Annotated in this window: 37 protein-coding genes; 20 read left to right on the forward strand and 17 right to left on the reverse strand. The window is 67.3% G+C overall.

The window, feature by feature from the left end; all coding sequences use genetic code 11:
- The first annotated feature begins 72 nt into the window (after positions 1–72).
- The 5 genes from KF791_18530 (at position 73) to ccsA (ending at position 5,448) form a co-directional block, all read left to right on the forward strand.
- Entirely contained in the window at positions 73–309 is a 237-nt protein-coding gene (locus tag KF791_18530; protein ID MBX3734577.1) for a DUF433 domain-containing protein, read from the forward strand.
- Positions 306–515 carry a hypothetical protein gene (locus tag KF791_18535; GenBank protein ID MBX3734578.1) on the forward strand — a complete coding sequence of 70 codons (210 nt, stop codon included), beginning with the start codon at positions 306–308 and terminating at the stop codon, positions 513–515. Before KF791_18530 ends, KF791_18535 begins: the two co-directional genes overlap by 4 nt.
- 561 nt (positions 516–1,076) lie before the next feature.
- Complete coding sequence (locus KF791_18540; protein ID MBX3734579.1) at positions 1,077–2,162, forward strand: hypothetical protein; 1,086 nt, start codon at positions 1,077–1,079, stop codon at positions 2,160–2,162.
- A gap of 40 nt (positions 2,163–2,202) precedes the next feature.
- The gene (locus tag KF791_18545; protein MBX3734580.1) at positions 2,203–3,492 is read left to right on the forward strand and encodes a cytochrome c biogenesis protein ResB; all 1,290 of its coding nucleotides are present in this window, start codon (positions 2,203–2,205) and stop codon (positions 3,490–3,492) included.
- 786 nt (positions 3,493–4,278) lie between these two features.
- Positions 4,279–5,448 (forward strand): cytochrome c biogenesis protein CcsA, encoded by a 1,170-nt coding sequence (gene ccsA / locus KF791_18550; protein ID MBX3734581.1) that lies wholly within the window; start codon positions 4,279–4,281, stop codon positions 5,446–5,448.
- A gap of 23 nt (positions 5,449–5,471) precedes the next feature.
- Here the strand turns inward: ccsA and aroB are convergent, their stop codons facing one another.
- From aroB to KF791_18570, 4 genes are read right to left on the reverse strand one after another with little or no spacing between them, the layout of a single operon-like run.
- On the reverse strand, positions 5,472–6,581 hold the full coding sequence (aroB, locus tag KF791_18555) for a 3-dehydroquinate synthase (protein ID MBX3734582.1): 1,110 nt from the start codon (positions 6,579–6,581) through the stop codon (positions 5,472–5,474).
- 49 nt (positions 6,582–6,630) lie between these two features.
- The gene (locus KF791_18560; protein ID MBX3734583.1) at positions 6,631–7,803 is read right to left on the reverse strand and encodes an MFS transporter; all 1,173 of its coding nucleotides are present in this window, start codon (positions 7,801–7,803) and stop codon (positions 6,631–6,633) included.
- 55 nt (positions 7,804–7,858) lie between these two features.
- A complete protein-coding gene (lpdA, locus tag KF791_18565) occupies positions 7,859–9,280 on the reverse strand; it encodes a dihydrolipoyl dehydrogenase (protein MBX3734584.1) in 1,422 nt (473 codons plus the stop codon).
- A gap of 49 nt (positions 9,281–9,329) precedes the next feature.
- The gene (locus KF791_18570; protein ID MBX3734585.1) at positions 9,330–10,625 is read right to left on the reverse strand and encodes a 2-oxo acid dehydrogenase subunit E2; all 1,296 of its coding nucleotides are present in this window, start codon (positions 10,623–10,625) and stop codon (positions 9,330–9,332) included.
- Between the two features lie 265 nt (positions 10,626–10,890).
- On the opposite strand from KF791_18570, the gene KF791_18575 reads away from it, so the two are divergent.
- The 4 genes from KF791_18575 (at position 10,891) to KF791_18590 (ending at position 14,561) form a co-directional block, all read left to right on the forward strand.
- Positions 10,891–11,805 carry a sugar phosphate isomerase/epimerase gene (locus tag KF791_18575; GenBank protein MBX3734586.1) on the forward strand — a complete coding sequence of 305 codons (915 nt, stop codon included), beginning with the start codon at positions 10,891–10,893 and terminating at the stop codon, positions 11,803–11,805.
- Between the two features lie 500 nt (positions 11,806–12,305).
- Complete coding sequence (locus KF791_18580; protein MBX3734587.1) at positions 12,306–13,490, forward strand: hypothetical protein; 1,185 nt, start codon at positions 12,306–12,308, stop codon at positions 13,488–13,490.
- A 1-nt stretch (position 13,491) separates the two neighbouring features.
- Positions 13,492–14,136 (forward strand): MotA/TolQ/ExbB proton channel family protein, encoded by a 645-nt coding sequence (locus KF791_18585; GenBank protein ID MBX3734588.1) that lies wholly within the window; start codon positions 13,492–13,494, stop codon positions 14,134–14,136.
- On the forward strand, positions 14,133–14,561 hold the full coding sequence (locus tag KF791_18590; GenBank protein MBX3734589.1) for a biopolymer transporter ExbD: 429 nt from the start codon (positions 14,133–14,135) through the stop codon (positions 14,559–14,561). The genes KF791_18585 and KF791_18590 overlap by 4 nt, the downstream gene beginning before the upstream one ends.
- A gap of 47 nt (positions 14,562–14,608) precedes the next feature.
- Here the strand turns inward: KF791_18590 and KF791_18595 are convergent, their stop codons facing one another.
- The 3 genes from KF791_18595 to KF791_18605 form a co-directional block, all read right to left on the reverse strand.
- The gene (locus KF791_18595) at positions 14,609–15,454 is read right to left on the reverse strand and encodes an SDR family NAD(P)-dependent oxidoreductase (GenBank protein ID MBX3734590.1); all 846 of its coding nucleotides are present in this window, start codon (positions 15,452–15,454) and stop codon (positions 14,609–14,611) included.
- Between the two features lie 94 nt (positions 15,455–15,548).
- Entirely contained in the window at positions 15,549–16,898 is a 1,350-nt protein-coding gene (locus KF791_18600) for a right-handed parallel beta-helix repeat-containing protein (protein MBX3734591.1), read from the reverse strand.
- A 29-nt stretch (positions 16,899–16,927) separates the two neighbouring features.
- Positions 16,928–17,497, reverse strand: coding sequence for an SIS domain-containing protein (locus KF791_18605; GenBank protein MBX3734592.1), 570 nt, complete (start codon positions 17,495–17,497; stop codon positions 16,928–16,930).
- 123 nt (positions 17,498–17,620) lie between these two features.
- On the opposite strand from KF791_18605, the gene KF791_18610 reads away from it, so the two are divergent.
- From KF791_18610 to KF791_18650, 9 genes are all read left to right on the forward strand, one after another.
- A complete protein-coding gene (locus tag KF791_18610) occupies positions 17,621–18,016 on the forward strand; it encodes a hypothetical protein (protein ID MBX3734593.1) in 396 nt (131 codons plus the stop codon).
- 82 nt (positions 18,017–18,098) lie between these two features.
- Positions 18,099–19,628: a hypothetical protein gene (locus tag KF791_18615; protein MBX3734594.1), complete on the forward strand. Its 1,530-nt coding sequence runs from the start codon at positions 18,099–18,101 to the stop codon at positions 19,626–19,628.
- A gap of 10 nt (positions 19,629–19,638) precedes the next feature.
- Positions 19,639–20,247: a pyridoxamine 5'-phosphate oxidase family protein gene (locus tag KF791_18620; protein MBX3734595.1), complete on the forward strand. Its 609-nt coding sequence runs from the start codon at positions 19,639–19,641 to the stop codon at positions 20,245–20,247.
- A 34-nt stretch (positions 20,248–20,281) separates the two neighbouring features.
- The gene (locus tag KF791_18625) at positions 20,282–21,040 is read left to right on the forward strand and encodes an ABC transporter permease (GenBank protein ID MBX3734596.1); all 759 of its coding nucleotides are present in this window, start codon (positions 20,282–20,284) and stop codon (positions 21,038–21,040) included.
- Entirely contained in the window at positions 21,037–21,795 is a 759-nt protein-coding gene (locus tag KF791_18630) for an ATP-binding cassette domain-containing protein (protein MBX3734597.1), read from the forward strand. Before KF791_18625 ends, KF791_18630 begins: the two co-directional genes overlap by 4 nt.
- A gap of 66 nt (positions 21,796–21,861) precedes the next feature.
- Positions 21,862–22,854: an MCE family protein gene (locus tag KF791_18635; GenBank protein ID MBX3734598.1), complete on the forward strand. Its 993-nt coding sequence runs from the start codon at positions 21,862–21,864 to the stop codon at positions 22,852–22,854.
- Between the two features lie 165 nt (positions 22,855–23,019).
- Positions 23,020–23,658, forward strand: coding sequence for an FHA domain-containing protein (locus tag KF791_18640; protein MBX3734599.1), 639 nt, complete (start codon positions 23,020–23,022; stop codon positions 23,656–23,658).
- 63 nt (positions 23,659–23,721) lie between these two features.
- Complete coding sequence (locus tag KF791_18645; protein MBX3734600.1) at positions 23,722–24,492, forward strand: enoyl-ACP reductase; 771 nt, start codon at positions 23,722–23,724, stop codon at positions 24,490–24,492.
- A 47-nt stretch (positions 24,493–24,539) separates the two neighbouring features.
- Positions 24,540–25,418: a radical SAM protein gene (locus tag KF791_18650; protein MBX3734601.1), complete on the forward strand. Its 879-nt coding sequence runs from the start codon at positions 24,540–24,542 to the stop codon at positions 25,416–25,418.
- Positions 25,419–25,488: 70 nt separating this feature from the next.
- Here the strand turns inward: KF791_18650 and KF791_18655 are convergent, their stop codons facing one another.
- From KF791_18655 to KF791_18690, 8 genes are all read right to left on the reverse strand, one after another.
- On the reverse strand, positions 25,489–29,916 hold the full coding sequence (locus KF791_18655) for a hypothetical protein (GenBank protein MBX3734602.1): 4,428 nt from the start codon (positions 29,914–29,916) through the stop codon (positions 25,489–25,491).
- Positions 29,913–31,001, reverse strand: a complete 1,089-nt coding sequence (locus tag KF791_18660; GenBank protein MBX3734603.1) for an ADP-heptose--LPS heptosyltransferase — start codon at positions 30,999–31,001, stop codon at positions 29,913–29,915. The genes KF791_18655 and KF791_18660 overlap by 4 nt, the downstream gene beginning before the upstream one ends.
- A 392-nt stretch (positions 31,002–31,393) precedes the next feature.
- Positions 31,394–31,930: a hypothetical protein gene (locus KF791_18665; protein ID MBX3734604.1), complete on the reverse strand. Its 537-nt coding sequence runs from the start codon at positions 31,928–31,930 to the stop codon at positions 31,394–31,396.
- Positions 31,927–33,009 carry a phosphotriesterase gene (locus tag KF791_18670; protein MBX3734605.1) on the reverse strand — a complete coding sequence of 361 codons (1,083 nt, stop codon included), beginning with the start codon at positions 33,007–33,009 and terminating at the stop codon, positions 31,927–31,929. The genes KF791_18665 and KF791_18670 overlap by 4 nt, the downstream gene beginning before the upstream one ends.
- The gene (locus KF791_18675) at positions 33,002–34,354 is read right to left on the reverse strand and encodes a coproporphyrinogen III oxidase family protein (GenBank protein ID MBX3734606.1); all 1,353 of its coding nucleotides are present in this window, start codon (positions 34,352–34,354) and stop codon (positions 33,002–33,004) included. Before KF791_18675 ends, KF791_18670 begins: the two co-directional genes overlap by 8 nt.
- A gap of 47 nt (positions 34,355–34,401) precedes the next feature.
- A complete protein-coding gene (locus tag KF791_18680; GenBank protein MBX3734607.1) occupies positions 34,402–35,487 on the reverse strand; it encodes a PQQ-binding-like beta-propeller repeat protein in 1,086 nt (361 codons plus the stop codon).
- Between the two features lie 105 nt (positions 35,488–35,592).
- Positions 35,593–36,297 (reverse strand): orotidine-5'-phosphate decarboxylase, encoded by a 705-nt coding sequence (pyrF, locus tag KF791_18685; protein MBX3734608.1) that lies wholly within the window; start codon positions 36,295–36,297, stop codon positions 35,593–35,595.
- Between the two features lie 55 nt (positions 36,298–36,352).
- Positions 36,353–37,360, reverse strand: coding sequence for a serine/threonine protein kinase (locus KF791_18690; GenBank protein MBX3734609.1), 1,008 nt, complete (start codon positions 37,358–37,360; stop codon positions 36,353–36,355).
- A 92-nt stretch (positions 37,361–37,452) separates the two neighbouring features.
- Between KF791_18690 and KF791_18695 the strand changes: the two genes are divergently transcribed.
- Together KF791_18695 and KF791_18700 are read left to right on the forward strand one after the other, a co-directional pair.
- Positions 37,453–38,292 carry a DUF3445 domain-containing protein gene (locus KF791_18695; GenBank protein ID MBX3734610.1) on the forward strand — a complete coding sequence of 280 codons (840 nt, stop codon included), beginning with the start codon at positions 37,453–37,455 and terminating at the stop codon, positions 38,290–38,292.
- Between the two features lie 58 nt (positions 38,293–38,350).
- On the forward strand, positions 38,351–38,836 hold the full coding sequence (locus KF791_18700; protein ID MBX3734611.1) for a YajQ family cyclic di-GMP-binding protein: 486 nt from the start codon (positions 38,351–38,353) through the stop codon (positions 38,834–38,836).
- Between the two features lie 184 nt (positions 38,837–39,020).
- Here KF791_18700 and KF791_18705 read toward each other — a convergent pair whose 3' ends face one another.
- Together KF791_18705 and KF791_18710 are read right to left on the reverse strand one after the other, a co-directional pair.
- Positions 39,021–39,887, reverse strand: a complete 867-nt coding sequence (locus KF791_18705) for an alpha/beta hydrolase (protein MBX3734612.1) — start codon at positions 39,885–39,887, stop codon at positions 39,021–39,023.
- A gap of 150 nt (positions 39,888–40,037) precedes the next feature.
- Positions 40,038–41,012: an HNH endonuclease gene (locus KF791_18710; protein MBX3734613.1), complete on the reverse strand. Its 975-nt coding sequence runs from the start codon at positions 41,010–41,012 to the stop codon at positions 40,038–40,040.
- Positions 41,013–41,313: the final 301 nt, after the last annotated feature.

Raw genomic sequence — 41,313 nt, forward strand, 5'->3', positions numbered from 1 at the left:
GCTGAGCTTGAGTCGTTCGGCAGTGGCATCGACGCGCTTGCCCGCATCGTCGATCTTTGACACCTTGATGCGATGAACGAGCGCATTTCGATTCACCCGCGAATCTGCCACGGCCAAGCCTGCATTCGCGGTACGCGCATCCCCGTTCACCAGATCGTCCGGATGTTTGCGCACGGCGACAGCATCGACAGCCTGCTCAGCGCGTATCCGTCAATCACGCGGGAGGACGTTCTCGCCTGCCTCGACTACGCTGCTTCGCTGGCCGAGGACCAAGTGAGCCCACTGGATGACGTCGTGCTCACCTCATGAGCATTCTGGTGGACGAGAACATCCCGAACCTCACCGTCCGCGAACTCCGGACGATGGCACACGACGTTCTCGATATCCGGGGCACCGAGCGACAGGAGGCTTACCAGGTTTATAGGCCAGACAATCTGATTATGGTTGGTCGAGGTGGATGCGAAGAAATCAGCGAAACAGACGCTTCAGGCAACAGCCGCCACGCCTCGCAGTAGAGACTTTATGAGAAACTCGAACGTCATTATTGCAGCCCGCGCCCGCTTCCGGGGGCTGTGCCTGAGCTGATCGTTCGCCGCACTCGCACGTTTTGATTTCTGCAGCCCTTCCGAGACTTCAAGCACGGACACACAGAGGCACTTGACAAGATGGAGAGAGAGTTCTTTGGGTTCATCGGAGTTCAGGGACATGACAGATCGGCCTGACATGCGTCGCCACCCAAGATGCCACGCCCCCAGGGGGGCCCCGGCAATGGGGCGGGTCTTCACGACAGCGCTTTCCTCGGCGCTCAGCGGCTGTGCCGGATGTGCCGGGGCCTCGACCCGGGGGTGGAAATGGTTGGGGAGGATGCAGAGGGTGAGCCCGCTCCGTGGGACCGAAGACGAAGTCGCGGTTCAACGCCCGCGATATGCAGTGGTCGTGGGCGACGGGAAACGAGGCGGGAGCGTTCGAACTTTCTATTCTCGGATCCCAAATCCGATGCATCAGCCCCGCCTGCGTTGCCCGGGATTCCGGAAGGTCTGCTTGCCGCTGAGGGCCGCAGTGGCTACTTACCCCTGATGCAAAGTTGCCGTTTTCCACCGGTATTTCTGGGACTGCTGGTCCTGGGTGCCGGTTGCGGGCCCCGGGAGGAAGTCCGGGTGTACGAGGCGCCGCGGGATGTTGCGGCGCCTCCCACCACATCGGACTCCGGCGCCCCTGCAGCCGCCAAGACCGCGTCGAATGTGCCGTGGACGGTCCCGGAGGGCTGGGACGAGAAACCGTCCTCCCCGGGCGGCATGCGGATCGCCTCCTACGGCGTGACCACGGGCGACGGACGTTCCATGGACGTGTCGGTGATCCCCCTCCCGGGAGGCTCCGGATCGGTTCTTGAAAACGTGAACCGGTGGCGTGACCAGGTCGGCCTGGGGCCGCTCACCGAGGACCAGTTGGACTCCGAACGCCAGACGGTCACCATCGGCACGATGGCCGGAGAGCTTTTCGAAATGGTCGGCGATCGCCCGGTCCTCGACGGCGGCCACCGCGCCCGGACACTCGCCGCCATGATGCGGGTCGGGGAAACCACGGTGTTCTTCAAGGCCACCGGCGAGGAGGCGCTCGTCGCGGCCAACCGCCCGAAATTTCTGGCCTGGCTGCAGTCGGTTCAGACCGGCCCCGCGCCGGCCACGGCATCCACGGCTCCCGGCAGCATGGCAGGCCCGGTGGCGCCGCCGCCGGTGACGGGTCTCCCCCAGTGGGAAGTCCCCTCCACGTGGAAGCCCGTGCCCGCATCCACCATGCGACTGGCGAGCTTCGCCATTGAAGGTTCCGGAGGGCCGCCCGGCGACCTGTCGGTGGTGGCCCTCGGCCCCGGGGCCGGCGGCGTGCTGGCCAACGTCAACCGGTGGCGGGGCCAGCTCCAGTTGGACTCCGTGGACGAGGCCGCACTGGCCCGGGACGCGGTGGCGTTCACCACGCAGGCGGGCGACGAGGCGGTGGTGGTGGACCTGGCGGGCCGGGGCGACATGGATGGCACACGGGTGCTCGCGGCCATCGTGCCGCGCTCGGACCGCACCTGGTTTTACAAGCTGACGGGCGACACGGCGCTGGTCGCCTCCCAGAAGGACGCCTTCCTGGGGTTCATCCGCTCGGTGAAATACCCGTGAAGTCCGCGATGAAGCCGACGTCCGACCCACCGATTGACTCATGAGTGCCCCGGCTGCAACCCCTGCTCCGACCCGGCCCAAGGCAGCGCGTCCGGCGCCTGAGGCCCCCTCCCAGCCCCCGCCGGCCTGGCGGCGCTGGCTCGCGCCGCTGAGCTCCCTCCGGCTCACCGTGTGGCTGCTGGCGCTCTCCATTGTCGTCACCTTCTTCGGAACCCTGGCGCAGACGGAGGATGGATTGTACCTGGCGCAGCATCGGTACTTCCGCTCGTGGTTTTCGGTGTGGTCCCCGCACGATCCGGGGTGGAAGTGGCTCAAGATCCCACTGCCCGGAGGCTACCTGCTCGGCGTGCTGCTCCTGGCGAACCTGGTGGTGGCCCACGCCCTGCGGTTCAAGCCCACCTGGCGCAAGTCGGGGATCTTCCTCACCCACCTCGGTGTGGTACTCCTGCTGCTCGGGCAGCTGGCCACCGACATGCTCTCCCGAGAGAGCCGGATGAGTTTCGCCGAGGGTGAAGCCCGCAGTTACTCGGAGGATTTCCAGAAGACCGAACTCGTCTTCCTCGCGCCCGGGAAGGATGCCTCACTGGACCGGGTCGTGGTCCTTCCAGATTCGATGCTGGAGCGCGGCCGCGAGATCCGGCATCCCGAACTGCCCTTCGTCGTCCGGGTGCGCGACTACTCGGAAAATGCCCGGGTGCGAAATCGGGCGCCGATGGTGGACACCAATCTCCCGCCCGCCGCCACTCGAGGCGTGGGTGCACGGGCGGTGTTCCAGCCGCTTCCGCCCACGCGCGCGATGAACGAGCGGAATCTGCCGGCGGCTGTGGTGGAGTTGACCGGCACCAACGGGACCCCGATGGGCTCGTGGCTGCTGGGCATTGTTCTCGACGAACAGACGGTCGAAGGAACCGGTGGCTGGCGGGCGGCGCTTCGGCCGACCCGCTACTATCAGCCGTTCTCCGTGAAGCTGCTGAAGACGACCCATGAGGTGTACCCCGGAACCCGCACGGCAACCGACCCCCGGGGTATTCCAAGAAACTTCGCGAGCCGTGTGGAACTGAACCGCCCGGCCACAGGCGAGCGCCGGGAGGTCGAGATCTCCATGAACGAGCCGCTGCGCTACGCCGGACTGACCTTCTACCAGCACCAGATGGACCGCGAAGAGCTCGACCGGGGCGGCCGCGGCATCAGCGTGCTGCAGGTGGTCCGGAACCCCTCGTGGCTCGCGCCATATTTCGGGACGGTCTTTGTGCTCCTTGGGCTGACGGTCCAGTTTGGCATTCATCTGGTGGAGTTCCTGCGCCGTCCCCGCACCCCGCGCACCGCCTGAGCCCCCTCCCCCTGCCCGCCACGCCACGCCATGAAACGCCGCCTGCCCTGGATCCTCACCGGCATCTTCGCCCTGTGGTTTGTCTCGACGATGCGGACGCCAGCCACCGGTGACTTCCGGCTGGATGAGTTTGGACGCCTGCCCGTGGTGTTCAGCGGACGCCACCAGCCGGTGGACTCCCTTGCGCGGAACTCCCTGGTGCAGATCCGCGACCGCTACACGCTCCGCGATGCGGCCGAACGCCGCACCCTGGGGGCCACTGAGTGGCTGGCCGAGGTCAGCCTCAAACCGCAGGCCGCCGACGATCGCAAGGCCTTTCGCATTGATCATCCGAATTTGATTTCGATGCTGAACCTCCCCGGCAAGAGCGCGGACGGGCGGGAGGACGGGAAGCACTACTCCTGGAACCAGATTGCGCCGGGCTTCAAGGAGATCGAGGACCAGGCGCGACGCATCCGGGAGACCAAGCCCGATGAGTCCCAGCGCGATGCCTTCGACCGCGGCGTGCTCAAGCTGCGCAACGCCCTCACTCTTTACCTGAGGCTGAAGAACATGGTGCATCCGCAGGACACCACCGACTTCGCAGGCGAGCTGGCCACCTTCAAGGCTGGAATCCCTGCCGGGGTGGCGGCGGTTCGGAACCAGCAGAACGGGCAGCCCTATGACACCAACGCCTTCAACAGCCTGCTCGGACTGGTGAGCCGGTACAATGCCACCGTCGAACTGGAACCACCGCTCATCCTGCCGCCGCATCCGCCGGAGCGCGGACGTGACGGCTGGACCCGGATGGGTGAATCCCTGATGGCCCACGTGCGCGGCGAACCACTGCCGCCGGCGGTGGATCACTGGGCGCGGATCAGCGACACCTTCCGCGCCGGCGACGCCGCCGGGTTCAACACCGCCGTCGAGGGCTATAACCGTTCCATGGGTCCGGACCTCGCCGCGGACGTGCGCAAGGGACGACAGGAATTTTTCTTCAACCAGATGGCCCCGTTCTACGACGCGATGGTCATCTATGTGGCGGCCTTCCTGTTTGCGCTCTTCTACTGGTTCCAGTTCGCCGAGTGGTCCCGGCGCACGGCCTTTGCGCTGGTCGGGCTGGCGTTCGCCATCCACACGGTCGGCCTGATCTACCGCATGGTCCTTGAGGGGCGTCCTCCGGTGACCAACCTCTATTCGTCAGCCATTTTCATCGGCTGGGGCTCCGTGCTGCTCGGGATGGTCCTGGAGCGATTCTGGCGGAATGCGATCGGGCTGGTGGTCGGATCGGTGCTGGGCTTCGTGACGCTGATCATTGCGCACAACCTGGCGCTGGGCGGGGACACGATGGTGATGCTGCAGGCCGTGCTGGACACCAATTTCTGGCTCGCGACCCACGTGGTCATCGTGACCCTCGGCTACGCGAGCACCTACGTCGCCGGGTTCCTGGCCATCGTGTACATCCTTCGCGGCGTGTTCACGCGCGGTCTGGACGCGGCCACCGGGCGGGCCCTGTCGCGCATGGTTTACGGCATCATCTGCTTCGCCACGCTGTTCAGTTTCATCGGGACCATTCTGGGTGGCATCTGGGCCGACCAGAGCTGGGGACGCTTCTGGGGCTGGGACCCGAAGGAAAACGGCGCACTGATCATCGTCCTGTGGAATGCCCTGCTCCTGCATGCGCGCTGGGGGGGGCTGGTCCGCGACCGCGGACTGATGACCCTGACCGTCGGCGGCAACATCGTCACCAGCTGGTCGTGGTTTGGGACGAACATGCTGGGCATCGGGCTGCACGCCTATGGCTTCATGAGCGGGGCCTTCCTGTGGCTGGGCGCCTTCGTGCTGAGCCAGCTGGCGATCATCGGGCTGGGCATGCTCCCGCTCGACTACTGGCGCAGCGGGCGAGCCCTGCGGGGTGGCGGTCCGACCGACCTGCCGGCGCCCCGACCTGCCGGCGCTCCGGCGCTGGCGCGCTGACCCCGCCCCCCGGGGCCCGGCCGTCACGCCGCCGTGGCGTCGCCCATCATCTGCTGCAACAACTGCTGAATCTCGGCCTCCGGCACCCGCTGCCCTGCCACCACGTCCCCCAAGGCCCGTGCCAGGACGAACTTCAATTCGCCGCCGGTGTTCTTCTTGTCGAGACGCATGGCATCCAGCAGCTGGTCGCGCTTGCGAGGCGTCAGCTTGACCGTCACCGGCAGACCGATCCGCGTGAGGAGGGCCTGGAGCCGGTGGACATCCTTTTCCGGGAAGCTCGTGAGCCGTGACGACAACCTGGCGGCGGCGACCATGCCGATGCTGACCGCCTCGCCATGCAGGAAGTCGCGATACCCGGAAATCGCCTCCAGGCCGTGGCCCAGGGTGTGGCCGAAATTCAGGATGGCCCGGAGTCCGGAGGTTTCGAATTCGTCCTTCGTCACGACCGACGCCTTGAGGGTGCAGCAGCGGGCGATGATGGCCGCGAGCGTCGCGGGATCCCGCTGGAGCACCCGGTCCATCTCGCGCTCCAGCCGGCGGAACAGCTCGGGGTCCTGGATCACGCCGTATTTCACCACCTCGGCCAGACCCGCCTTGAGTTCGCGATCCGGAAGCGTCGCGAGGGTGTCGAGGTCGCAGAAGACCGCGCGGGGTTGGTGAAAGGCGCCGACGAGGTTCTTTCCCGACCGGAGGTTGATGCCCACCTTGCCGCCCACCGAGGAGTCCACCTGGGCCAGCAGCGTGGTGGCGACCTGGATCCACGGAACGCCCCGGAGATAGGATGCCGCCGCAAACCCGGCGAGATCCCCCACGCAGCCGCCGCCGAGGGCCACCACAAACGAGCGGCGCTCCAGTCGGCGCATGGCGAACTGGTCGTAGCATTCGCCCAGGATCTTCAGGGACTTGGCGCTCTCGCCGGCGGGCACGGTGACGACGTTGGGCACAAACCCGGACATCTTCAGGGCGCGCATGACCGCATCGGCATAGCGGGGACCGACCTGCTCATCGGTCACAATGGTGCAGCGCTCTCCCAGCTTGAGTCGTCGGCACGGTTCCCCCAGGCGGGACAACAAGCCATTGCCGATATGGATCGTGTACGCACGCGCCCCAAGGGGCACTGACACCGTACGCATGGGCGCCATGGTATTCGCCTCTGCGGCGCCCGGGAAGGAGGAAGCCGGTTTAACCGCTTCGGACCGCATCGCGCCGGATCCGCCACACCCATCCCATGGCCGCCGCAAGCCCGGTGGCCACGATCCATGCGGGCGCCGTCGCCTGACCCGTAAGCCAGATCGCCCCTGCGCTCACCGCGGGACCCCCGCACAACCCGATCCCAATCAACGCCTCGTGAACACCACCGTGCTCACCATGGGCGTCCGAACCATCCATCGCGTAGTACAACGAGGAATAGTACAGGACGGCCGAGGCCCATCCGAAACCGACCTGGGCCAGCAGCAGCCCGAAGACGGTTGGCGACAGCATGATGGCAACGAAACTCACCAGCAGCAGCGCGAAGGCTCCGAAGAACCAGTCGAAGCGATAGTGCCACCGGGTCCACCACCACAGCTTCAGAAACGCCAGCGCGCGGGTGTAAAACCAGGCGGAGAGCACCAATCCGGCCTGCGCCACGCTGAGCCCGAGGTGGGCTGCGATTCCGGGAGCCACCACCATGATGGTGTTGATGGCCATGTAGTTGAAGGGATTCGCCACCCAGGCGAGGCGCCGGAAGTAGGCGGGGCGGACGGCGGTGTCGTGTGGGATGGGTCCCGACGCCGCGGCCGGGGGGATCCGGAACCAGCGATCGTGACGGCGCTGCAGCGATCCGATGGCCAGCCACTGGCAGGCGTGGATGGTCAACGGCAGCCAGTACAGGCTCGCGTGCCCGAGGTGTTCGAAGATCAGGCCTCCGACCGAGAATCCGAGCGCTGCGGTTCCCGCCCAGATCACATTGTAGAGTCCCACGCGGTCGGGAAGCCGGTCCGGCGGCTCATGCTCGCTCACGAGGGCCTCCAGCATGGGCCAGGTGAAGCAGATGGCGACGGTCCATCCTCCCAGCGCCAGCAGCTGTCCCCAGAGCGCAGGAACCGCAAGGCCCAGGGCCAGAGACAGCGCCATGCCTCCGAAGCCAATCCGGAGGGAACGGAAATATCCAAACCGCTGCCCGAACCGGCCTCCGTACCAGGATGCCCCCACGTAGATCAGCCCGTGGAGCGCACCGATCGACAGGTTGTTGAGATTCGTGAACCCGTGCGCATCGCGCAGCAGGAACATCAGGTAATTGAAGTAATACGCGGTGGCGAAGGAGTTCGTGCCTTCCAGCACGAAATAACCGGCCTTTGGAGGCGGCGGGCGCATGACCACGCGGATGGGGCTCGACAGGCCCGGGGGGCCGGGGTTCGCCGAGGCAGCTTCAGGACGCCTTCTTCCTCGCAAACACGTGGGTGGCGTGCCCCAAAAAGGCCTCAGCGGATTCCATCAGCGTCTCCGAGAGGGTCGGATGCGGGTGCACGATGGCGGCGAGGTCCTCGGCCGTTGCGCCCATCTCCACCGCGACGGCGCCCTCGCCGATCAACTCCCCGGCACCATGCCCGACAAGACCCACGCCCAGGACGCGATGGGTCCCGGGTTCCAGAACGAGCTTGGTGAGGCCGTCCACGCGGTCGTACGTCAGGGCCCGTCCGCTGGCGCCCCATGGGAACTTGCCGATCTCGATCGCGATGCCCTTCTGCCGCGCCTCCTGCTCGGTCAGGCCGACCCACGCCACCTCGGGGTCGGTGAACACCACCGCAGGGACCACGTAATCGCGGTTCACTGCGCTCCCTTCGCCCGCCAGGTTCTCCACGGCGATGCGCGCCTCCTTCGAGGCCTTGTGCGCGAGCAGCACCCCGCCGGCGATGTCGCCAATCGCCAGGATGTTGGGGTCCTGGGTGACCATTCGCTCGTCCACCTGGATGAAGCCCTTGTCGTCCCGGGTGACCCTGGTGTTTTCCAGGCCGAGGTCTTCGCCGTTGGGCACGCGTCCGACGCTCACCAGCACCCGGTCGTAGAGCTCCTCCACCGTCTTGCCCTCGAACTCACTGACCACCCGGATTTGCTTTCCCGAGGTGGACATCTTCAAGACACGCGCCTTCAAGCGGACCTCGTGAAACGCCTTCCGGGCGTACTGGGCCACCGGACGCACCAGATCGGGGTCGGCACCCGCAAGAATGCTCTCCAGCGCCTCGATGACCGTCACCTTGGAGCCCAGCGATGCGTACACCGTTCCCAACTCCATCCCGATATAGCCGCCGCCGATCACCAGGAGGTTCTCCGGGATGTCGGGGACCTCCAGCGCCTCGGTGGAAGTCATGATTCGCGGATTGCCGAGGTCGAAGGCCTTGGGCAGGGCCGGACGGGACCCCACGGCGATGATGGCCTTCTGGAATCGAAGGAACTGCTGCCCCTGGGGGCTTTCCACGCGCAGGGTCTGGGAATCCTCGAAGTGGCCGCGTCCGGTCATGACCGTGACCCCGCGCATTCGGGCCAGACCGGCGATGCCCGCCCCCAGTTTTTCGAGGATGCCGTTCTTCCACGTCCGGAGTTGATCCAGGTGGATCGTGGGAGGGCCGAACACGATGCCTCGATGCGCCGACTCGCGGGCCGCCTGGATGCCGTGGGCTGCGTTGAGCAGGGCTTTGGAGGGGATGCAACCCCGGTTCATGCACACACCGCCGAGCCGGGACTCGCGCTCGATGAGGGTCACCTTCCGCCCGAGATCCGCTGCGTAAAACGCAGCGGCATACCCGCCGGGACCGGCGCCGATGACCACAATGTCCGTTTCGATCGGTTCCATGGAATCAGTTGGGGATCCGTGATGACCAGTGTTTGCGGCGTTTCCCGGATTACAGGCGCACCCAGTCCTCGGGGAACTCCTGAAGGGCCCGGACGAAGTCCACCGTGAACCGTGCGGCGCTGCCACCGTCAATCACCCGATGATCGTAGCTCACCGCCAGCGGCAGAAGCGGGCGGGCCTCAATGGTTCCCCCGGAGGTCACCACCGGGCGCTGCGCCGTCCGGCCAAGGCCCAGAATGGCCACCTCGGGCTTGTTGATGATCGGCGTGAAATGGCCGCCACCGATGGCTCCCTGATTGGAAACGGTGAAGGTGCCGCCCTTCATGTCGTCGGGCCCCAGTTTCCGGTCGCGCGCCCGCGCAGCGATGGAGGCCAGTTCCGCCGCCAGCTCCTTCAGGGACTTCCGGTCGGCGTCGCGGATCACCGGCACGAGCAACCCCGCCTCGGTATCCACGGCAATGCCGATGTGATAATGCTGCTTGAGCACCAGCGTGTCCGTGACCTCGTTGAGGCTGGCGTTGAAGATCGGATGCTTTTGCAGCACCGACACCAGAGCCTTGAGGAGAAACGGGGTCGGGGTCAGGCGCACGCCGGCGGCCTCGTAGGCCGGGCGATAACGGGCACGAAGCGCCTCGATGTGCGAGAGGTCGGCGTCGTCGAACTGGGTGACGTGCGGCAGCGACACCGCGTTCTCCACCATGCGCGCCGCGATCACCTTGCGCAGGGCGGACAGCGGCTGGCTGGTCACGGGGCCAAACAGCGAAAAATCCTGGCCAACCGGGGCGAAGACCAGCCCCTTGGGTTCGTCCGCGTGGCGTCCCGCCCGGGCCACGCCGCGCTCGAGACGCGCCACGTACCGGGCCAGGTCGCTGAGCAGCACACGGCCGCCGCTGCCGCTGCCCTGGACGCGGGACAACCGGATTCCGAGCTCGCGGGCCACCTTTCGCACATACGGCGATGCCGCGGGATCCGGGCCCGTGTCCGCGCCATCGTCGGCATCCGGTGGCAGGTCCTCGTCGTCCTCCACCGGCAGCGGCGCGCGCGGGGCGGACGCCTTTGGAGCTGCAGGCTTGGGGGCGGCGGTGGCCGGTGCCTTTGGGGCCTCTGCGGCGGCGTCCCCTCCGACGGTGATCAGCAGCGCCCCGACGGACACCTTGTCGCCCTCCTTCACGTGCACCGCGGAGACCGTGCCGGCGACCGGCGTGCGGATGGGAGCCACCGCCTTCTCCTGCTCCAGTTCGAGGATGGTCTGATCGGCAGTCACCTGGTCCCCGACCTTGACCAGAAGGGTGGCCACCGTGCCCGAATCCCCGGATTCACCAACCTTAGGCAGCTTGACGTCCATAATTTCGAAATTCGAGTCTGTCGAAGGGGCCCGGGCCGGCAAAGCAATTTCAGGGCCCGGCCACGGGATCCCCATCAAAGCCCAGCGAACACCAAAACAGCGGCCCCGCAACCCGGCGTGGCCGGCCTCCCGCGGCGCCGCGGAGATTCATGCGACGCCCACCAGATGTCGAGGCGTCTCCCTGAAAACTCCGGAATCGAGGTCAATCAGCCTGTCAATCGGCCTTCCTCCGACTGCATCGGTTCGCTACCCTTCCAAGCCTGCCATGAGCCCGCATACCTCTCGTCGTCAATTCCTTCGCAGTGCGCTGGCCGTCCCGTTGATGTCGGCCGGGTGCGGATTCGGGATTCGGGCCGCCGAGTCCTTTGAGCGCACCGGGCCTCCCCGCCTGCGCATCGGGCTTGCGGCGTACTCCTTCCGCGATGACTTCAAGGCCGGGCCGGAGGGCGCCCCGGCGCGGATGGACATGTTCCGGTTCCTCGATTACTGCGCGACCCACGACTGCGACGGCGCCGAGTTGACCAGCTATTACTTTCCTGAAGACCTGACGGATGGGTACCTCGCCCGCGTCCGCCGTCATGCGCATTTGTGCGGGGTCACCATCAGTGGCACAGCGGTCGGCAATGACTTCTGCCATCCGCCCGGACCGAAACGAGGCGCCGAGATCGCCGGGGTGAAGCTCTGGATCCAGCGGGCCGCTATCCTGGGCGCCCCGCACATCCGCGTCTTTGCTGGAGGCCCCCACGGCCAGCCCCTGCCGGTGGCCAAACGCCTGTGCATCGAGGCGCTGGAGGAGTGCGGCGACGTCGCGGGCCGCCATGGCATCCTGCTCGGTCTGGAAAACCACGGCGGCATCGTGGCGGAGGCGGACGACCTGGTAGACATCATTCGCAGCGTGAAATCCCCCTGGGTGGGCATCAACCTCGACACCGGCAACTTCCACACGGGCGACCCCTACGCTGACCTTGCGAAGTGCGCACCGTACGCGGTGAACGTGCAATTCAAGGGACTGATGAGCCGTCGCGGCCAGCGGACACCGGAACCCGCCAACTACGGGAGAGTTTTTCAGATCTTCAAGGACGCCCGGTACCAGGGGTGGGTGATCCTTGAGTACGAGATGCCCGAGGATCCGTGGGAACGCGTGCCCGTAATGCTGGCAGCGATGCGGGCGCACTGCTGACGGGTGCCGCCGCGGTCTGCGGTGAGTCTGTCCGCGTCCGCGGTAGGGCGAGCCTCCCGGCGAGCCGTACGGCCGACTGCCAGCCAGGCTTGTGAGGACTCCACAAGTTGGCCCGGTGGAGCCACCATTGACCTGTCCCTCTGTCACCCCATCGCCGCGGCATCCACCCCCACCACCGGTGGGGCGAGAGTCCTCGCGAGCCGTACGCGGGTGGAGTCCCCACAGGCCCGGCATCAAATTGCCCGCATGGCCCGGTGGAGCCCCCATTGACCTGTCCCCCTGTCACCCGTCCCCTTGCCACCCCCCCAGCAGGCCTGGCTTGCAGTTGAACGTACAACTCGGCGGGACTCCCACCGGCAAGGGCGCCGGGCGGAGGGTAAGTCGGGGTTTCGGGCTTCCGAGGGGTGCTTGCCCTGCACCGTTCGCTGCGGCAGGGTGGGCGGCGGTTCATGACGCGGGGGTTTCCCAGTGGATTTGATTGGCGGCGGCTCCGCTCGCCAATGGTGGTCGCGCTGGTGCTCTCAGTGCTCCTGCACCTCTACTCATGGCTGATGGTCCTCCTGTTGCAGGCAGGGCTGCGCGACGGGTGGATTCCGGGCTGGATGCGCCCCGCCGTGGAGCCGGTCGTCGCATGGATCCGACCCCCGGATTCCGGTCAGGCCCAGCCGGCTCCAGATCCGTGGCGGGAAATTCCCCTCCAGTTCGTCGAGGTGGATCCGCTGTTGGTGACCGACGAGGCGCCTCCCGACACGTCGTTTTACTCCACTGCCAACACCCTGGCGGCGAATCCGGATCCCCCCAAAGTGGATCTGGTGGCGCCGAAGGTTGATGGACGCCAGGAGAACTCGCTGAAGACGTTTGACACCACCCAGCCCAGCACCGCTCCGCCTCCACCGGCGGCCCGGGAAGTGGTCCAGGCACCCCCGGTGCCCGAATCGCCACCTCCGCCGACACCCACCCCGACCCCGCGCGAGCTCGAGCCGGCACCGGTGACCGCAACGGCGCCGGAACCTCAGGTCGCCCGGGAGGTGCGCCCGGACCCGGAACTGCCGGTGCCGGAGACCCAACCGAAGCCGGCACCAGAGGCTCCAGTGGCAAAGCAGGCGGTCCAACCCGCCTCTCCGCCTCCGGGTGAGTTGGTGATCGCCAAGGTGGCCCCGGCGCCTGTGGAGATTCCGGTACCGGAGGTTCGCGAGTTTCAGGCGCCCCAGATTGTCCAACCGCCACAATCGGAGCCACCGGCTCCGGAACCGGTGCGACCTCGCCGGATGAAGACGCTGGCCGAGGCGCGCGCCGCCAAGGGGGCCATCGTTGGCGAGCGCATGCAACAGGAGGGGGGCGTTCAGCGCGCCGGCCTGCAGTCATCGCTCAACGTCAAGGCGTCGCCCCTCGGCGATTACAACTACCGGATGGTCCTGGCAGTTCAGGAGCGCTGGTACCGGCTCCTGGAGGAGCGCCGGTTCGCCCTGGAACGTCAGGGGCAGGTGGTCATTACCTTCAATCTGCACGACGACGGCACGATCACCTCGGTCACCACCAAGGACTCGAATGTTGGCGACGTGCTCTCGTTCCTGTGCGAGCTGTCGGTGTTGCAACCGGCGCCGTTCGGACGCTGGCCTCCCGATGTCCGCAGGTTGATCGGCAGCGAGTCCATCCCCGTAACATTTACGTTCAATTACAACTGAAATGTCTTCCTCGCTCGCCGACGGCGGCCCGTACCTCTGGCTGCTGCTCCTGCTGTCCGTCGTGTCCCTCGCCATCGTTCTGGAGCGTGGCTGGCTGCTGCGGCGCTCACGGGTGATGCCGCCCGCCCTGCTGACGGCCCTGGGGGCCGCGGACCCGCAGACGCTCCGCGGCGTCTGCGCGGCGGCGCCGTCCGCCCTGTCGCGACTGGTGGTCTCGGTGCTCGACCACATCCACCTCGACTGGCCGAAGGAGGAAACGGTGGGCGCCCTCCAGGTGCAGGCCCGTCGTGAGGTGACCGTGATGGAGCGGGGGTTGGTGATTCTGGAGGTCATCGTCGGCATCGCACCGCTGATCGGCCTGGTGGGAACGATCAACGGCATCATTCCCCTGTTCGTGGACTTCGGGAAGGCCATCGGCGGCGACTACGCGCTGCTGGCCAAGGGTATCGGTGCGGCCCTCAACAAGACCCTGGTCGGCCTCATGGTGGCGATCCCCACGCTGGTTGCCTGGAGTTATTTCAACAAGAAGGTCGAGGTGCTGGCGGTGGAGTTGGAGGGGCACTGCGACCAGTTGGTCCGCCGCGAATACCTGTCCGGCGGTGTCCCGTCCCGTGAATCGGACCGCACTGCGGTCCTGGCGCCATGAGCTTTTATCCACGCCGCCGGCGCAGCGCCCCGGCCATCATCATCATCTCCCTGATTGACGTGCTGCTGGTGATGCTGGTGTTCCTGCTGTTCACCACCACGCTCCGCAGCACGCCGGCAGTGTCCCTCGAACTTCCCGAAAGCAGCCAGTCGCCCCGCGCCGGCGCCTCCGCGGAGAAGCCGCCGCTGGTCCTCAGCATCCGCCGCGAGGCCCCGCGCTTTTTTCTGGGGGAGCGCACGCTGGAACCCGGCCGCATTCTCGCGGAACTCCAGGCCGCACGTGAGGCGGATCCGGCGGTCCGCCTCGTGCTCAGGGCCGATCGCGAGGCGGAATGGGGGGACGTCGTCCGTGTCCTGGATTTCGCCAAGCAGGCCGCGATCACCAACGTCAAAGCCTTCACCAAGGGCCCGGACGCGAAGCGGTAGGCGATTGCGGACCGACCCGGTGACGGCGGGGCGTTTGCCGGTCGCAATCAGCCGGCGGGAAATTCCGTCTCCAAACCCTCGGGTTCCCACTCGCGCAGCTCCGCCTCGCGGGCCACCAGCATTTTCCGGGTCTTGTCCAACGCGTACTTGCCGAGCACCAGACGCAGGGGCGCACGGCCCTGGCCAACCATCCGCACGATACGGGAGGCGGCTCGGACCGGATCGCCCGGCTGTTTGCCGTCCATACGATCCAGAAACCCGGCGAAGCGTCCGGAACTGGCCTCGTAGCCGGGGATCTGCCGGGTGGCCCGGTCGAGGGAGCGACCGATGAAGTCGGTGCGGAAGGGGCCCGGGACCACCAGCGTCACCTTGACGCCAAAGGGGCCCAGTTCGAGGCGCAGCGACTCGGTGACGGCCTCGAGGGCCGCTTTGGCGCCGCCGTAAACGGAGAACCCGGGATAATTGGCGATCGCCGCCGCAGCGCTGAAATTGATCAGGTGGCCGGATCGCTGGGTCCGGAGCACGGGGAGCGCGGCGCGGATCACGCGCAGGGGGCCAAGGAGGTTCGTGTCCAGATTCCGGGCGATCTGGTCGTCGTCGTACTCCTCCAAGGCGCCCACGAGTCCGTAACCGGCGTTGTTGACGATGACGTCGAGACGGCCCCAACACCGAGCCGCCCCGGCCACTGCCGAGGATACGGACTCCGGCTTCGTGACGTCCAAGGCAGCCGTGCGAACGGAATCCGGTGCACGATTGGTGAGATCTTCCAGGGACTGCGGGTTCCGGGCCGTCGCCACCACGCGGTGTCCGGCCGCAACGGCCTGCTCCACGAGGCAGCGTCCGAACCCGGAAGATGCCCCTGTGACCAGCCAGATGAGCGAGGTGCTTTCCATGTGCACGCCGGCAACGCCAGCATGGATGGGTGGACCGGAAGGCGGAGGTGTCAAGGTGGCCGCAATGTCAGCCGGCGCGCCCCGCCCGCCCCACCTACCGCGCGCTGCGCCGATCCTCAACGGCCGTCTCCGCCTCGATGCGATTCTCCTCGGTCACCACCACGCCGACCTGTTCATCGAGGCGGATGCCGACCCGCTGCCGGCGTTCGGCTTCCGGACGGGTGTCCCGGATGATGTTGCCGCGAAACACCAGGTCGGTGGTCTCGCCCCGGACGCGGATGCCGGCCACGGGTTCGGAGGCTCCGTTGTTCTCGATGAGGTTGTCCTCGATGCGATTCCGGTGGCCCGCCATGCCGGCGGTCTCGTTGCGGAAGAAGATGCCGTCGGCGCCGTTTCCAAGGACCCGGTTGCGGCGCAGCAGGTTGTCGGTGTCCTTGTGCCCGATCGAGATGCCAAACCGGCCGTTGCCGGCGAGCGTGTTGTCCTCGAACACCCCGTGCTTCACCCGCCAGCACAGAAACAGGCCGTCTTCGCCGTTGTTGCGCGCGAGGCACCCGCGCACTTCGGGACGCTGCGAGCCGCTGCCTGGATGGAGCCCGAGGGAGGCATTGCCCTCGCTGACGCACCCGAGGACCCGGACGTCATTGCATTGCTGGAAGCTGATGCCGTCGCCGTTGAAGTTGCGGACCGTGCAGCGCTCCAGCACGGCGCCGGGGCAGCGGTAGAGGAAGATGCCCGCGCCGCGGCATCCGTTGAGGTGGACGTTCTCGTCGCGGCTGCCCTCGATCGTGATGTTCTCAACCCGCACCCCGGCGAGGTGATAGCCGCTGACCACCGGGAAGACCGTGGCGGCCTGCGCGCCCGACTCCACCATGCAGTCGGCGTTCAACGGCAGGCTGATCGCGAAGGTGTTGCCGTTGCGGCCGGTGATGCGGGCCACCGTCGTGTGAAACCCGCCGGCATTGCGGTCCCAGATCGCGACACCGTCCCCGACCTCAAATCCCCCGGGATTCCTCAGCGTGATCTGCTCCTCACCGTAGTCGCCGTCGAGTTCCAGCGCGGAGGCCGCGGAGGGCGCCTTGCGCAGGACGGTCTGCGCCCCGTGCCCGCGAACCGTCACATGGGGCCGCAGATGAAGGGAATCCCGCATCCAATACTCGCCGGGGCCGATCTCCACGAGGCCCCCGCCGAGCGCCGCCACGTAATCCACCGCAGCCTGCAGGACCCGGTGGTCCGTGCCGGTGAGATCCGCATCCCGATGCCCCACCCGGATGGCGGGCCGCCCGGTCATCGTGCCGTGCATGGCGTCCGGCAACTGGCGATGCGCGGAGGGCGGGGCGTCCGGAGGGGTCCCGGCCGGGACGAGGCCGATGCCGGCGAAGAGGAGGGACAGGACGCAGGACATCCGGCGACCGCGGGACGCGAGGGACGGGACGGGGTTCATGGCGACTCTTTCTCGCCGGTCGCCGCCCGTCAGTCCACCCATTCCGGATGCTCCCAGAACGCGTAGCAGACCAAGTGCAGGATGTTCATCTGCACGTCTTCGACCCGGCCGTAGTGGCCGTCGGGGATCACCACGAGCTGATCGGCCAGGTCGGCCATCTTGCCGCGCTTCTGTCCGACCAGCGCGATGGTTTTGACGCCGGTGGCCTTGGCCCAGTCGAAGGCCCGGACCAGGTTGGGGGAATTGCCGCTCACGCTGATGCCGAAGAGCACGTCCCCGGGACGCGCGTAGTTCATCAACTGGCGCACGAAGATGTCTTCATACGTGTAATCGTTCCCGATGGCGGTCAGCCACGCGACATTATCGGTGAGCGAGAGCACGCGGAAACGGCGGGGCAGCACGTCGCTGGCCCCCTTGCCGAGGTCCACGGCGAAGTGACTGGCGTTGGCGGCGCTGCCGCCGTTGCCGATGGCGAACACCTGGGCATCGTTGCGGTGGGCTTCCCGCAGGGTTTCCACAAGCGGGGCCAGCATGTCGGGGGTGACGCCGGCCAGGGCGCGCTGTTGTGCGGTGATGTATGATGCAATCCAATCCTTCATCGGGCGGAAGGATTGGGGCGCCCCGAAGATTCCTCCAGCGGGAAATGCGGACCGGCACGGCGGCGCGCGGGATCGGGCCCGGGGGGCATTGCGCCACCGCCGGATTTGTGCGAACCAACTGACGTGAGCTCGCCGCCCCTGTCGCGTCCCGTGGTGGTGCCCGAGGTGTTGCCCCCGGAGTCGCCGGCACCGCCGCCGCTGACGCCGCCGAATCCCGGGCGTCCGCGGGTCTGGTTTGAGCCACTGTCCGCCCTCGCGTTGTTGCTCGCCGACAACCTGTGGTTGTTCCCCGAATTCCTGGTGGTCAGCTGGGTGGTCACCGTACCGCTCTGCTTTCTCACCGTGCTCGTTTCGGTGTATCTCATCCAGCGACGGCGGGCGGGAGACCGGCGCCGCATCGCCTTCGCCAAGGCGCTGATCCTGGCCATTATCGCAGCCGTTCCCACCTCGGTCACCGGAACGCCGGTGGGCCTGGCCATTCTGGCCTGGGCCGGGATCCGTCACCCCTGGAGGGCCTGAGTAGCCCCAGGGTGGGTCTGATTTCCATGGCGACCCGTGGCTTGCTTCCGGGCGGTGACTTCCCGGAGGCTCGTCCCCCCGGATGGATGGACGACGTATTTGCGGGTGGCTGTCGCTGAGCCTGGTGCTGGCGGCAGCGGGCCCGGCGTGGACGGACGACTGGCTCGACGCCGGCCCGTTCGCCTCGTCGTTTCCCACGTTGTGGGAGTCGGGCTGGCGCCAGGAGGGACTCGGCACCCTCGCCTGGTGGCAGGAAACTCCCGAACGGATCTCCTCGGGGCTGGCTCCCCTCCTATCGTACGAATACTCGCCGGTCCTGGACCGGGAACGGTTTGACCTCCTTTACCCGGCGCTGACGTGGCGGCGCAGCGGCGGCGAGTCGCGATTCCAGCTCGCCCAGGTGATCACCTGGATCCACACCGGGCAGCAGGACGAACAGGACAGCTACATTCACCGGACGGTGTTCCCAATATACTTCGAGCAGCGCTCGGTGAGTGGCACCAACGATTATCTGGCGGTGCTGCCCTTCTACGGCCACCTCCGCAACCGGCTGTTCCGGGACGAAATCGAGTTCATCCTGTTCCCGATCTACTCCAGGACCCGCAAGGGGGCCGTGGTGACCCGGAACTACGTGTACCCCGTGTTTCACCTTCGGGCGGGGCCCGGTCTTGCCGGCTGGCAATTCTGGCCGTTGTATGGGGCGCAGGAAAAGGAAATCACCTGGCAGACGAATCTGTTCGGCGACCGCGTCTTGTCCCCCGGATCCAACGCGCGCTTTGCGGTCTGGCCCCTGTTCAGCCACCAGCGTGCGGGACTCGGCACCACCAACGAGGTGCTTCAGACTCATCTGCTGCCGTTCTACGCCATCGTCCGGTCTCCGGCCCGGGATCAAACCACCGTGATCTGGCCGCTGTTCACGCGCACAGAGGACCGGGTGGCCGGCTATGTGGAATGGGGCGCGCCCTGGCCGGTGATCGGCTGGGCCAACGGCCCGGGGAAGACGGCGCGGCGGGTGTGGCCATTCTACGGCAACATCCAGGCCGGCACCTCGCGTCGGAACTTTCTCCTGTGGCCGGTCTATCTTCACCGCCACATCGAGGACACGGCGTTCGAGCGGGACCGATGGCGCAGCTTCTTCTTCCTGTACGACGACACCCTCCTCCGGAGCCGGGAGACGGGGGAGTACCGGCGGGAGACCGGGGTGTGGCCGTTCTTCAGCTGGCGGCATGATCCGACCGGACGTGAGCAGCTTCGCGTCCCGGCCCTCCTGGAGAATTTCGTACGAAACCGCGAGGCGTTGGATCGCAACTACTCGCCGCTCTGGTCCGTGTACCGGAGCGAGCGCGATCCGGCAAAGGGCGCGGCGAGCCAGTCGGTGCTCTGGAATTTCTTCCGCCGGGACGTGACCGCCAGCGAGGTCCGCACGGCCTGCCTGTTCGGCCTGGTTCAGACCCGAAGGGGTGCCGACGGCGACCGGCATTGGCGGCTGCTGTGGCTGCCGAACCGGCATTTCCAGACGTCCGGGGAGGTTCAGCGGGCCGCGGTCGGGTCCCCCAAAGCCCTGCCGCGCCGCGGAACGGTTGCGGGTCCCGGGAATTCCCGGAATCGTTGATCCCAAGGCCATGGGCGACGTGTTCCAGGAAGTGACCCCGGATCTGCAGGCGTGGATTGCGGGACAACGCTTGTTTTTCGTGGCGACGGCGCCGCTGTCGGGCGACGGACACCTCAACCTGTCGCCGAAGGGCGGGGATGCCTTCCGGGTGCTGGGCCCGCTCGACGTGGCATTCCTCGACGTGACCGGCAGCGGGGCGGAGACCATCGCCCACCTGCGCGAGAACGGCCGGATCGTGATCATGTTTTGCGCCTTTTCCGGCCCGCCGCGGATCGTCCGGCTCCACGGGCGCGGGCGGGTGATCCTGCCGGGGCATGCCGATTCCGGGGCGCTGCTCGCCCTGTTTCCCCCGCACCCGGGCACCCGGTCCGTGATCCGGGTTTCCGTGGATCGCGTGGGCATCTCGTGCGGGTTTGGCGTGCCGGAGTATTCCTTTCAGCAGGATCGGGACCTCCTCGCCTCCTGGGCGACGAAAAAGGGTCCGGCCGGCGTCGCCGAGTATCAGGCCCTGAAAAATGCGCGCAGCCTCGACGGGCTTCCCGCGCTGGATCCGGCACCCCCGGGGGGCGGGGTGGAACGAAACCTGAGCGAAGCATTCGGCACGGACGCCCGTTTGTGATTCTCTCCCCGCGCCCCCGGGGGGGCGACGACCCATGTTTCGAAATATTGGTGAAATGCTCCTGCTGACCGGCGCCGTGGGGCGAGCCCTGCCCCGGGTGTGGCGCGAGCGTCGCAAGGTGTTCGAGCAGTTGTTCGACATCGGCAACGCGAGCCTCTTCATGGCCTGCGTCCTGTCGCTCTTCATCGGCGGCGTCCTGTCGCTGCAAAGCGGCCCGGTGCTGGTGGAGAACGGCATCGGCAGCGCCCTCGGCCAGCTGGTGGCGATCGCCATGTGCAAGGAACTGGCGCCGGTGATGATGTCCATCCTCATCGCCGGGCGGGTGGGCTCCGCGATGACCGCCGAGCTGGGCTCGATGCAGGTGTACCAGGAGATTGACGCGCTGCGCACCCTCGCGGTGAGCCCGGTCCACTACCTGGTGCTGCCCCGCGTGGTCGCCATCAGCATCGCCGTGCCGTGCCTGGTCATCTTCGCCAACCTCGTCGGCTGGCTTGGGGGCGCGATGGTGGCCGCCCACAACGACCGCATCGCCGTTCCCTGGGCCACCTTCTTCGCCAGCCTCCGCGAGGGGGTGGACCTCTCGGATGTCCTCAACGGCCTGATCAAGTGCTTCGCCTTCGCCGTGTGCATCGGGATCATCTGCTGTCATCAGGGCCTGACCACCCGCGGCGGCCCGCGCGGCATCGGCCGCAGCGTGACCAAGGCCGTGGTGAACTCGCTCGTGCTCATCCTGGTGCTCGACTACATGCTCACCCGGCTGCTGCTGCCGTTTGACGCGGCCTTCGGACGATGACCCCGACGCCCCCAGGAGCCCACAAGGGCGGCTTGCCGGTGAGTGTACGCGGACTGCGCAAGGCGTACGACGGCCGCGCGGTGCTGCACGACCTCCACCTCGAGATCAGGGCCGGAGAGATCTTCGTCATCATGGGGCCGAGCGGATCCGGCAAATCGGTCTTCCTGCGCCACCTGATCGGCCTGGAGGACCCCGACGCCGGTGAGATCCTGGTCGCGGGCGAGCGGGCGCTGCCGAACCCGGCCAATCCCAGGCACCGCCTGGCCATGGTCTTCCAGACGGGCGGCCTGCTGAACTCGCTGACCGTGGAGGAGAACGTCGGCCTGTATCTCAGCGAGCACCGGCTGAATTCCCCTGCGGAGATTGCCACCATCGTCGCCGGAAAGCTGGCCCTCGTGCATCTCGGGCCCGGGGACGCCGCCAAGTACCCCTCGGAGCTTTCGGGCGGCATGCGCAAGCGGGTGGCGATTGCCCGGGCCCTGGTCGTGGAGCCACAAATGATCCTCTTCGACGAACCCACCAGCGAGCTCGATCCCCTCGTCGCCCTTACCATCGGCCGCGAGATTGTGAACCTCAACCGGCGCACGGGCGCCACGGTCGTCGTGGTGACCCACGACCGAGACCTGGCCTTCGGCATTGCCGACCGCCTCGCGTTTCTCGCGGAGGGACGGATCCTCGCGATGGGCACCGCGGACGCGCTGCGGGCGAGTCCGGCGCCGCTGCTGCAGGAATTCCTGGCCGCGCATTTCCAATGAACGCTTCCTGGCGGCCTTGCCGTCGCGTCCCTTTGCCGCTTACCTCCACTTCCGGATGTTCCGTCCATGAAAAGCTCCCTTGAAACCCGGCTCGGCGTGTTCTTTGCGCTCGTGGTCCTCGCCGCCTTCATCATCTTTGAACTGCTGGGCGGCGCCTCGTTGTTGCGGCGCGGCACCGAGTACCGTGCGCGGTTCAATACCGTGCGCGATTTGAAGGTCGGGGACCCGGTCCGCCTCGCCGGGGTGCCCGTGGGCCGGGTACGGTCGGTCGGTTTGAGGGAAAACCAGGTGGAAATCACCCTGCAGCTCGACACCGGCGCCCCGGTGCGCACCGACAGCGTGGCCTCCATCCAGTTCACCGGGCTCATGGGACAGAACTTCGTGGCGCTGAGCTTCGGCTCGGAAAATGCGCCGCTGGCCGCATCGGGCGCCCTGCTTGAGACCCGTGAACAGGCGGACCTGGCGGATCTCATGTCCCGGCTCGACAGCGTCGCCGGCGGTGTGGAAAGCCTGACCCGCAGCTTCAGCGGCGAGGAGATCAGCAAGCTGCTCGGCCCGCTCACCGACTTCATCAAGCAGAACCAGTCCAACATCAATTCCACCCTGGACAACCTCGCGGTGATGACCACCGAGATGGCCGGGGGCCGCGGCACCTTCGGCAAGCTGATCATGGACCCGACCCTCTATGAAGGGGCGGTGTCTGCGGTGACCAACATGAGCAGCGCGCTCGCGGACGCCCAGCCGCTGGCGGAGGACGCCCGGGCCATGGTGGCCGACCTGCGCAAGCTGGCGGGCAACCTGGAGCGGGGAGAGGGCACCCTCGGGAAGCTGATGACCGACCCGGCGTTGTTCGACGAAACCACCGGTGCGATGACGAACTTCAAGGAGATCATGGAAAAGATCAACCAGGGCAAGGGCTCGGTCGGCGAGCTGGTCAACGACGCCAGCTTCCTGCGGAACATCAAGCTTACCCTTCAGAAGGTGGACAAGGCGACCGAGTCCCTCGAGGACACCGGTCCTTTGAGCGTGCTCGGGACGGCGGTGGGCACCCTGTTCTGAGCGGGCACCGTACCCGGGTGGCCGTCCGGGGCGGGATTTCGGCGACCCGCGGCGGCCGGGAACCCGCTTTGGTCACCGCCGCGAAACGCTTTACAGACCCGGTGTCCGGACGCTATTCACCGGAGGAGTCCCAGGGCCGTGGCGGACTGCCCATCCCGAAAATCCATGTTCCGGTTCATCCTCCACGGGCTCAATCAGCCCTTCGAACACGAGCTGCACGCCGGCCTGAACACGGTCGGGCGCAACCCGACCAACGAATTTCGGATCCCGGAGGCGAGCGTCTCCAGCTTCCACGCGGAGATCACCGTGCTGGAGGCGGACGGCGCGGTGATCGTGCGCGACCTGCAGTCCACCAACGGGACGTTCGTTGACGGCCAGCCGGTCGAGGAGGCGCCGCTGGCGGCCGGGCAGTCGCTTCAGTTGGGGAGCGTCGAAATGGTGCTGCGGGTGGAGGAGTATGACGTGCGAATCCCGGAGGGGGCGGGCCCGCAGGCCGCACGGCCCGCCGGAGAGTCGGTCACGCTTCCCGACGGCACCGTCGCCTGTTCCCGCAATCCATCCCTGCCCGCCACCCATCAGGCGGCCATGGGATGCCAGGCCGTCATGAAGTGCCCGGGTGTTTTTCACATCTCCAGCCTTCGGGCCACCAAGCTGGCCGGCGGCAGCGCCGGGCTGCTGCTGTTTTGTCCGGACTGCAACGCCAAGTGCGAACCGATCCCCGGGGCATCGGGCAAACCGGCCGCAAAAAGGGGGTTGTTCGCACGCCTCACGCAGACCATCCGCATCGGACGGGGCAAGGGGTGACGCGACGGGCTTCATCGCGCCGGCTTGCGCCGCCGGCGGGCTTCGCCTTTCCTCAACGGCATCATGTCTATGCTCCAGGGAAAACTGGGTCTCGTGTTCGGCGTGGCCAACAAACGTTCCATCGCGTGGGCAATTGCCCAGGCCTGGCACCGGGAGGGGGCCCGGCTGGCATTCACCTACCAGGGCGAGCGTCTGAAGGAGAATGTGGAGGACCTGGCGGGCACCTTCGGGCCCGATACGATCATCCTGCCGTGCGACGTGACGCAGGATGCCCAGATTGACGCGGTATTTGCCGCCGTCGGGGAACGGTTCGGCCGGCTGGATCTCCTGCTGCACTCGGTGGCCTACGCCCCGCGGGAGGCGCTGGAGGGCGATTTTCTGGCAACGTCCCGCGAGGCGTTCCGCGTCGCCCATGACATCAGCGCCTACTCCCTGGTGGCCCTCGCCCGGGGTGCCGCACCGTTGATGACCGCCGGCGGCAGCATCGTGGCGATGAGCTACTACGGGTCGGAGAAGGTCATCCCCCACTACAACGTCATGGGGGTCGCCAAGGCCGCCCTCGAGGCCGGCACCCGCTACCTGGCCTACAGCCTTGGACCGCGCAAAATCCGGGTGAACTGCATCAGCGCGGGGCCGATGAACACGCTGGCCGCCCGGGGCATCGCGGGTTTTGGCGACATGCTCAAACATTACGAAGCCCATGCCCCGCTCAAGCGCAACGTGCTGCCCGAGGAACTCGGAGCCACCGGCGTCTTCCTCGCCAGCGACGGCGCGGCCGCGATCACCGGACAGGTGATCTACGTGGATGCCGGCTACCAGATCATGGGCATGTGATCCGGCCGCGGCTTGCCGCATCCCGCCCCCCTCCTAAAGTGCTCCCCGTGGCCGCCGCGCCCATTCCCATCCAGAGCTCCTGGGCCGTCGTTCAGGATCATCGCCGGGTCTTCCAGGACCTGGTGTACCTCTATCCGGTGATCTCCCGCCGGTCGCGGGGGTTGTCCATCGGGGTCAACCTCAATCCGGACAAGCGCTGCAACTTCGACTGCGTCTATTGCGAGGTGGATCGCCGCACCCCGGGTCGCGCCACCACCGTGAACCTCGTCCAACTCCGCGAGGAGCTCGCCTGGCTGGTGAACCATGCCCGCGACGGCACGCTCGCGCAGCAGCCCCGTTTCTGCGAGGTCCCGGAGGTGACCCGGCACGTGCGCGACATCGCCTTCAGCGGCGATGGCGAACCGACGATGGTTCCCAACTTCGACGAGTGCGTGCGCACCGTGGTCGCGGCGAAGCTCGAACTTGGGTTGCGGGACGCCAACCTGGTCCTGATCACCGACTGCGCCGGGCTCGACAAGGCCAGTGTGCGCCGGGGCCTGGAACTGATGGACCGCCATCGCGGTGAATTCTGGTGCAAGCTCGACGCGGGCACCGAGGCCTACTACCAGCTCGTCAACCGGTCCATGGTGCGCTTCGAGCGGATCCTGCAGAACATCCTCGAAACCGCACGGGTCCGGCCCGTGATCATCCAGTCCCTCTTCCTGAAGACGCACGGCAACGCCATGTCGGCGGCGGAACTCCAAGCCTACTGCGACCGGTTGCGGGAGGTCACGGATGGCGGCGGGCAGATCCGATCCGTCCATGCGTACACCATTGCGCGCCCGACCCCTGAGGCGTGGGCGACCCGGTTGACGCTGGCGGAACTGGAGGAGACGGCCGCGGTGATCCGCGAACGCACCGGACTGCCGGTCGAGGTGTTCGAGTAGGGGGCGCACCGGATCGAGTCCTGGCCCTGTGGCGCTGATGCCGTGGGCTGCCAGCGGGAAAAATGGCCGGTCAGGCCCGCGGGGAGGCCGCCGGGCCGGGATCGGGACGGTCCGGGAGCCACAGGGTGAACACCGATCCGCGACCCGGGGTGCTCGACACAAGAATGTCCCCGCCCATGAGGCGCGCAAATTTGCGGGAGATGGCGAGCCCCAGACCCGTGCCCCCATACTTCCGGGTCGTCGAGGCGTCGCCCTGCTCGAACGCCCCAAACAGGCGCCCCAGATGTTCGGGCGTCATTCCAATTCCGGTGTCGCTGATCCGGCAGCAGAGCCACCGCGGGGGAGCGGCACCCGGATGCCCGGACGGATCCTGATGCGGTCCGGTGTCCTTAAACGTCACCTCAAGCCGGATCGCGCCGTCCCGCGTGAACTTGCCGGCGTTGCTCAGCAGATTGAGGAGGATCTGCCGCAGCTTGACGGGGTCCGCCCGCACGGTGCCCGACGCCCCCGTCCCCTCGATGACCAGCCGGTTTCCATTGCGGAGGACCAGGGGATGGACGGTGCCCACGACCTCGTCCATCACCGGCGCGAGATCCACCGACTGGAGGTCGAGGGTCATCCGCCCCGCTTCGATCTTGGACAGATCGAGGATGTCGTTGATCAGGGCGAGCTGGTGCCGGGCCGAACCGTGGATACGGCGCAGGTCCGGGATCAGGGCGTCGGCACCATGGTCCGGTGCCTCTTCCTCGAGCATCTCGCTGTAGCCGATGATGGCATTGAGCGGGGTGCGCAGTTCATGGCTCACGTTGGCGAGGAAACGGCTCTTCGCCTGGCTGGCGACTTCCGCCGCCTCCTTGGCCTTCTGCAGTTCCAGCTCCGCGCGGCGGCGCACCTCGATCTCGGCCTCCAGCGCCAGGCGGGCCTGATGTTCCTGGTGCAGCAGTTCCTCGCGAAGCCGGGTGGCCTCCCGGCGTTTGCGGATGTAAAGCGAACGGGCCAGCAGGCCCCATCCCAGCAGGCCGCCATTGACCGCCACCAACGGCGCCATCACCCAGGGATTCTGATACCAGGGCCGCACCAGATTCAGCAGCAACAGCGCCGGACTCGAGTAGTTGAGGTCGCGATCCACGAACTGGACCGCGAGACGGAAGGGCCCTGCGCGATTCGTGGACCAGTCGAGGGCGTCCGAGGCGCCAGCCGGAGTCCACGCATGGGCTTCCAGGGCGGGGACGAGCGCTGATTGCGCCGGCAGGATTTGCCAGCGAAACTGCCGGTCTTCCGGACGCGTCCGAAACTCGGCGACCTGCCAACGGAAGGTGGTCGGTCGTCCGGTGGTCAGGCTGCCCGGCTGCCCGGAGGGGCGCGGCTCCCGGTCGTAGCGCACCTCGATCCTTGGGGTCGGCGGGATCCTCGGGACGCGAAGGTGCCGGGTCAGGCCCCGCTCGGTGCCGAACCACAGGGAACCATCCGACGCCTCGACGATGGTCCGCACGTCGTTGGCGACGAGTCCATCCCGCGCATCCAATCCGGACCAGCAGGTGCCGTCGAAGAACCGGATGCCGGTGCGCTTCGCGACCCAGAGCACGCCGCGGCTGTCGGCGAACAACGCGTTCACGGTCTCGCCGCCGGCCTCCCGCCGCCGGTCGAAACGGGTGAACCGTTGGTCCTCAAGCCGGGCGACGCCGCTGGATCCGCCCACCCAGAGCCGCTGACTCTGGTCGAGGACCAGGGCGAGCCCGTAGTCGTCGGGAAGGCCCTGGGCCGTGGTGAACACCGTGCGTCCCTCGGCACCCGGGGCGCCGGGGACTTCGAGGGGGGCGATCCGGATCACGCCGGCACCGCCGTTGAGTCCGGCCCACACCCGATTGCTCGACAGGCACAGCACGCTGGCCACGGATTGAAAATCGCCCTCCGACAGCCGGCTGATCACGGCCCGCGCCCCCGGATTCGGCCAGCGCAGCAGTTCACCGGAAGTGGTGCCCGCGGCCACGGTGCCATCGGGGGCCACCGACAGGCACTGCACGTTCCGGGCGAGTGCTTCCGGCGCGTTGAGCGGTGTGAACTGTTCGTTCTCGAGCCGCCCGACCCCGGCCGCGGTGGCCACGCACAGCGCCCCGTCCGGCATGGCCGCCAGCGCACGCACGTTCGCTGATGGCAGTCCATGGGTCACCGTGTGCGCCACGAATCCGTCGCCGTCCCAACGACAGAGCCCGGAATCCGTCGCGAACCACAGCCTTCCCGCGGCATCGCGCACCGAGTTCTGGATGCCATTGGACGGCAGCCCGTCGGCGGTGGTGAGGGTGACCGTGGTCAGGGGATCGTATCGGGTGAGGCCGGCCAGGGTGGCAAACCACAGCACACCGTCCGGATCGCGCTCGATCACCGAAACGTGGTAGTCCGCGAGGCCGTCCTTCCGCGTGAAGTTCACAAACGAGGTGCCGTCGAACCGGGAGGCGCCGTTCAATGTGGAAATCCACGCCACGCCGTCCGGCGCGAAGGTCACGGACCACACCACGTTGTCCGGCAGCCCATCGAGGGTGCTCCAGTTCCGAAAGCCGCCCGCGCCGGCGCCCCGGGGATCGTAGCGCCAGAGTCCGCGACCCCAGGTGCCAAACCACACACTCCCGTCCGGCGCCACCTGCGGGGAATCCACAAGAAACCCGTCCATGCCGGCGTCCTTGACCACGTTTTGAAACCGGTCGCCATCGAACCGGACCAATCCTTCATCCGTGCCCAGCCACAGCACACCGCCGGGTGCCGACGCGATCTTGTACACTGTGTAGGCCGGCAGCCCGTTCGTTGTGGCAAAGTGGGTCACCCGGTTTTCGGAAATCCGGTACAGGCCGCCCCGTCCTCCCACCCACACGACGCCGTCCGCGTCCGCATGCACGCAGTGGAGCTGGGGATCGGACGGTTCGGGCCCCAAAGGGACCGGCTCAAACCGGCGGCCCGCGGACCGGCTCAGGCCGCCGCTTTCCGAGGCCACCCACAGCGTCCCGTCCGGCGTCCGTGCGAGGCCCGCCACGTTGTTGCCGGCCAGGCCCTCCTCCGTCGTGAAGCTGACCATGCGGCTGCCGTCAAACCGCGACAGGCCGTTGCGTGTGCCGATCCAGCGGATGCCGTCGGGAGCCGTGTACAGGCAGCGCACGCCGAGGCTGTACAGTCCGTCCCGGTCGTCGAAGGTCCGCCAGGTTCCCTTCTTGAACGGGCGGATGCGGAAATCGAGATCCGCATGGCGCGTGCCGTTGGCCACCACCGGGGCGGCGTCTTCGTGGATCACGAAGCGGCCGGGCACCTGGAGTCGCACCTGATAGGTGCCCGGACGCAGGTGGGAAAACCGGTAGCGGCCGGCATCGTCGGTCATCTGGCACGCGGCCGCAGTCCCCACGGAACCTCCGGCACTCCCGGGGTCCGGCAACCGCAGCGCCTGCACCACCACATCGCCCACGGGCGAGCCGTCGAGGGCGCGCACCGCTCCCGCGAGCGAGTTTGCCGGCGGGAGCTGCAGGTCGAGTTGATGAGCCAGCCCCGCACCCAGCACCTGCCCTCCAGTCCAGAGGCCCAGGCTCTCGTGCCCCGCCGCGATGTCCAGGGGGGTGTTCACCCGCGCGGTGCGGAGGTGGAATCGTCCCAAGTCGTCCGCCACCGCCTCCTGGAGCAACCGGTCGCCATCGAACAACCGGATGGTGGCGCCGGCCAATGGACGGCTCGACGGATCGCGAATCGTCCCGGAGAGGGTTGCGGCGCGGATCACGTCGGCCGGGGTCGGGGCCGGGGCCGGACCAATCCGCGCCTGACCGTGCAATTGGCCGTCATGTCCGTTGCCCGACACGTCCCGGGCCGAGCCGTCGTCAAAAGTCCACAAGCCCACCAGGCCGGGTTCTCCGCCGTTGAGCCGGCGCGACAAGGCGTCGCGAATCTCGCCGGGATCGAGCGCCCGGTTCCAGACCGCGAGCTGATCGGCCCGCCCGCGGGTATCGGCTCGCTGGACCCGGTCCTCCTCCGGACCGTTGTCGCGACCGACGCGGTTGTGTCCGCCCCCGCCAACGCTGGCGAAGCTGCCGGTAAACGGCTCCTCCCCGACGAGGTCTCCGTTGAGGTAAAGCTGCATCCCGCCCGGCCCGCTGACCGCGGCCACGTGGTACCAGCGGTTGGTCGCCAACAGGTCGCGCGCCGTGATGGAATGCCGGCGGGTGCCGGCATCGGAGATCTCGAAGAGCAGGTCCGGTCGCGACCCCACGGTCCCCACCGCTAGAAACCGGTCCCGGCTCCCAAAGTCGAACAGCCGGGCGGATGCGAGCCGGTCGAGGAGGAACCAGCCTTCAACCGTTGCGGCCTCCAGACCATCAAAAATGCCGGCGGGCAGTTCCAGGTGTCCCACCGGGCCGTCCAGCATCAGCAGCTGGTTCGGACCCGGTGCCTGGGCGCGGGCCAGGATCCCCAGGAGAAGGGCGGCCGTTGCCGCGATCCACCATGTGAGAAGGGCACCGGGCTTCATGCGGCGGAGATGGGAACGGTCCGGGGCGACCGCTCCGTTAGGACACCGTCGAGCGTGCGGGCATCCTCACACCCCAATGTCCGCGCAGCCCCCGAAGCCAGATAACACTCGACGCGCCCGATCACATCGTCCGCGGAGATCAGGTCCATGCATCGCGGCAGTGTTCCGGACAGCGCGGTGCACAGGCGGTCCGGTCCGTCCCGCTCGTCGCCATCGCCGAGCGGGACCGTGCGCGACTTCCAGCAGCCGCCATGGGCGCAGCAGGACAGCATCCCGACGGTATGGAGGAATTGATGCCCGGGGTACGCTTCCCAGTGCGGCGGCTCCCGGCCGCCGGCGATCACGACGCAGGGACGCAGCCCGGGACGCCCGGGACGCCGGGGAACGGCAGCGGCCAGATGCATGAGCAGGGTGACCGGGCACACGACGCCGTCGGCATGATGCACCAGCTGGATCAACTGCCGGAGGGATGTGCGGCCGCGCAGGTCCACCACAGACCGTAGCGGCGGATGGTGATGGGCGCGATCCCCCACCTGCACGAAGAGGAGCCGTCCGCGAAAGTGATCCACCACCCGCTGGTAACGCGCGGGATCCCACCACTTGATCGTGTAATCATGCTTGCCGCCCGAGACGATCACCCAGAAGGGCAGGTCGCGTCCGGTGCGGCGGCGGACCGCGGAGGGACGGGACCGCTCGGCGGCGGAGAGGTGGATGTCACCGCGGCATTCGGTGAGCCTCAGGGGCACCCCGAGACGGTCGGCAAGAAACTCCACAAACCCGTTGAGGCAGTGCTTGGGCTGCCGGTTGCACTCGTGGATCAACGGATACTCGCAATCCAGCACCTCGACATTCCGCGATCCGTCGGCGATCGGGGTCAGATGGGGATTGTGGGCCCACAGGTCCGGACAGGCGGTCCGCACGTCGGTGACGAAGGCACCGGGATGCAGCCGGTGCAGGTCCCGCACCGCCGCCGAGAGCATGACGAGGTCACCCGGGGACCACGGGTTCCTGAGGATTAGCCGGCGCGGACGGGACCGCGCGCCAGGCCGGGGTGCCCGGACCGGAATGCTGGAGCCGCGATTCACCGGTGCGGATGACTCGTGGGGGACCACCCCGCCGCGCCGCAAAAAAGGGCGGGCCGGGCGGCGCAGTCCGGCGGGGCGCCTGCTGCTCAGTACGGACTCGGGCTGGGACTCGGCCTCGGGCTCGAGATGGGACTCGACTGGTAGCCGCCTCCCTTGATGTCTCCCTTGGCCTTCAAATCTTTGAGTTTGGCCTTGGGTTTCGATTTACCGCCGGATTTGGACTCCATGGTAGGAACAGGGTTGGGGTTGCGAGGATGAGGTGAACATTCGAAGTGCCGCGGCGTCGGGCATAGTCCACCGGGCAACGGGGTGCAACGACGGAATGCGCATCGGGTGGCCACCGCGACCCCGGGCGGGGCGGGTCCTTCAAGCCGATCCGCAGGCACGAACCACTACGCTGGCGGCAGAATCTCGATGATCTCGGCCAATACCTCCCCCTGGGCATTCCGCAGCGTGTTCTGACGTCCAAACAAAAACGCCGGGCGCCGGATGCCGAGGGCCGTCGCGATGAACTGGTCGGCCGCGAAGCGGAGGTAGGCGGTCGGCCGGCTGGTGTACGGAATGTGGGCCTTGTTGAGAATGCCCCCCAGCGGCCGGTGCTCCTCCAGAATCTGTGTCCGCGCTTCGTCTGGAAAACGCCCGAGATGAATGCGGATGGCGCCAAACTCGACCGGGCGCCCGGAGGCGTCGAGTTGCAACACCGACTCGCGGCCGTACATGCCGTCTTCCTGGTGCTTCGAGAGCACCTGAAGGTGAATGGAGTCGCCGTGAAACTGCTCCAGCGTCCGGGTCATGTCGCGGTCATGCACCAGGAGGGTCCGGTAGGGCTTCGGGATGGCATCCGGCTCAACGACCTCAAAGGCCGGCAGGGCCCGGTGCTGACGCCGGTAGAATTCATCCAGGGGTTGAATGGCGGTTTGTGCAGTCATGCAAGGAGCCGTGGGCGCACGGTGAGGGCTTCCCTGGGGTTGATGACCAGCAGCTGGTCCACCTCGGCTTCGGAAAGCCCCCGGGCCTTCAGGTCGGGGAGCAGCCTGGTGAACAGGCTCTCATAGGGGGCGGGATTGCCGTTGGCGAATGGCGTGATGGGATTGCCGGTGGGCTGGGCGCCATCCACGGCCCAGCCGTCATCGTGCGAAAGCAGCACCCGGTTCAACAGTCCGGCATCACGAAGGGCCACGACCAGGTTCGGATACCGCAGCGTGTTGACGGGAGCGGCCGAGTAGCCGTCCAGGCTGATCCAGACCCCCAGGCGGGCGAGCTCGATCTGGATCGGCCCCGGATCGTTCTGGGCGTGCACCCAGACCAGGGCTTCCGGTGCCACACCCGCCGCCTGGAGGTATCGGACCTCGTCGCGCGCGGCCTCGCCGTCACCCGTGTGAACGAAAATCGTGAGGCCCGTTTCGCGATGGACCCGCGCGGCGGCGGTGAGGAGGCGGGCGTCGAGCGGGGGCAGCGGTCCATTGCCCGTTCCCAGCTTCAGGAAACCGGGGCGGATGCCGGTGCCCTCGATTCCATCGCGCCATTCCGAAATCCAGCGCGATGCAATCTCGTCAACGCCCAGCCGTGCAGCCTCCGCCGGCAGGAATTTGTGATCCACCGCGGCATACCAGCCGGTGTTGGTGACGATCCGGACCCCCGAGGCCTTCGCGAGCCGCTGGAGGAGGACCGGCCGGCGCCCGATGTATCGGGGGGTGCATTCCACCAGGGTGGTGACGCCGCGGTCGCGGAGGCGCCGGAGGTGCGGAAGCGCCGTCTGAAACACCTGGTCCGCATCGGTCCGTTCCGGGGAATCCAGCGCGGCGCCGGCGAAGTCCACAACCACATGCTCGTGGACCAGCGTGCGCCCCAGATCGGACGGGGACACCGCGCCGTTGACCGTCATCACCACCGCCTCGTCCGCCGCCACGAGCCGCGGCGCCAGTGGCACCAGCGACGCGCCCACCGTCGCGCCCAGGAAGGCGCGACGGCTCAGCTTTGGGTTTCGCCAGGAATGGCCTTCACGCATAGCGTCCCGTCCGGTGATGCGGGAGGAAGAACTCATGGAGGAGGCGGTCCACTTGCAGCAATCCTTCCCGGCGGATGCCGATGCGGTCGCCCTCGATCTGGAGGAAGCCCTGCGCTTGGAGGTTGGCGAGGGGCGCGGCGAATACCTCGCGCGGATCGCGGCCAAACTTCCGGAGGAACGCCGACGCCTGCACCCGCCCCAGCTTGAGCTGGAGCATGAACTCGCGGATCAGTTGCTCGGTGGCATCCGGCACGTAGGCCCGGTGCACCGGCAGCCGCCCCGCGTTGACGGCGGCGACATATGGGTCGAAGTCGTGGTGGTTTTGGTAATGCACCCCGTTGAGGTGTCCGAAACTGGCGACACCGATGGATAGGATGTCGGCCCCGGAAAACAGCCCGTCGCGGTACACGAACTTCACCTGCTCCGGATCCCGGACCACCGTGGTGCCGCTGGTCACGGTATAGCCGATCCTCTCAAACTCGCGGTAGGCATGGTCCACCCAGCGACGTTTGGTCTCCCAGTCGGCCACCGGAGCCACCAGCCGCCCCTCGGCCTTCATCTGCCGGTAGATGCCCGTGTTGTAGGGCACTTCCATCTGATAGATCGTCACCGAGTCGGGACGGAGCGCGACCGTCCGGGCCACGGTTTCGAGCCACTTCTCCTCGGTCTCCTCCACCATCCCGGCAATCAGGTCCACATTGATCTGCGGAAATCCAATTTCGCGGGCGTACTGGTAGGCCCGAAGGATCTCGCGGGACCTGTGGGCGCGGCCGTTGACCTCCAGGATGTGGTCGTCGAAGTGTTCGATGCCGAGGCTCAGACGGGTCACCCCCATCGCCCGGATCGCGGCCAGCTTGTGATCGGTCAGTGTGCCGGGCTCGGCCTCAAACGTGATCTCAACGGCCGCGTCCCATGGCAGCAGGCGACGCATGCCCTCCGAGAGATGGCGGAGCTGGTCGGGCGAGAGATAACTGGGGGTGCCGCCGCCGAAGTAAAGGAACCTGGGGAGGCGCCCCCCGACACAGGCCTTGCCGGCATACACGGTCAGTTCCCGGAGGAGCGCGTCGAGGTAGCCGCGGATGTCGTCCGCATTCTTGTCCGTATACACCCGGAAGTAGCAGAAATGGCAGCGCTTCCGGCAGAAGGGGATGTGCGTGTAGATCCCAAGCGGGTTTGCCGGGTCGCCCGGTGGCCGGTCCAGGGCGGCCTCGAAGTCTGGAATACGGTCGGGAGTCCAGAACGCGAACGGCGGATAGTTGGCGACGAAGTAATTCCCCGCGGTGGTCTCCTTCTGGAGCGGCGGCCCGGCGGTTTTCGGCGGCGGGGCGATGGTGATGGAACTCATGATTCGGTCCTCCTCCGGCAATCAGAAATGGCGCGGCATCAAGGTCGCTAACGCGCCGGTCCGAAGCAGTACACGGTGCCGTCATCCGAGCCGACAATGATCGCGCCATCCACGACGGCCGGAGAGCTCTGCACCGGCCGGCCGATCTCGTAGCTCCACACCTCGCGGCCGTCGGCGAGCGAGACGATGTAGAGCCGGCCATCGTCGGAACCGAAGACCACCCGGTCGCGGGCGACGACCGGCGAGCTGTCCACCTTGCCGCGCGTGGGAAACACCCACACGGCCTCACCGTTGGCGCGCTTCAGGCAGTGCAACCGCTTGTCGCGTCCACCCACCACGACGCGGTCCGCCGTTACCGCGGGTGACGAGAAGTAGGGAAACGCCCGGTCCTTGTAGCTCCAGACAATCCGTCCCTCCTTGAGGTCCACGCACAGGAAGGCGTTTTCGTAGTGCCCGACATAAAGCCGCCCGTCCACCAGTGCTCCCGAGGCCGCAATGTAGGCCCCGGCCTCGATCTCCTTCTCCTTCAGACCGGTGTTGACGTTCACCACATGTACCAGGGCGTCACAGCCCCCGAAGGCGGTCACGCCGTCCCCGATGGCCGGCGTGCCATTGATGTAGTTGCCCGTCTCGAACACCCAGTTCGTCCTCCCGCTGGTCGCGCCGATGCTGTACAGCTTGAAGTCATAGCCGCCGATCAGGATGTTCGTCTCACCGCCGCCGGGCCCCGCCACCCAGTTGGGGCTGGAGAGAATCTTGTCCTCGAGTCCGAAGCTCCATTCCGGCGCACCCGTCTCCGCGGAAATCGCATACACGTTGGTGTTGGCCGTGCCGAAATACACCCGGCCGTTCAGGACCAGCGGTGAGGACTCAATCGGGCCGTCGGCGCGGAAGGCCCATTGCTTCCGGCCGTCGGTGAGACTCAGGCAGTACAGGTTTGAATCCCCGGAACCGACAAAAACCCGGTCGCCGACAATGGCCGCGGAGGACTTGACCTCCCCGCCGGTCTTGAACGTCCAGCGCAGCACGGGCGCGTCGGGGATTCGCGTGTCCGCCACGCCCGTCAGGCGTGGATCTCCGCGGAACATCGGCCAGTCCGTCGCCGCCCGGGCGACCGGGTGTACAAGGCCCATGGCAATCCACGCGGAAACGACGCCGGCAAGAACGTGATTCCTCATTCCGCAGACCATCCGTTTCCGGCACCGGGCTGGCAAACGAATTGATACGGGTGCGTAGTATCACCCGAGAGAGGCCAGGAGTCTGCGGGCGGCGGCAGCGGGGTCCGGGGCGGCGAGGATCGGGCGGCCGACCACCAACCAGCGGGCGCCGGCGGCCAAGGCGTCCGGGGCGCTCAGGGTGCGGCTCTGGTCGTCGGCGGGGTCGGAGGCGCTGCGGATACCCGGGGTGACGAGCTGCAGGTCGGGCGGAACACAGGTCCGAAGCATGGGGAGCTCCAGCGGGGAGCACACCAGCCCGCGCAGGCCGGCGGCGACGGCCAGTTGGGCCAGGCGGCGGACCTGGACCGCGGGATCCGGCTCGAGCCCCAGGTCCGCAAGGGCGGCGGCATCGAGGCTGGTCAATACGGTCACTCCCAGGATCAGCGGGGCCGGACGCCCCATGGCACGTGCCGTCTGCTGCGCCGCCTCCTCGGCGGCCGCCATCATCGCGCGGCCGCCGCTGCAATGTACCGTGAGCATCTGCACATCCAGCCGGGTGGCCGCGGCGATTGCGCGGGCAACGGTGTTGGGGATGTCGTGAAACTTGAGGTCGAGGAACACCGCCGCACCGGTGGCGCGCAGTTCCCGGATGATCCCCGGGCCGGCGGCGACAAACAGCTCCTTGCCCACCTTGAAGGCCCCGACATGGGGAGCGACGGCACGGGCCATCGCCAGGGCGCTGACGGCATCCGGGAGGTCGAGGGCTGCGATGATCGGATTGCGCACGTGCGGAGGGTGTCGGTCCCGTCCCCTTTGCGGCAAGGCGGGGAAGCCGGAAGCCTCAGCGGCGCCACCAGCGACGGGATTCGGGGATCCCGGCGGCGGCCGCTCCCTGGCCGGTCAAGGTGCGGATCAGCAACTGGCTCCGTGCGGCCTCCAGGGCCATGCGGAACTCGTCGTAGCTCTGGAAACGGTCCGCGGGATTCTTGGCCATCGCCCGCACGAGCGCCTCGCTCGTCGGCGTCGTGATTTCCGGGGCGACGGTTGAGGCCGGGGTGAGCTCGGCATGCACCTGCGCGGCGACCACCTCCTCCACACTGGCCGCCTCGAACGGAACGCGGCCCACCAGGGCGTGGTACAGGGTCCCGGCCAGCGAATACTCGTCGCTCAGGAAGGATTCCCCGGTCTGCTGCACCCGCTCCGGGGCGATGTAGTAGGGCGTCCCAAACACCGGCGCGTGGTAGTCCTTGTCGGCATCTGTCTTCCGGGCCAGGCCGAAATCCACCAGCTTGGGCTCCCCGTCGGCGTTGAACAGGATGTTGCCGGGCTTGATGTCCAGGTGGAGCAGCCCGTGCCGCAGCGCCGCGGCCAGGGCGCTGGCCACCTTGATGCCGCAGTCGAGCACCTCGAGCTCCGGGACGCGCTTCTGCAACTCGATCCGGTCGTCCAGGCTTCCGGCATCCGCCAACTCCATGACCAGGTACTTGTAGGCGCCCTCCTGGTCGAAGGTGTACACGTGGATGATGTTGGTGTGGTTCAGCTGGGCACAGGCCCGGGCTTCGGCGGCGAAGGCGTTGACCGCATCCTCGTCGTTCACGAGCTCCTGCTTCATCAGCTTCACCGCCACCTCCCGGCCAAGCGTGTTGTCCCAGGCCCGGTACACGGTGCCCATGCCTCCCGAAGCAATCACGCCCCGAAGCTCGAACTGCCGAAGGTCCATCGGCATCATGATGGTCCCCCCGCATTTGCAGGTGGTGATCTCAAGGGGCGCGAGGCTCCCGGGAATGAACACCCGCGCACCGCAGTGCGGGCAGGTCACCATCTTCAACGATTTGCTGGCCGTGGACATCAGGCGGCCGTGAAAGGTACCGGGGACTGCGTCCGGGACAAGCATCTGCTGCGTTCTTGGCCCCGTAAGGGCGGCCGCCGCATCCTCGACCCATGGCCTCCGACGCCCCCCAACCCCCGGTTCCCGACCTGCGCCGGCTCTTCCGTCCGCAGCCACACCGGTTCGAATTTGGCATCCGTCCCGGCGCCGAGGACTGGTTCCGGCTGCCGGATCCGCCACCGCCGGAGCTGGGCCACCGGCGGGAGCTGCTGGCGGCAGCTCCCGAACGGCATGCACCGTGGCTCCCGGAGGCCGAACCGGTGTTCGACGGCCTGGTGGGATGGTTTTCCGACCCCGACGTCCGGGCACTGACCGGCGGCGGCGCTGCTGCGGCGCGCACGCTGGGCGGGTTGTGGCCACCGGACTACGTGCTGCTGGGTCGGGACCCGTCGGGGAACCACCGGATGGTGGGGGGCTGTGTGTGCGACCCCTCCTGGTGGGATCCCCAGGCGACGCTGGGCCGGCCGGTGGCGGCGATCCATGAGGTCGTCCCGGGATTGAACGCCCAACTGGGAGACCGCATTCGGACGTTCCTCGACCGGTTGCCGGCGGACACCGTGGTGACCCGGGAGAACTGGGGCCTGGCGGCGGTGCCGGACCGCAATCTCCATCCCACGCTCGGACGGCCGCGTCTGGGACCGGACGCCACCCCGGAAACCACCTGGCTCCGGGTGGAACATCAGGCGTTTCGCGCGCTGCCCGACCTGGGGGGGATGGTCTTCCTCATCTGGCTCACGGTCCATCCGCTGACGGACGTGCTGCGCGATCCGGTGGCGGCCGGAGGACTGGCGCTGCAGTTGGAGACACTTCCGGACCCTGTGGCCGCCTACAAGGGTGTGGCGGCCGCCCGTTCGAACCTGGCCCATCGGCTCCGGCACGCTGCGGAGGGCTGACGAATGGAGCAGACGAACGGGGCTTCATCCACCGGCGGCTCCGGGTTACGCTGCGGCCATGGCGAGTTTTGACATCGTTTCCCAAGTGAACTCGATGGAGGTTGAGAATGCGGTGAACCAGGCGACCAAGGAACTGGCCACCCGCTTTGACTTCAAGGATGGAAGCGGGGAGATCGTGCTGGCGAAGCATGAGATCCAGTTGAAGGCGGCCGACGCCTTCAAGATGCGGCAGTTGTGCGAACTGGTGGTCGGCCGGCTGGCGAAGCGGGGCATCAGTCTCAAGAACGTGGACCAGGGCGAACCGGACCTGTCACCGCTGGGGCATGCCCGGCAGACCCTGAAGATCAAGCAGGGCATAGACGGTGCCGCGGCGAAGCAGATCACCCAGTTCATCCGCCAGAAGGGGTTCAAGGTGACGGCCGCCATCCAGGGCGAGGAGATCCGGGTGACCGGCAAGAGCCGCGACGAACTCCAGGCCGTCATCACGGCCGTCAAGGGCGGCGACTGGCCCGTTGCGGTGAGCTTTGTGAACTTCCGGGACTGAAGTTCAGCAGTGCTGACTCCGGGGGGAAAGGCCTGCGATCCGAAGGTAGTCGCCGGCGCATCCACGGGGGTCCCCTCGACGCTTGCTGCGCTCGAGACCGGGGTGCAACTGCGAGGTCGGTGAATCCACCACAACGACACCCTGCCGACTGCGACGCGCCCTGGCCGCTGCAGGAATGCGATCCTCATCGCGGTGCACCGCCGCCGGCGTATCGCAGGATAAACTCCACGATCGGTTTCGGATCGTCGAGCCCGTGGGGGTGATGCCCCACGCCGGGCTTGTTCACCACGACCATGGATCCGCCCAGGACCCGGTACCGCTGTTCGACCAGGGCGGTATTCTCCGAAACCGGCACCACATCGTCTTCGTCCCCGACGACGTGCAGGATGGGAATGCCCGCGCTGGCGAGGACGTCTAGGCGATCCACGGGATTCCCGGTATGGGCCAGGGCCTCGGTTTCGTCGCGAAACCCGTAGTCGCGGACCAGTTTCGCCCAGTCCGGCGGGCTGCCCCTTCCGACGCCCTTGCCGCCCGGCCAGCTCTTGAAGTCGCAGACGGGCGCATCGCCGTACAGGCAGGCCACCCGGTCCGGTCCCTGCACCGCCCAGTTGTAGGCGTACAACCCGCCGCGGCTGATGCCGATAAGGGCGCCGCGGGGGGCGAGGCCGGCATTCGTGATCACCGGATAGAACGCGTCGAACTGTCTCAGGGCGGCTGGCGATCCGAAGGTATTGCCGACCTCCAGATGGAGATGATGGAAACCGCGGTCCAACAGGGCGGGAACACCTGTCCGCTCCGTGAAGGCGTCTGGAAACTCCAGGCACCAGGTCCACGGGTTCCCGGGGGCGGCCTGCCTGGGTTCAACGACCCAGGCCGTGCAACCTGCCATGGGGAACCGGTGGCGGACATGTCCTCGCCACTCGTCGGTTGTCCCTTCCGGCCACGGTCCGGGACGCCGCGGCGGATCTGCCTTGGGCTCGGCCCCGAGCAACATCCCGCCCAAGAGCACCAATCCCGGGAGAACCTGAAGCCAGCGCAGAGAGGCGAACATGACGGCGCAGTCTCCCGGGAGCCCAGCCCTCCGGGTCAACCCGTTTTCCACCGCCAGTGGCGGCGTTTGGGGGAAGTGCGCGAAGGCGGGTTTGCATTGAGGTCCCGTTCCGCCGCGTGGTGCGCGGCGCGCATCTGCGGGCAAGGCCTCCTACCCCGCCGACTTCAGAAAGATCTCCTTCCGGTGATAGTCGAGGAAGTGGCGTTGGTCCGAACTGAAAGGGCCGGTCAGCACCGGACGATCAACGGCCAATCCCATCCGCGTGAGCGATTCAGCGTCGGCAACTGGCGACACCAGGACGTTGCCTTCGTCCTCAAAACTGATGAAGCCGCGGTCGAACAGGTGATCAATCGTCGGGGTCAGCAGAAGCCCGTTGGATCCCACAAGACGCTCTTCATTGTTGGATTCGCGCCACGGCTTGATGTGGCTTGCGACGAGATGGACTGGGTTGAACACGCCGGTGATCCGGCACTGGGCCTCGAAACGCGCCACGTTCTCCTTGAAACGACCCTGTCCACGGCGTGCCTGAATCAGGGCCCGTCGGGTGGTCTCGGGGATGCTATCGCTGTGGGCGATCCGGTCTTGCAGCCGGTCCTCCCACTCGACGAGTGCGAGCGGGTCCGCGATCAGCGACCCGGCTTCGCACACGGAGTGCTGGTCGAGAAGGGAAAGCAGGGCCGGTTCGGCAAGTTCGAGGAGACGGCGGGCGAGCGGATGGGAAATCTCGGAGAGGTAGGCGCCCTGGTTGCCGCGTCCCCCCGGCTGGATCGGCGAGTACTTTTCGGGCAATAGCGGGGCGACCTGCGGAGCGACCCGAGCGATCCGGAGCGGGCGTTCAAACCGTCGGAAAGCAACGTCCACACGCCAGCCGCGCTGGTCCCACGCCTCGCCGACTTTTCCGAACTCGTCCGGCCGGGGGCACGAGTAACATGGAAGCTTGGCGACGCCGACCGCCTGCAGGTGGGCCTCTGCGAACGAGAAGATGAGATCCTCACGCTGGACCTCGCGAAGCGTCTCGTAGAAGTGATTGCGGGAGCCATCCCTCTTCCGCTTGGGACACCAGATGTACTGGCCTCCGAACTCCTCGGCGAAGGTCTGCTTGTGGTTGACCCACCAGAACCGCATTCCCCGGCCAGCGGAACACGCACACCGTCGGGCAGGCAAGGGGAACCGCAGCCGAGGCGGGTTTCTCGCGCCTTCGGTGTCATGACGCAAAGCGTCGTGGACTGCGCCAGCCCTCTGGCGCTCTGAGTCTTTGAACTTTTTGAACCTGTCACTCTAATATTCCCCAACGATTTCGCTCCTATTCCATTTGTAAAATGCCTGCCATGGGACGGCTGTGAATCTGATTCGGATCGGGCATGACGGTCAGTTGGATTTGGGCTTTGCGCCCACGTTGACCCGCTCCGCGGGCTTCGAAGCCGGC

This window comes from Verrucomicrobiia bacterium, assembly GCA_019634635.1.
Classification (GTDB): domain Bacteria; phylum Verrucomicrobiota; class Verrucomicrobiia; order Limisphaerales; family UBA9464; genus UBA9464.

What these genes read in the sequence shown, in the direction of transcription:
- KF791_18530 (MBX3734577.1), top strand. Translation starts at nt 73, where the DNA reads ATGAACGAGCGCATTTCGATTCACCCGCGAATCTGCCACGGCCAAGCC.
- KF791_18535 (MBX3734578.1), top strand. Translation starts at nt 306, where the DNA reads ATGAGCATTCTGGTGGACGAGAACATCCCGAACCTCACCGTCCGCGAA.
- KF791_18540 (MBX3734579.1), top strand. Translation starts at nt 1,077, where the DNA reads ATGCAAAGTTGCCGTTTTCCACCGGTATTTCTGGGACTGCTGGTCCTG.
- KF791_18545 (MBX3734580.1), top strand. Translation starts at nt 2,203, where the DNA reads ATGAGTGCCCCGGCTGCAACCCCTGCTCCGACCCGGCCCAAGGCAGCG.
- ccsA (MBX3734581.1), top strand. Translation starts at nt 4,279, where the DNA reads ATGGGTGAATCCCTGATGGCCCACGTGCGCGGCGAACCACTGCCGCCG.
- aroB (MBX3734582.1), bottom strand. Translation starts at nt 6,581, where the DNA reads ATGCGTACGGTGTCAGTGCCCCTTGGGGCGCGTGCGTACACGATCCAT.
- KF791_18560 (MBX3734583.1), bottom strand. Translation starts at nt 7,803, where the DNA reads ATGCGCCCGCCGCCTCCAAAGGCCGGTTATTTCGTGCTGGAAGGCACG.
- lpdA (MBX3734584.1), bottom strand. Translation starts at nt 9,280, where the DNA reads ATGGAACCGATCGAAACGGACATTGTGGTCATCGGCGCCGGTCCCGGC.
- KF791_18570 (MBX3734585.1), bottom strand. Translation starts at nt 10,625, where the DNA reads ATGGACGTCAAGCTGCCTAAGGTTGGTGAATCCGGGGATTCGGGCACG.
- KF791_18575 (MBX3734586.1), top strand. Translation starts at nt 10,891, where the DNA reads ATGAGCCCGCATACCTCTCGTCGTCAATTCCTTCGCAGTGCGCTGGCC.
- KF791_18580 (MBX3734587.1), top strand. Translation starts at nt 12,306, where the DNA reads ATGGTGGTCGCGCTGGTGCTCTCAGTGCTCCTGCACCTCTACTCATGG.
- KF791_18585 (MBX3734588.1), top strand. Translation starts at nt 13,492, where the DNA reads ATGTCTTCCTCGCTCGCCGACGGCGGCCCGTACCTCTGGCTGCTGCTC.
- KF791_18590 (MBX3734589.1), top strand. Translation starts at nt 14,133, where the DNA reads ATGAGCTTTTATCCACGCCGCCGGCGCAGCGCCCCGGCCATCATCATC.
- KF791_18595 (MBX3734590.1), bottom strand. Translation starts at nt 15,454, where the DNA reads ATGGAAAGCACCTCGCTCATCTGGCTGGTCACAGGGGCATCTTCCGGG.
- KF791_18600 (MBX3734591.1), bottom strand. Translation starts at nt 16,898, where the DNA reads ATGAACCCCGTCCCGTCCCTCGCGTCCCGCGGTCGCCGGATGTCCTGC.
- KF791_18605 (MBX3734592.1), bottom strand. Translation starts at nt 17,497, where the DNA reads ATGAAGGATTGGATTGCATCATACATCACCGCACAACAGCGCGCCCTG.
- KF791_18615 (MBX3734594.1), top strand. Translation starts at nt 18,099, where the DNA reads ATGGATGGACGACGTATTTGCGGGTGGCTGTCGCTGAGCCTGGTGCTG.
- KF791_18620 (MBX3734595.1), top strand. Translation starts at nt 19,639, where the DNA reads ATGGGCGACGTGTTCCAGGAAGTGACCCCGGATCTGCAGGCGTGGATT.
- KF791_18625 (MBX3734596.1), top strand. Translation starts at nt 20,282, where the DNA reads ATGTTTCGAAATATTGGTGAAATGCTCCTGCTGACCGGCGCCGTGGGG.
- KF791_18630 (MBX3734597.1), top strand. Translation starts at nt 21,037, where the DNA reads ATGACCCCGACGCCCCCAGGAGCCCACAAGGGCGGCTTGCCGGTGAGT.
- KF791_18635 (MBX3734598.1), top strand. Translation starts at nt 21,862, where the DNA reads ATGAAAAGCTCCCTTGAAACCCGGCTCGGCGTGTTCTTTGCGCTCGTG.
- KF791_18640 (MBX3734599.1), top strand. Translation starts at nt 23,020, where the DNA reads ATGTTCCGGTTCATCCTCCACGGGCTCAATCAGCCCTTCGAACACGAG.
- KF791_18645 (MBX3734600.1), top strand. Translation starts at nt 23,722, where the DNA reads ATGTCTATGCTCCAGGGAAAACTGGGTCTCGTGTTCGGCGTGGCCAAC.
- KF791_18655 (MBX3734602.1), bottom strand. Translation starts at nt 29,916, where the DNA reads ATGAAGCCCGGTGCCCTTCTCACATGGTGGATCGCGGCAACGGCCGCC.
- KF791_18665 (MBX3734604.1), bottom strand. Translation starts at nt 31,930, where the DNA reads ATGACTGCACAAACCGCCATTCAACCCCTGGATGAATTCTACCGGCGT.
- KF791_18670 (MBX3734605.1), bottom strand. Translation starts at nt 33,009, where the DNA reads ATGCGTGAAGGCCATTCCTGGCGAAACCCAAAGCTGAGCCGTCGCGCC.
- KF791_18675 (MBX3734606.1), bottom strand. Translation starts at nt 34,354, where the DNA reads ATGAGTTCCATCACCATCGCCCCGCCGCCGAAAACCGCCGGGCCGCCG.
- KF791_18680 (MBX3734607.1), bottom strand. Translation starts at nt 35,487, where the DNA reads ATGGGCCTTGTACACCCGGTCGCCCGGGCGGCGACGGACTGGCCGATG.
- KF791_18690 (MBX3734609.1), bottom strand. Translation starts at nt 37,360, where the DNA reads ATGTCCACGGCCAGCAAATCGTTGAAGATGGTGACCTGCCCGCACTGC.
- KF791_18695 (MBX3734610.1), top strand. Translation starts at nt 37,453, where the DNA reads ATGGCCTCCGACGCCCCCCAACCCCCGGTTCCCGACCTGCGCCGGCTC.
- KF791_18700 (MBX3734611.1), top strand. Translation starts at nt 38,351, where the DNA reads ATGGCGAGTTTTGACATCGTTTCCCAAGTGAACTCGATGGAGGTTGAG.
- KF791_18705 (MBX3734612.1), bottom strand. Translation starts at nt 39,887, where the DNA reads ATGTTCGCCTCTCTGCGCTGGCTTCAGGTTCTCCCGGGATTGGTGCTC.
- KF791_18710 (MBX3734613.1), bottom strand. Translation starts at nt 41,012, where the DNA reads ATGCGGTTCTGGTGGGTCAACCACAAGCAGACCTTCGCCGAGGAGTTC.